At 72.7% G+C, this 56521-nt stretch carries 49 protein-coding genes and 1 pseudogene (2 of these 50 running past the window's edge); 24 read left to right on the forward strand and 26 right to left on the reverse strand.

Translation table 11 applies throughout. The annotated features are described in order from the left end of the window. Positions 1-576, forward strand: partial view of an FAD-dependent oxidoreductase gene (locus DSM112329_RS18245; RefSeq protein ID WP_354697982.1) — the 3' portion only. 402 nt of this gene lie to the left of the window's left edge; the window shows 576 of its 978 coding nt (coding positions 403-978); its start codon lies beyond the left edge, outside the window; it ends in the stop codon at positions 574-576. A 69-nt stretch (positions 577-645) separates the two neighbouring features. Here the strand turns inward: DSM112329_RS18245 and DSM112329_RS18250 are convergent, their stop codons facing one another. Together DSM112329_RS18250 and DSM112329_RS18255 are read right to left on the reverse strand one after the other, a co-directional pair. Beyond that, positions 646-1446: an alpha/beta hydrolase gene (locus DSM112329_RS18250; RefSeq protein WP_354697983.1), complete on the reverse strand. Its 801-nt coding sequence runs from the start codon at positions 1444-1446 to the stop codon at positions 646-648. Positions 1447-1635: 189 nt separating this feature from the next. After that, positions 1636-2559, reverse strand: coding sequence for a helix-turn-helix domain-containing protein (locus tag DSM112329_RS18255; RefSeq protein WP_354697984.1), 924 nt, complete (start codon positions 2557-2559; stop codon positions 1636-1638). A gap of 24 nt (positions 2560-2583) precedes the next feature. On the opposite strand from DSM112329_RS18255, the gene DSM112329_RS18260 reads away from it, so the two are divergent. Next, positions 2584-3105 (forward strand): zinc-binding dehydrogenase, encoded by a 522-nt coding sequence (locus DSM112329_RS18260; RefSeq protein ID WP_354697985.1) that lies wholly within the window; start codon positions 2584-2586, stop codon positions 3103-3105. Positions 3106-3222: 117 nt separating this feature from the next. Here DSM112329_RS18260 and DSM112329_RS18265 read toward each other — a convergent pair whose 3' ends face one another. Next, on the reverse strand, positions 3223-5007 hold the full coding sequence (locus DSM112329_RS18265; RefSeq protein WP_354697986.1) for an FAD-dependent monooxygenase: 1785 nt from the start codon (positions 5005-5007) through the stop codon (positions 3223-3225). A 112-nt stretch (positions 5008-5119) separates the two neighbouring features. Here DSM112329_RS18265 and DSM112329_RS18270 point away from each other — a divergent pair, with 112 nt between their 5' ends. Next, a complete protein-coding gene (locus DSM112329_RS18270) occupies positions 5120-5725 on the forward strand; it encodes a VOC family protein (protein WP_354697987.1) in 606 nt (201 codons plus the stop codon). A 2-nt stretch (positions 5726-5727) separates the two neighbouring features. Here DSM112329_RS18270 and DSM112329_RS18275 read toward each other — a convergent pair whose 3' ends face one another. Further along, the gene (locus tag DSM112329_RS18275; protein WP_354697988.1) at positions 5728-6408 is read right to left on the reverse strand and encodes a GntR family transcriptional regulator; all 681 of its coding nucleotides are present in this window, start codon (positions 6406-6408) and stop codon (positions 5728-5730) included. Positions 6409-6458: 50 nt separating this feature from the next. On the opposite strand from DSM112329_RS18275, the gene DSM112329_RS18280 reads away from it, so the two are divergent. Next, positions 6459-7391 carry a fumarylacetoacetate hydrolase family protein gene (locus DSM112329_RS18280; protein ID WP_354697989.1) on the forward strand — a complete coding sequence of 311 codons (933 nt, stop codon included), beginning with the start codon at positions 6459-6461 and terminating at the stop codon, positions 7389-7391. A 21-nt stretch (positions 7392-7412) separates the two neighbouring features. Here DSM112329_RS18280 and DSM112329_RS18285 read toward each other — a convergent pair whose 3' ends face one another. Next, positions 7413-7859 (reverse strand): Lrp/AsnC family transcriptional regulator, encoded by a 447-nt coding sequence (locus DSM112329_RS18285; protein WP_354697990.1) that lies wholly within the window; start codon positions 7857-7859, stop codon positions 7413-7415. 185 nt (positions 7860-8044) lie between these two features. Here DSM112329_RS18285 and DSM112329_RS18290 point away from each other — a divergent pair, with 185 nt between their 5' ends. The 9 genes and pseudogenes from DSM112329_RS18290 (at position 8045) to DSM112329_RS18330 (ending at position 22766) form a co-directional block, all read left to right on the forward strand. Then, entirely contained in the window at positions 8045-9334 is a 1290-nt protein-coding gene (locus DSM112329_RS18290) for a dihydrolipoamide acetyltransferase family protein (protein WP_354697991.1), read from the forward strand. Positions 9335-9336: 2 nt separating this feature from the next. After that, complete coding sequence (locus DSM112329_RS18295) at positions 9337-11679, forward strand: pyruvate dehydrogenase (protein WP_354697992.1); 2343 nt, start codon at positions 9337-9339, stop codon at positions 11677-11679. 182 nt (positions 11680-11861) lie between these two features. Next, positions 11862-12329, forward strand: a complete 468-nt coding sequence (locus tag DSM112329_RS18300) for a hypothetical protein (RefSeq protein ID WP_354697993.1) — start codon at positions 11862-11864, stop codon at positions 12327-12329. Between the two features lie 396 nt (positions 12330-12725). Next, positions 12726-15611 carry an AAA family ATPase gene (locus DSM112329_RS18305; RefSeq protein ID WP_354697994.1) on the forward strand — a complete coding sequence of 962 codons (2886 nt, stop codon included), beginning with the start codon at positions 12726-12728 and terminating at the stop codon, positions 15609-15611. A gap of 10 nt (positions 15612-15621) precedes the next feature. Continuing rightward, positions 15622-16932 (forward strand): glycosyltransferase, encoded by a 1311-nt coding sequence (locus tag DSM112329_RS18310; protein ID WP_354697995.1) that lies wholly within the window; start codon positions 15622-15624, stop codon positions 16930-16932. An 88-nt stretch (positions 16933-17020) separates the two neighbouring features. Further along, entirely contained in the window at positions 17021-18481 is a 1461-nt protein-coding gene (locus DSM112329_RS18315) for an NAD(P)/FAD-dependent oxidoreductase (RefSeq protein ID WP_354697996.1), read from the forward strand. 102 nt (positions 18482-18583) lie between these two features. After that, a pseudogene (locus DSM112329_RS18320) lies at positions 18584-19075 on the forward strand (ATP-binding protein); the annotation flags it as partial. Between the two features lie 76 nt (positions 19076-19151). Continuing rightward, a complete protein-coding gene (locus DSM112329_RS18325) occupies positions 19152-21395 on the forward strand; it encodes a helix-turn-helix transcriptional regulator (RefSeq protein ID WP_354697997.1) in 2244 nt (747 codons plus the stop codon). Between the two features lie 48 nt (positions 21396-21443). Continuing rightward, positions 21444-22766, forward strand: coding sequence for a glycosyltransferase (locus DSM112329_RS18330; protein ID WP_354697998.1), 1323 nt, complete (start codon positions 21444-21446; stop codon positions 22764-22766). A gap of 165 nt (positions 22767-22931) precedes the next feature. Here DSM112329_RS18330 and DSM112329_RS18335 read toward each other — a convergent pair whose 3' ends face one another. Continuing rightward, a complete protein-coding gene (locus DSM112329_RS18335) occupies positions 22932-23855 on the reverse strand; it encodes a hypothetical protein (RefSeq protein WP_354697999.1) in 924 nt (307 codons plus the stop codon). Positions 23856-24061: 206 nt separating this feature from the next. Further along, complete coding sequence (locus tag DSM112329_RS18340; RefSeq protein ID WP_354698000.1) at positions 24062-25624, reverse strand: MFS transporter; 1563 nt, start codon at positions 25622-25624, stop codon at positions 24062-24064. A 73-nt stretch (positions 25625-25697) separates the two neighbouring features. On the opposite strand from DSM112329_RS18340, the gene DSM112329_RS18345 reads away from it, so the two are divergent. Beyond that, positions 25698-26318: a TetR/AcrR family transcriptional regulator gene (locus DSM112329_RS18345; protein ID WP_354698001.1), complete on the forward strand. Its 621-nt coding sequence runs from the start codon at positions 25698-25700 to the stop codon at positions 26316-26318. 101 nt (positions 26319-26419) lie between these two features. Here the strand turns inward: DSM112329_RS18345 and DSM112329_RS18350 are convergent, their stop codons facing one another. The 7 genes from DSM112329_RS18350 to DSM112329_RS18380 all read right to left on the reverse strand — a co-directional run bounded on the left by DSM112329_RS18350 (position 26420) and on the right by DSM112329_RS18380 (position 31281). Next, positions 26420-26914 carry a quercetin 2,3-dioxygenase gene (locus tag DSM112329_RS18350; protein ID WP_354698002.1) on the reverse strand — a complete coding sequence of 165 codons (495 nt, stop codon included), beginning with the start codon at positions 26912-26914 and terminating at the stop codon, positions 26420-26422. A gap of 68 nt (positions 26915-26982) precedes the next feature. Then, positions 26983-28338 carry a GAF domain-containing protein gene (locus DSM112329_RS18355; RefSeq protein WP_354698003.1) on the reverse strand — a complete coding sequence of 452 codons (1356 nt, stop codon included), beginning with the start codon at positions 28336-28338 and terminating at the stop codon, positions 26983-26985. Further along, on the reverse strand, positions 28335-28841 hold the full coding sequence (locus DSM112329_RS18360; protein ID WP_354698004.1) for a pyridoxamine 5'-phosphate oxidase family protein: 507 nt from the start codon (positions 28839-28841) through the stop codon (positions 28335-28337). Before DSM112329_RS18360 ends, DSM112329_RS18355 begins: the two co-directional genes overlap by 4 nt. Positions 28842-28937: 96 nt before the next feature. After that, positions 28938-29204 (reverse strand): cytochrome C oxidase subunit IV family protein, encoded by a 267-nt coding sequence (locus DSM112329_RS18365; RefSeq protein ID WP_354698005.1) that lies wholly within the window; start codon positions 29202-29204, stop codon positions 28938-28940. 2 nt (positions 29205-29206) lie between these two features. Next, positions 29207-29815: a cytochrome c oxidase subunit 3 gene (locus DSM112329_RS18370; RefSeq protein WP_354698006.1), complete on the reverse strand. Its 609-nt coding sequence runs from the start codon at positions 29813-29815 to the stop codon at positions 29207-29209. Beyond that, positions 29812-30582, reverse strand: coding sequence for a hypothetical protein (locus DSM112329_RS18375; RefSeq protein ID WP_354698007.1), 771 nt, complete (start codon positions 30580-30582; stop codon positions 29812-29814). The genes DSM112329_RS18370 and DSM112329_RS18375 overlap by 4 nt, the downstream gene beginning before the upstream one ends. Positions 30583-30669: 87 nt before the next feature. Then, entirely contained in the window at positions 30670-31281 is a 612-nt protein-coding gene (locus DSM112329_RS18380; RefSeq protein ID WP_354698008.1) for a helix-turn-helix domain-containing protein, read from the reverse strand. Positions 31282-31398: 117 nt separating this feature from the next. On the opposite strand from DSM112329_RS18380, the gene DSM112329_RS18385 reads away from it, so the two are divergent. From DSM112329_RS18385 to DSM112329_RS18400, 4 genes are all read left to right on the forward strand, one after another. After that, positions 31399-33063: an NAD(P)/FAD-dependent oxidoreductase gene (locus DSM112329_RS18385; RefSeq protein WP_354698009.1), complete on the forward strand. Its 1665-nt coding sequence runs from the start codon at positions 31399-31401 to the stop codon at positions 33061-33063. Positions 33064-33174: 111 nt separating this feature from the next. Next, positions 33175-34416 (forward strand): helix-turn-helix domain-containing protein, encoded by a 1242-nt coding sequence (locus DSM112329_RS18390; RefSeq protein ID WP_354698010.1) that lies wholly within the window; start codon positions 33175-33177, stop codon positions 34414-34416. Positions 34417-34576: 160 nt separating this feature from the next. Continuing rightward, complete coding sequence (locus DSM112329_RS18395; RefSeq protein ID WP_354702496.1) at positions 34577-35572, forward strand: NADP-dependent oxidoreductase; 996 nt, start codon at positions 34577-34579, stop codon at positions 35570-35572. Between the two features lie 80 nt (positions 35573-35652). Then, positions 35653-36156 (forward strand): VOC family protein, encoded by a 504-nt coding sequence (locus DSM112329_RS18400; protein ID WP_354698011.1) that lies wholly within the window; start codon positions 35653-35655, stop codon positions 36154-36156. On the opposite strand, the gene DSM112329_RS18405 is transcribed toward DSM112329_RS18400, so the two are convergent. After that, positions 36153-36758, reverse strand: coding sequence for a TetR/AcrR family transcriptional regulator (locus DSM112329_RS18405; protein WP_354698012.1), 606 nt, complete (start codon positions 36756-36758; stop codon positions 36153-36155). The two genes, DSM112329_RS18400 and DSM112329_RS18405, sit on opposite strands and share 4 nt — an antisense overlap. A gap of 101 nt (positions 36759-36859) precedes the next feature. Here DSM112329_RS18405 and DSM112329_RS18410 point away from each other — a divergent pair, with 101 nt between their 5' ends. From DSM112329_RS18410 to DSM112329_RS18420, 3 genes are read left to right on the forward strand one after another with little or no spacing between them, the layout of a single operon-like run. Beyond that, complete coding sequence (locus DSM112329_RS18410; RefSeq protein ID WP_354698013.1) at positions 36860-37417, forward strand: dinucleotide-binding protein; 558 nt, start codon at positions 36860-36862, stop codon at positions 37415-37417. A 55-nt stretch (positions 37418-37472) separates the two neighbouring features. After that, positions 37473-38102, forward strand: a complete 630-nt coding sequence (locus tag DSM112329_RS18415; RefSeq protein ID WP_354698014.1) for a TetR/AcrR family transcriptional regulator — start codon at positions 37473-37475, stop codon at positions 38100-38102. After that, positions 38099-38737 carry a TetR/AcrR family transcriptional regulator gene (locus DSM112329_RS18420; protein WP_354698015.1) on the forward strand — a complete coding sequence of 213 codons (639 nt, stop codon included), beginning with the start codon at positions 38099-38101 and terminating at the stop codon, positions 38735-38737. Before DSM112329_RS18415 ends, DSM112329_RS18420 begins: the two co-directional genes overlap by 4 nt. On the opposite strand, the gene DSM112329_RS18425 is transcribed toward DSM112329_RS18420, so the two are convergent. From DSM112329_RS18425 to DSM112329_RS18450, 6 genes are all read right to left on the reverse strand, one after another. Continuing rightward, positions 38722-39849: a saccharopine dehydrogenase NADP-binding domain-containing protein gene (locus DSM112329_RS18425; protein ID WP_354698016.1), complete on the reverse strand. Its 1128-nt coding sequence runs from the start codon at positions 39847-39849 to the stop codon at positions 38722-38724. The genes DSM112329_RS18420 and DSM112329_RS18425 overlap by 16 nt on opposite strands. Before the next feature lie 115 nt (positions 39850-39964). Continuing rightward, on the reverse strand, positions 39965-41125 hold the full coding sequence (locus DSM112329_RS18430; protein ID WP_354698017.1) for an acyl-CoA dehydrogenase family protein: 1161 nt from the start codon (positions 41123-41125) through the stop codon (positions 39965-39967). Beyond that, positions 41122-41997: an alpha/beta hydrolase gene (locus DSM112329_RS18435; RefSeq protein WP_354698018.1), complete on the reverse strand. Its 876-nt coding sequence runs from the start codon at positions 41995-41997 to the stop codon at positions 41122-41124. The genes DSM112329_RS18430 and DSM112329_RS18435 overlap by 4 nt, the downstream gene beginning before the upstream one ends. Positions 41998-42001: 4 nt before the next feature. Further along, positions 42002-42979, reverse strand: a complete 978-nt coding sequence (locus tag DSM112329_RS18440) for a zinc-binding dehydrogenase (RefSeq protein WP_354698019.1) — start codon at positions 42977-42979, stop codon at positions 42002-42004. A 7-nt stretch (positions 42980-42986) separates the two neighbouring features. Next, positions 42987-44981: an NAD(P)/FAD-dependent oxidoreductase gene (locus DSM112329_RS18445; protein ID WP_354698020.1), complete on the reverse strand. Its 1995-nt coding sequence runs from the start codon at positions 44979-44981 to the stop codon at positions 42987-42989. A 9-nt stretch (positions 44982-44990) separates the two neighbouring features. Next, positions 44991-46328: an oxygenase MpaB family protein gene (locus DSM112329_RS18450; protein ID WP_354698021.1), complete on the reverse strand. Its 1338-nt coding sequence runs from the start codon at positions 46326-46328 to the stop codon at positions 44991-44993. 84 nt (positions 46329-46412) lie between these two features. Here DSM112329_RS18450 and DSM112329_RS18455 point away from each other — a divergent pair, with 84 nt between their 5' ends. Further along, the gene (locus DSM112329_RS18455; RefSeq protein ID WP_354698022.1) at positions 46413-48191 is read left to right on the forward strand and encodes an AMP-binding protein; all 1779 of its coding nucleotides are present in this window, start codon (positions 46413-46415) and stop codon (positions 48189-48191) included. Here DSM112329_RS18455 and DSM112329_RS18460 read toward each other — a convergent pair. Beyond that, positions 48188-48985 (reverse strand): SDR family oxidoreductase, encoded by a 798-nt coding sequence (locus DSM112329_RS18460; protein WP_354698023.1) that lies wholly within the window; start codon positions 48983-48985, stop codon positions 48188-48190. The two genes, DSM112329_RS18455 and DSM112329_RS18460, sit on opposite strands and share 4 nt — an antisense overlap. Positions 48986-49224: 239 nt before the next feature. Between DSM112329_RS18460 and DSM112329_RS18465 the strand changes: the two genes are divergently transcribed. Beyond that, on the forward strand, positions 49225-49632 hold the full coding sequence (locus DSM112329_RS18465; RefSeq protein WP_354698024.1) for a hypothetical protein: 408 nt from the start codon (positions 49225-49227) through the stop codon (positions 49630-49632). A gap of 91 nt (positions 49633-49723) precedes the next feature. Here DSM112329_RS18465 and DSM112329_RS18470 read toward each other — a convergent pair whose 3' ends face one another. Genes DSM112329_RS18470 through DSM112329_RS18485 form a run of 4 tightly spaced genes read right to left on the reverse strand, consistent with a single transcriptional unit; the run spans position 49724 to position 56030 of the window. Beyond that, positions 49724-51151 (reverse strand): alpha/beta hydrolase-fold protein, encoded by a 1428-nt coding sequence (locus tag DSM112329_RS18470; protein WP_354698025.1) that lies wholly within the window; start codon positions 51149-51151, stop codon positions 49724-49726. Further along, positions 51151-52539: a hypothetical protein gene (locus tag DSM112329_RS18475; protein WP_354698026.1), complete on the reverse strand. Its 1389-nt coding sequence runs from the start codon at positions 52537-52539 to the stop codon at positions 51151-51153. Before DSM112329_RS18475 ends, DSM112329_RS18470 begins: the two co-directional genes overlap by 1 nt. After that, positions 52539-54446: a hypothetical protein gene (locus DSM112329_RS18480; protein ID WP_354698027.1), complete on the reverse strand. Its 1908-nt coding sequence runs from the start codon at positions 54444-54446 to the stop codon at positions 52539-52541. Before DSM112329_RS18480 ends, DSM112329_RS18475 begins: the two co-directional genes overlap by 1 nt. Positions 54447-54449: 3 nt before the next feature. Next, positions 54450-56030 carry a long-chain-fatty-acid--CoA ligase gene (locus tag DSM112329_RS18485; protein WP_354698028.1) on the reverse strand — a complete coding sequence of 527 codons (1581 nt, stop codon included), beginning with the start codon at positions 56028-56030 and terminating at the stop codon, positions 54450-54452. Positions 56031-56228: 198 nt separating this feature from the next. Between DSM112329_RS18485 and DSM112329_RS18490 the strand changes: the two genes are divergently transcribed. Beyond that, positions 56229-56521 carry the 5' end (the start) of a helix-turn-helix domain-containing protein gene (locus tag DSM112329_RS18490; protein ID WP_354702497.1) on the forward strand. Its footprint extends 937 nt past the window's final position, so the window shows 293 of its 1230 coding nt (coding positions 1-293); its start codon is at positions 56229-56231; the stop codon falls past the right edge of the window.

Below are 56521 nucleotides of genomic sequence, written 5' to 3' on the forward strand. Positions count from 1 at the left end.
CCGTCCGTCGACACCACACGTCACCTCGCCTGGCTTCAGGAGCGCCTGATCGAAGCGGGCGGCCGCGTGGAGCGGCGCCGCGTGCGCACACTCGAGGAGGCCTTCGACGCGGCGGATGTCGTCGTCGCCTGCCCGGGCCTCGCGGCCCGAGAGCTGCTCGACGACCCGACGGTCTTCCCACTCCGCGGCGTCGTCGTCGAGGTCGCGCACCCCGGGACCGCCGCGCTCCCGGCGCTGCTCGACGAGCGCGGCACCCAGCCGACCTACGTCCTCCCACGCCCCGACGGGACCGTGCTGCTCGGGGGGCGGGCCGACCCGGGGGACGAGCGGCTCGACCCAACTCCGGAGGAGGTCACGGACATCGTCGAGCGCTGCGTCGCGCTGGTGCCCGCACTCCAGGGCGCCCGGGTGCTCTACGCCCGCGCGGGCCTGAGGCCGGGCCGTCCGGACGTCCGGGTGCAGTCGCTGGCGCACCCGCGCGGACGCCTCGTCGTCGACTACGGCCACGGCGGCTCCGGCTGGACACTCGCCGCGGGCTGCGCCGCCGATGTCGTTGCACTCGTGCACGGAGCCTGAGCCCGCGCTCACCCTCGCGGCGGCTGCGCGACACGGTCGCACGGCGCGGCCGTCGGCGGGGACGAGCCGCTAGTCGTCGAACGCGGACGCGACGCGACGGGTTGCTTCCAGTTGCGGGTAGTGCCCGACGCCGTCCAACACGTGGACGGCGGCTCCGGGCATTCGCACGCGGATCTCGGGCACGACGTGCGCGCCCGAGACCGGGTCCTCCGGCCCCCAGATGAAGCGCATCGCAAGGTCACAGTCGACCAGCGCTCCGACCCATCGCTCTTCGTGGACGCGCCGCTCGGCCATGTACGCGAGAAGGCGGTGGATGTTGCGGTTCCCGCGATCGCGGCTGAACGCCCGCCAGTGCTCGTGCAACTCGCTGGTGCCTGGTTCGATCGACATCACCGCCCGTAGCGCCCTGGCGAACTGCCGCTCGGACGACAGGCGGGCCAGCAGCGGTCCGAATGGCCCGACCATCAGCGTCTGGATCCGAATCGGTCGGTGCAGGTGAGGAAAGATGCCGCCGTTCAGAAACGTCGCAGCCGTGAGCGTGACGCTCAGCCGTCCTTCGCCACGGCGGGCGAGCAACTCCTGCGCGACCGAGACGCCGTAGTCGTGGGCGACGAGTGCCGTCTCGGTCACGCCGTGCGCGTCCCACACCGCCTCGACGAGGTCGGCCTGCTCGGTCAACGTGTAATCGTGGCCCCGGGGCTTGGCCGATGCCCCGAAGCCGAGGAAGTCGAGCGTGACGTCGCGACGTCCTGCACCGAGCGCCTGGTGGAGGGGCGCCCAGTCCCATGAAGAGGTCGGGAACCCGTGAAGCCAGGTCACGACCGGAGCATCTGCGGGTCCGTCGGCGCGCGTGAAGGTGCCGTTCTCCAAGCGCCGACCTCCTGCCCACCAGGCATCAAGCGACTGCACCTCGGCAACGCTACCCGAGAGCCGTGACCTGGAACTCCTGACCACCCGGGCACGCGAGATGACATCACGCGTCGGCTTGGGCGTCCGCTGCTGCTGCTCGGCGAAGAAGCGCCGGCCGATTCGAAAAGAGCGAGGTCGGCCGATCCAGGGTCAGCCGACGATGTGGTCGTCGTCCAGGAGGCGGGTGCGTCGGAGGCGCAGTGCGACTTCGATCTCGACGCGGCGGTGCTGAATCGTCGCGCCGCCGATGGCGGCTTCGGCTTGGCGCAAGCGGTTGCGGACGGTGTTCTCGTGGATGCCGAGGGTGGCCGCAGCGGCAACGTGGCTGCCTGTCGAGAGCCAGGCCAAAAGCGTCTCGCAGACGCGGTCGTTGACGGCACCCGGCGGAAGGAGCTGGCCGAGCTGCGCGACGAGGAACGCGCGGGCGCGGGAGGTGTCCTGAAGGAGGACGGTCTCGAGCCAGACGTCGCGGAACCAGAGCGTGGGCGGGGCGTCGAGGAGCATGTGCTGGACGGTGGCGGCCTCACGCGCCTGTTCACGGGTGCGGCGGAACCCGGTGATGCCGGTGGCGGGCTCGCCGACGGTCAGACGGGTCGCGCGCTCGGCGGCGGCGGTGCGCAGCCGTGCGAGATCGTGCTCGGCGAAGGCGTCGGGGCGGCCGAGCCAGCCGATCCACGACTGGGCGCCGTCGGCCATGAGCAGGACGTGGTCGGCGCCGGCGGCGAGGCGGAGCGGTTCGAGCTCCTCGGAGAACAGTCGGCCCCGCGGCGCTTCGAGGCGCAGCGCGAGGTGCGTTCCGGCGAGGCGGTAGCCGAGCACCTCGTCGGTGTCGCGGCCGGGGTCGTCGAGGCGGCCGTCGAGGATCTGCTCGACGAGCGGGCGGCGGACATTCTCGCGCGTCCGCGTGGACTCCGCCTGCAGCGCGTCGTAGCGAGCTTCGACGGCGTCGAGCACGTCGCTTAGCCCGGGGTCGCCGCGCCGGTCGGCAAGGAGGTCATCGAACATCGCCGTGGTCATCGTGCGGCTGAGCGCGACGATGGTCGTCTTGAAGCCGGGGGCTGGCTCATCCAGCACGCGGCGGGCTCCGCCGTCGGACGCTTGGTCATCAAGTTCGCCCACGCGGCCGGCATCCGCACCATCAACGTCGTGCGCCGCGCAGAGCGCGCCGACGAGCTTCTGGCACTCGGAGCGGACCACGTGCTGATCGACGCCGACGCCGGCACCGAACGCACCGCCGAGCTCACGGGCGGCGTCGCCGTCGCCCTCGCGCTCGACGCGGTGGGCGGACGAGCCACAGGCTCGCTGCTCTCGGCACTCGCACCGGGAGGCGTCCTGGTCAGCTACGGCGACATGTCCGGCCAGCCGAGCGTGACCAACCCAGCCGACCTGATCTTCGGACGACGGTCGATCCGCGGCTTCAACGTCGGCGACTGGTTCGCCAACGCCACGCCCGCGGCGATCGCGGATCTCTACGGCACGATCCTCGGGCAGCTCGTTGCCGGCGACCCGCCGATTCCCATCGAAGCCACGTATCCGCTCACCGACACGGAATCCGCACTACGCCACGCTGCGGAAGACGGGCGCGCCGGAAAGATCCTGCTCGTCGGATCACCACTCTGATCGAACGCTGCACGAACCACACTCGGGCAGCCGCCGGCTTGCCGTCTCGAGGAGCTGATCAGATCGCGCGCATGGGGCGCCGCCCGAGCGTTGAGGCTCGGCCGGCGCCTCGGGTCATCAGGCGGAGGGGACGGCGGCCTTTCCGAGGACCGCGTCGAACGCCGTGCGGAGGGCGGCAGCGGGGTCGGTCGGCACCTCTTGCGTGCGCCACGCCGTGTGCTGGTCGGGTCGGACGAGCACTGCTCCGCCGGGCTCGAGCCCGCCGACCTCGGCCCATTGGCCGTCGACGTCGCTCACGGTGCCTCCGATGGTGACCGCGTCGATCTTCACACCGAGCTCGTCGGCCACCGCGGAGGCGGCCTTCAGCCACTCCGCGCCGTCCGCGCCGGCGATCAGGGCGAACGTCCCGGGCGTGATGAGGTCGTGCGTCGACAGCCGCCGGCCGTCGCGCTCGATCCATGCGTGCGGGAGACGATGACCCGGCCGGGTGGTCGGCTTGTAGACGGAGCCGAACGGGTCGCGGACGGGCATGTCGGTCCCGTCGGGCACGACTGCGGCGGAGTCGTAGTTGTAGCCAATCTCGATCTCGTGGGCGTGGAACTCGACGCGCTGGGTGTTGATCACCTCCGCGAAGCGCCCGCGGATCGACGCGCCGAGACGGGTGTCGGCGAAGAACGCGGCGAAGGCGGCCATGTTCTGCTCCTTCGGCGCGCCGGGCATCAGTCCCATCGCCACGTCGATCACAGCGAAGTTCGTGAACGCCGACAGGGCCCAGTCGGCGTTGTCCGCCCCGACGGGGAGGCGCTCGGCTTCGTAGGTGTCGAGGAGCGAGTCGTCGGCGCGGCCGCTGACGACCTCCGCGAGCTTCCAGCACAGGTTGTGAGCGTCGTGGATCGCGCCGTTCAGCCCGAGCCCGGTGGTGGGCGGCTGACGGTGGGCGGAGTCACCGGCGAGGAAGACGTTGCCGATCCGGAACTTCTCGGCGTGGATGCGGTCGAGGATCCAGTGGCTGACCTTCAGGACCTCGAGGTCGAGATCGGGGATCTTCAGCAGCTCACGCATGCGCGGCACGATGGCGGCCTCGTCGAAGCGCGCGGGGTCGTCCGGCCGGAAGGCGAAGTGGATGACCCACTCCTCCGAGTGGCGGTCCCAGGTCGGCCCCATCTTCACGAGGGCGCCGCTGGACCAGGAGCCCTCGCCCTCTGGATTGATCGACCAGGTGATCATCGACTTGTCGTCGACGTACTCGGAGAGGTCGGCCTTGAAGTGCGTGGAGACCATCTCGAGCATGCCGGTCGGGCCAAGCATCGGTGTGCCGAGCTTCGGCACCACGGTCTTGCCCCCGTCGGCGGCGATCATGTACCGCGCGCGGACGATGAACCTCTCGTCGGCGGCGCGGTCCAGGACCGTGGCGACGATGCCCGCGTCGGTGTCCTCCCACTCGACGATCTCGTGCCCGAACTTGACCACCTCGCCCCGCCCGCCCGACCGCTCCTCGGCCATCTTTCGCAGCAGCGGCTCGAGGCGGATCTGCGGGAGGTTCGACGGGAGGGCCGGCCCGTCCTTCTCGTACGGCGCCTTCAGCACCCCGCCGCCGAACGCGTCGAACTCGTGGAAGTCGCGGCGGTCGTACGGCCCGTCCCCACCGAGCGAGGTCACCCAGCGGATGTGGCCGAAGTTCTCGAGCGGCGCTCCGACCTCATAGATCGGGTCCGCCATGCCGAAGCCGCGGAAGATCTCCATCGTGCGCTGGTTGAGGTAATGCGCCTTGGGGAGGTGCGAGGTCTCGGAGTGGCGCTCGACGAGCAGATGCTCGACACCCATCTCCGACAGGAACGAGGACGCGCTCATGCCGCACCCTCCCCCGCCCATGATCAGGACGGGCACTTCGACTTCTCGCATGACGGCAACTCTCCTCGGTAGTAGACCCTCGCGGCAGAAGTATATATAACATACTGTCAGCGCGGCCGTGATGGTTCGGACCGCAACTCATCAACCGCAAGTGGAGAGGGTCATGTCCGACATCTCATTCGACGAAAGCCGCGTCCGCCGGCCGACGCTGCACCACGTCAACCTGAAGACACTGAAGCTCCAGGAGTTGATTGACTGGTACGAGAAGGTCATCGGGTCCAAGGTCAACTTCCAGTGGCCGGGCGGGGCGTTCGTCACCAACGACGAGGCCAACCACCGGATCGCGCTGATCTCGCTGCCGGACTTCGTCGACGACCCCGACAAGCTCACGCGCACCGGCATGCACCACAGCGCCTTCGAGTACGAGCACATCGATGACCTGCTCGCGACGTTCCTGCGGCTGAAGGCCGAGGGCATCCTGCCCGGGGCGTGCCTGGATCACGGCCTGACGCTGTCGTTCTACTACCACGACCCGGACGGCAACTCGGTCGAGCTGCAGGCCGACAACTACGGGGACTGGGCGGCGTCGACGGAGTTCATCCGCACCGACCCGCGGTTCGGGGAGAACCCGATCGGCTCGCCGGTCGATCCCGACGCATACCTCGCGGCCCGCGCGGGCGGGATGGACGTCAAGGAACTGCACGAGCGTGCCTACGCCGGCGAGTACCCGCCGTCCGGCCCGTTCGACATCCGCCTTCCGCTGCCGTGACGTCAGGCGGCCTCGCCGGCGTCGCCTGCGCTGAGCAAGGCCTCCATCAGGGTCTCGTTGTGGCGCAGGTGGTCGGCCATCGCCTTGGCCGCCCGGGCGGGGGCGCGAGCTTCGAGCGCGGCAAGGATCGCCTCGTGCTCGGGCTGGGCGATCGCCGGGCTGCTCGGCGTGCCGTCGATCAGGATCCGCACGTAGGCCGCGGACGCGTCGCGCAGCTCGGCGATCAGCTTGGCCAGGTTCGGCCGGCCGGCTGCGGCGTAGATCTGCTCGTGGAACCGCTGGTTGAGCGCGAAGTACGCGACCGCGTCGCTGGTACGGCCCATCTCGTCGACCAGCGCGCGCAGGGCGGCGAGCCCGTCCTGGTCCAGGCGAGTGGCAGCGGCGCGGGTGGCGAGCGGCTCCAGCGCGATGCGGATCTCGTAGTTCTCCCGCAGGTCCTCGACGCTCGGGATGAAGACGACCGCGCCGCGGTGGGGCTCGTAGGTGATCAGGCCCTCGCGCTGCAGCCGCGCGAACGCCTCCCGGACCGGGGTCGGGCTGACGGCGAACGCCCGGGCCACGTCGTTCTGCTTGAGCGCCGTGCCGGGCGGGATCTGGCCGCCGAGGATCTGACGGCGCAGGTCGTCGGCAACCGCCTCAGCGCGCGTGGTGGGGGTCGATCCGAGGGGCTGCAGACTGCTCATGCCCCCAGCGTAGACGCAAAGTCAAATAATCTACAATCGAAGGAGCAGCCGTGAAACTCGTGCGCTACCGCACCCCCGACGGCATCACCACGGGACTCCTGGACGGCGAGGAGATCACGGCCCTCGAAGGCCTGTCGGTGGTGGAGCTGCTGATCCTCTCCCCCGCCGACCGCGCGGCGCGCGTCGATGCTGCCCGCGGCGCGACCGTCCCCTTGGCGGACGCCGAGCTGACCGCGCCGGTCGAGCAGCCGGGGAAGTTCCTGGCTCTCGGGTTCAACTTCGCAGACCACGCAGGCGAGCAGCCCGACATGAGCAACCAGACGGTCGTCGACCTCTACGAGACGGTGCGGCTCACCCGGGCGGCGTACCCGTCACCGAAGCTGCCGACCATCTTCAACAAGCAGACCTCGAGCATCTGCGGACCGTTCGACCCCGTGCTGATGCCCGAGGACTCCGAGCTGCTGGACTACGAGGGCGAGCTGGTGATCGTCATCGGCGCCCACGGGCGGCGCCTCTCGCCGGGTCAAGCGCTGTCGATCGTCGGCGGCTACACCGTCACCAACGACATCTCCGTCCGCGACTGGCAGTGGGACACCCCGACCACGTGGCCTGGCAAGAGCTTCGACACCCACGGTCCGATCGGCCCCTGCGTCGTCACGGCCGACGCCCTCGACCTGTCCGACCTCGCGATCCGCACCTGGGTCAACGGCGAGCTGCGCCAGGACTCCTCGACCGCCGCGATGGTCCTCGACGTCGCCACGATCGTGTCGACGATCTCGCAGATCTGCAGCCTGCAGCCCGGCGACCTGATCGCCACGGGCACCCCTGGCGGCATCGGTACCCCGACCGCCAACTGGCTCAAGGTCGGCGACGTCATGCGCGTCGAGGTCGAGGGCATCGGCGTGATCGAGAACACCGTCGTCGCCGAGGACGCGCTCGGGCCCTCCCTGCCCGAGGGCGAGTGGTCGCTCAGCCGCTCCTGACGTCCGAGCGTCGCCGGGCCATCACCGGCCCGGCGACCACGCCCCGAGGACCATCAGCGTCTTCGTCCCGACGATCTTCCCGGTGCTGCGCATCCTGTCGATGACGCGCTTGAGGTCCTCGACGTCGCGCACGCGGATGAGCGCGAGCGCGTCGGGGTCGCCGGCCATCGTGTAGATCGCCTGCACCTCGGGCAGCCCCTTGGCCACGCCGGCGATGTCATCCACGCGCGTGTTTCCGGCGAAGCGCAGCTCGGTGAACGCCTCGAGCGGCCGACCGAGCTTCGCGTGATCCACGACCGTGGTGTAGCCGGTGATGACGCCGGACTCCTCGAGCCGGTCGATGCGCCGCTTGACCGCCGGGGGCGACAGCGAGACCAATCGGCCGATGTCGGCGAGTGATCGCCGGGCGTCCGCGACCAGCAGGTCGACGATCTCAACATCGGTGCCGTCGAGCTCGACCTCAGCCATACCTCAAAGACTACAGATTATATGTAATCGAACGCGTATCTGGCTTTCGCCTTCGATCCTTGCGTCATGCGTCGAAGTGGGACGGTTGCGGTGGCGGCCGGCCCCCGCGCGCGGTTCAGTGGCGTCATGTCGGGTCACCCGTCCGCGGCCGCCGGCCGCCCCACCTGCGTCCGCGAGGCAGGCTCATGAGCGAGACTGCAACCGCCGTCGACGTCACGATGCCCGGGCTCTCCGAGGGCATGGAGACGGGGACGATCATCGCCTGGCTCATCGAGGACGGCGCCACCGTGAACGTCGGCGACGATCTCCTCGAGGTCGAGACCGACAAGGCCGCGATGACTGTCGAGGCCGAGGCCGCCGGCATCCTGCGGATCGTCGTCGGTGTCAACCAGTCCGCCCGCGTCGGCGACGTGATCGCCCGCATCGGCGATGCCCCCACCGGGCCCGAGGCAGCCGCGCCGCCTCCGGCACCCGCTGCCTCCGCCGAGCCCGCCCCTCTCTCCGAGTCGCATGAGAGCCCCTCGCCGGCGACCGCCGCCACCAACGGAAATGCCGACAGCTCGGTGCGGGTGTCGCCGGTCGCTCGCCGCGTGGCCCGGCAGCACGGCGTCGACCTCACCGCCCTGACCGGGACCGGCCCGGGCGGCCGGATCGTCCGCAGCGACGTCGAGCAGGCCGCCGGCCTCCCGGCGACTCCCGCGCAGGCTGACGCATCCGCTCCTGCTGCCGCGCCGGCGGCGACCGCGCCGTCGGCCGAGAGGTCCAACCCGCGTGCCCGGACCGCCAAGGGCGACGTGCGCGTCGAGGAGCTCACACGCGTGCAGACCGTGGTGGCACGACGCATGTCGGAGTCCAAGGCGACCGCGCCGGAGTTCATCCTCGGCGTCGACGTCGACATGGAGGAGGCGATGGCCCTGCGCACCAAGCTCAAGGCGCTCGCCGGCGACGCGAAGCCGCCGTCGTACAACGACCTGGTCATCAAGGCCAGCGCCCTCGCTCTGCGCGAGTTCCCGCGCGCGAACGGCGCCTACGTCGACGGCCATTTCGAGCTCTACGAGAACATCAACGTCGGGATGGCCGTCGCGGCCAACGATGCGCTGATCGTCCCGACGATCTTCGACGCCGACAAGAGGTCGATCGGGGAGATCGGCCGCGAGTCCCGCCGGCTGGCCGACCGCGTCCGCGACGGCCAGGTCACCCCGCCGGAGCTCGCCGGCGGCACATTCACCGTGTCGAACCTGGGCATGTTCGGGATCTCGGAGTTCGTCTCGATCCTCAACCCGCCGCAGGCGGCGATCCTGTCCGTCGGCGAGATGAAGCGCAAACCGGTCGAGTGGGAGGACGAGGTCGCCCTGCGCCACGTGATGAAGCTGCGGCTCAGCTGCGACCACCGGATCCTCTACGGCGCCGACGCCGCCGGCTTCCTCAGCCGCATCAAGGTCCTGCTGCAGAACCCGCTCGGGATGGCGCTCTGATCATGTCCACGACACCGAGACGGGCCCCGGCCGACCTGAGCGCTCCCCCGGAGGAGCTTCTGCAGGCCGTCGAGCGCCGCGTGCTGTGGCTCGCGACGTCGATCGTCCACCACGCGAACAAGGTCCGCGAGAACACCTCAGGGGTGAAGGTCGGCGGCCATCAGGCCTCCAGCGCGTCGATGGTCTCGATCATGACCGCGCTCTGGTTCGCGCATCTGCGCGCCCCGGACCGCGTGTCGGTCAAGCCGCACGCCTCCCCGGTCCTGCACGCGATCAACTACCTGCTCGGCGAGCTCGACCCCAAGTACCTGACGACGCTGCGCGAGCTCGGCGGGCTGCAGAGCTATCCGAGCCGCACCAAGGACCCCGACCCCGTCGACTTCTCCACCGGCTCCGTCGGCATCGGCGCCACCGCGACGATCTGGAGCGCCCTCGCGCACCGCTACGTCGCCGGGCACACCGACGTCCCGGTCGGCGGCCGCCAGATCGCGCTGCTCGGCGACGCCGAGCTCGACGAAGGCGCCATCTGGGAGGCGCTCGTGGACCCGGTCGTCCCGTCGCTCGGTGAGGTCATGTGGGTCGTCGACCTGAACCGCCAGTCCCTCGATCGCGTCGTCCCCGCGATGGCGATCCAGCGCCTGCAGGGCATGTTCGCCGCTGCCGGCTGGCAGGTCCTCACCGTCAAATACGGCCGGCGACTCGAGGAGTTGTTCGCCGCACCGGGCGGCGAGGCCGTCCGTGCCCGCATCGACAGGATGCCGAACGAGGAGTACCAGCGGATGCTCCGCGCCCCCGCCGCCGAGGTCCGCGAGCGGCTGCTCGCCGGACGCACCGGCAAGCGCGACATCGCGAAGGCGATCAAGGAGTACGACGACGATCGCCTGCACCGGACGGTCCGTAACCTCGGCGGTCACGACCACGCCGCCCTGCTTGACGCCTACCGGGCCGCCGACCAGGCGACCGACCAGCCGAGCGTCGTGTTCGCCTACACCGTCAAGGGGTGGTCGCTGCCCACCGAGGGCCACCCGTCGAACCACTCCGCGTTGCTGTCGGCCAAGGAATACGACGCCCTCGCGCCGACGCTCGGCGCCGACACGCAGGACCCGTGGGCCGCGTTCGACCCCGACAGCGACGAAGGGCAGCTGTGCGCAGAGACCGCCCGCACGCTGCATCGGGCCAAGCGCCCACCCGCTGCCGGCGTCGGCGTCCCCGAGGCGCTCGACCGCGCGCACGTCGGCGAGACGTCCACGCAGCAGGCTCTCGGCCGACTGCTGACCGATCTCGCGCACGCCGCGCCGGACACGGCGAAGCGGATCGTCACCGTGTCACCCGATGTCGCGTCGTCGACGAACCTCGGCGGCTGGATCAACCGCGTCGGGATCTGGTCCGTCGGCGAGCGAATCGACTGGTTCGCCGACGACCGCCAGACCCTCGTGAAGTGGCGCGAGCACCAGCACGGCCAGCACATGGAGCTCGGCATCGCCGAGGTCAACCTCGTCGGCCTGCTCTCCGAGCTCGGCGCCACCTGGTCCCGCGACGGCGCAGCACTGCTCCCCATCGGGACCATCTACGACCCGTTCGTCGCCCGCGCCCTCGAGCCCTGGTCCTTCGGCATGTACGCCGGCGGCCAGTCGATCCTCATCGGCACCCCCTCCGGCGTCACGCTTGCCCCCGAGGGCGGCGCGCACCAATCGATCAACACCCCGAGCATCGGCATCGAGCAGCCCGAGTGCATCGCCTGGGAGCCCGCCTTCGGCCAGGACCTCGAATGGACGTTCCTGCACGCGCTCTCCCGCCTCGGGCAGACCGGCGGCACGTCGAGCTATTTTCGACTGACCACCCGGCCGATCGACCAGGCGCTCTCACCGCTCCCGACCGACGCAGAGGCCCTCGCTCAGCGTCGCGCCGACGTCCTCGCCGGCGGCTATCGCCTCGCGGACGGCGGCCCGGGTGCCCAGGTCACCCTCGTCGGGGTCGGCGCCGTGATGCCGGAGGTGCTCGAGGCCGCCCGGATCATCGAGCAGGACACCGGCTACGCGCCGCACGTCGTGTGCCTGACGAGTCCTGATCTCGTGTTCCGTGCGACGCAGGCCCGGCGCGGCCTGACCGAAGGACCGAGCGACATCCTTGCCCGCCTCTTCCCCGAGGATCGCCTCACGCCGATCGTGACCGTGATGGACGGCCACCCTCACACGCTGAGCTTCCTCGGCGTCACCGGCCGCATCCCGATCACGAACGTCGGCGTCGAGCGCTTCGGACAAGCCGGCTCGCTGGAAGACGTCTACGCCCACCACGGCCTCGATCCCGAGTCAATCGTCGGCGCCGCCCTGGACCTCGTCACCTGACGCCCAGCACTCCTGCACGACGACCGAGGCTCGCCGCGAGCACCGTGTCGCCGCGAGCCGCATGGTCGAAGCCGAGCAGCTCCCCCGACCGGTTCGCGGCGCGTCTGACCGCATGTCACGAAGCGCACAGTGGACTCCCGCTCGGGGTGTGCGTTTCGTGCACGGTGTCTATCTGTCAAGTCATGAACCTCACTCGATTGGCCGCTCTGCTGTGCATCGCGGCATGCAGCGTCGGCGCCGCCGTCTTCACCGCGTCCTCCACCGCCGCCCCGTCCTCCTCGACGTCTGGGGCGACGGTCCGTGCCGCCGCGCCGAAGCGCATCCAGGCCTCGCTGAACGTCTTCTCCATCAACCCGGAGAACGGCCGCCAGCGCGCCATCGGCTGCGACAGCGCCCGCAACCGCCGTCTGGACACCGTCTGCAAGCGCCTGCTGGAGTATGAGCTGACGCCGCTCATCAACCCCCGCGCGGGCGGCCGGTCGTGCCTGTCGCAGGACTACGGGCCAGAGAAGGCGCGGATCACCGGAGTCATCGGCGCGCGCGCGTTCACCATCAACCTCTCTCGTCACAACAGCTGCCAAGAGCGGCAATGGGAGGACTGGGACCGGATTCTCACGGTGGCCGGCGGCCTTCCACTCGTCGGCGGCTGACCCTTCGGCGTCTGTCGAGCGGACCCAGGCCGAGTCCTTGGTGTGCCCGGCGGCGGCTGCCGCCGGGAGGCGATCGTTGCCGCTGGCGCGCGGCGACTCCGGCCCGCCGGCGTCCCGGCGCGCCGCGGCGCTCCTGTCCGACCACGTCCCAGGTGCGCGCCTGGAAACGGTGAGGGGCGCCGGACACATGGGACCCCTCACGCACCGCGATCGGGTCGAGGATCTGATCGTCGGCCACATCGCGTCGGTTGATGACCACACCTGACACGCGGCTGCTGCAACGAGCAGCATCCGGGACCGCGACCCGGGCAGCGGCTGCGACGGGCGCATGGCGTCACGACCGGCGGGGTGGACCGGTCCTTGCGGCGACGCGGCCCTGAGTCGAAGATGGGCCCCGTGGCGCTACTCGAACGGGACGGCGAGGGGGAGCGACTTCGCGCGTTGCTGGCCGCGGCCGCCCGCGGCGACGGCTGCGCCGCCGTCATCCTGGGCTCCGGCGGCATCGGGAAGACCTCGCTGCTGGAGCGGATCCGTGACGAGGCCCGCGCCACGGGCGCCGAGGTGCTCACGGCGCGCGGGGCCGAGCTCGACCGCTCGTTCGCCTTCGGCGTGGTCCGCCAGCTGCTCGAGCAGCGGCTGCACCTCGCCGAAGGCCCGGCGCGTGCCGCCCTGCTGAAAGGGGCGGCCCGGCACGCCGTCGCGATCCTCGGCGACGTGCCCGAGCACAACGGGGACGAGCCGCCGGTCCGCGCGCTCCACGGGCTCTACTGGCTCCTGGCGAACCTCGCCGCCGAGCGGACGGTCGTGCTGTGCGTCGACGACATTCAGTGGGCCGACCGCGCCTCGCTGCGCTGGCTGATGCACGTCACACGCCGCCTGGAGGGGCTACGTGCGCTCCTGGTCCTTGCCGGTCGTCCCGCAGAGCCGGGAAGCGACCTCGAGCCCATCGACGCGCTGACCGCCGAGGCCGAGGCTGTCCTGCGGCCCGGCGCCCTGGGGACCGCTTCGGTGATGGCGGTGCTGCGGGAGGAGCTGGGGACCGCCCCGGACTCCGTGTTCGCCGCAGCGTGCGCGCACCAGACCGGTGGCAACCCGCTCCTGGTCCGCGCGCTGGTCGATCATCTGAGGCGCCGGGGCATCGCCCCCGTCGCGGACGCGGTGGGGCTCGTCGACGAGGCCGCGGACGAGGACATCGCGCGCACGGTCCGGCGGCGCCTGGCCGGGCTGGACGGCGCCGCCACGTCGGTGGCGCGAGCGGTGGCCATCCTCGGCGACGGGGCCACGGTGCGGGAGGTCGCGACCCTGTCCGGGCTGGACGAGGCCGTCGTGCGCGGCGGCGTCGCCGACCTTGCCGCGGTCGACGTCCTGGCTCCGCGACAGGCGCTCGGCTTCGTGCATCCCCTGGTCCGGACAGCCGTGTACCAGGACATCGCGGCGGTCCAGCGCGCCGCCCAGCACGCAGCCGCAGCGCGGCAGCTTCGCGCCGCCTGCGCTGACGAGGAGAGCGTCGCCCGGCACCTCCTGCGCGCGGACGGCTGCGGTGACGCCGCCGCCACCGACACGCTGCTCGCCGCGGGCCGGACCGCGACCCGCCGCGGCGCGCCGGACCAGGCGCTGCCCTATCTCGAGCGGGCCCTGCTCGAGCCGCCGCCCGCGGCGGCGCTCGCCGACGTGCTCACGGCCCTCGGCACCTGCGAGGCGTTGCTGCGGGTGCCGGGCTTCGCCGCCCACCTGCAGGCGGCTGCCGCCGCGATCGACGATCCGGTCGACGCGGCCGGGGTCGAGGTCGTGCTCGCCGACGCGCAGATCGCCGTCGGGCGGTTCTCTGAGGGATTCGGCTCGCTGGACCGGGCGTACCGCGCCGTCCCCGCAGACGGCGACCTGGCCCGCGCCATAGAGGCGGCGGCCTGCACCCTCGGCCAGGTGGTGCCGTCGTTGCTGACCCCGGCCTGGGAGCAGCGGATCCGGCTGCGCGCCGCGCAGTACGAGGCCGGTGAGTCGCTGGACCCGATGACCCTCGCGGGGCTCGTGCCGCACCTCCTGCGGGCGCACGCTCCGGTGACCGGCGCGCTGCGGGCGCTCGCCGGAGCGCGGATCGCGGTCGATGCGGAGCTTGCCCGCGGTGGGGTGATGGCACCGACGCTGCTTACCTCCGCGGCGCTCGGCCTGGCCAACGTGGGGCAGCTGGCGGAGGGCGGCGCACTACTGGACCGCTTCATCGCGGTCGCCGAGGGCGAAGGCGCCTCGAACACGCTCGCGCCGGCGCTGGCGATCCGGGCCGAGATCTCGCTCCACCAGGGGCGCGTGCAGGACGCCGAGAGCGAGGTGCGCGCCGCGCTGATGCACCTGCGGCTCGGCGACCTCGGGGTCGCCCACGGCGACCACGTCACGGCGTGGGCCCACGGCGCCCTCGGGCTGGTGCTCGCCGAGCGCGGGCACCACGACGAGGCTGCCCGGGCGTTCGCCGCGCTTCCGCCGGAGGTGTTCGACGAGCCCACGATCACCGCCGCGCTCCTGCTGACCGCGCGCGCCGCCATCCGCAGCGCACAGGGCGACCGTGACGGCGCGCTCGCCGATCTCCGTGCCGCCGGGGCGTTCACCACGTCGTACTTCCCGAATCCGATCTCGGTCCGCTGGCGCAGCCCGGCGTCGCTGCTGCTGACCGCCGGCGGTGATCGCGAGGCCGCGCTGGCGCTCGCCGACGAGGAGCTCGCGCTGTCGCACGAGTGGGGCGTCGCGGTGCCGGCGGGTCGCGCACGGGTCGCCCGTGGCGTCGCCCTCGGCGGGCCGGAGGGCGTCGCCGAGCTCCGGGCCGCCGTCGCCGCCCTCGCCGTCACCGAGGCGCGCCTCGAGCACGCGCGGGCGCTCATCGAGCTCGGCGCTGCGCTGCGCCGGTCGGGCTCCCGGGCCGAGGCGCGCGAGCCCCTCCGCGAAGGCCTCGACCGCGCGACGCGCTGCGGCGCGGTCCGCGAAGCTGCGCGCGCCGGTGAGGAGCTCCTCGCTGCCGGCGCCCGGCCGCGACGGGACAGGCAGTTCCTGCGGGGCCCGGAGTCGCTGACGGCCGGCGAGCTCCGCGTCGCGCGGCTCGCCGCAGAGGGACTCACGAACCGCCAGATCGCCGAGCGCCTCTTCGTCACGCAGGCGGCCGTTCAGTGGCACCTGCGCAACACGTTCCGCAAGCTCGACATCACCGCGCGCGGAGCGCTGGCGGACGCCCTGTCGTCACCCGAGGGCAAAGCCTATGGGGTTCCGCATAGCGACCCACCGGGCCCGAGGACCTAGCGTCGCCGGCATGCGCATCACCCTCCTGGCCCTCGGCACCCGCGGCGACGTCTGGCCCCAGATCGCCCTCGCCTCGCACCTCGTCGATCGCGACCACGACGTGACGGTCGCCACGACCGTGGGCTTCGCCCCGCTGGTCGCCGGGAGCGGCGCCCGCCTGGCGCCCATGCCGACGGACCTGACGACGTTTCTCGCCGGTGACAAGGGACAGGCCGTGCTGCGGAGCGGCGGCCCGCGCGCGGTCGAGGCGATGGGCACCTACTACTCGGGCTTCAGCGACGCCCTCGACGCGGCGACGCTGACGGCGGTCGAGGGGGCTGAGGCCGTCTTCGGGAACCAGATCACCTTCGAGCGGGCCGCTGTGGTGAGCGAGGCTCTGGGGATCCCGGCCGGCATCGCCTGGCCGATGCCGCTCGGCCCGACAGGCGCCTATCCGTCGGCGATGCTCGAGCCCGGGTTCGGCGGCGCGCGCGTCAACCTCCTCAGCCACCGGCTGGTGTACGCCGGCTGGCAGCTCGGCGTCCGCTCGGACCTACGCGCGTTCCGCCGGCGCCTCGGCCTGGCCCCGGGCGGTCCTTCCGGGCTGCGGCGGTACGCGGCGGCGCGCGCCCTGCAGCTGCACGCGTTCAGCCCGTCGCTGCTCCCCCGACCGACCGACCTGGGCCCCGAGCAGCCGATGACCGGGCTCTGGCAGCTGCCCGCCAGGATCCGCGAGGGAGCCGGCGAGGCGGTCCCGGCGGCCGTGGACGCCTGGATCGACGAGGGCCCGCCGCCGGTCTACCTCGGGCTCGGCAGCATGCCAGTCCCGGACACGCAGCGGATGCTCGCGGACGTCGCCGCGGTGACGAGCGAGCTCGGCGTCCGGGGCCTCATCGACGCCACGTGGTGCGCGGACGCCGGTCCCCTGCCCGGCCACCTGCACGCTGTGGGATCCACGGACCACGACCTGCTGCTGCCCCGCTGCCGTGCGGCCGTGCACCACGGCGGCCACGGCACCCTCGCCGCCGGGCTGCGCGCCGGTCTGCCGACGCTGGTCTGCTCCGTCTTCGCCGACCAGCCTTTCTGGGGCCGCCGCGTCGAGCGGCTCGGGGTCGGGGCCCACGTCCGCTTCCGCAAGCTCGACCGGGCGACGCTGCGCACGGGACTCGCGCGTGTGCTGGAGCCGGCCACGGCCCGGCGCGCCACACAGCTCGGCGCGGCCATCCGGGCCGAGGGCGACGGCACGGTGCGCGCCGCCACCGCCGTCGACGACTGGCTCGTGACAGCGATGCCGCTGGGCCGCGCCGCCGCGGCGCCGCGCGCCCTCGCCGCCCGGTCCTGAGCCCCCTCGGTGGGTCCTCGGCTCCGCGGGCAAACCCTATGGGGCCCGGCTAGGGACGCGGGGCGCCGATCGACCTACGGTGCCGTCCATGACCACTTCCTCCCCTGAGCACGTCGACGTGCTGATCGTCGGCGCCGGGTTGTCCGGGATCGGCGCGGCCTGCCGCCTCCAGGAGCTGTGCCCCGGAAAGTCGTTCGCGCTGCTCGAGGCCCGCGACGTGATCGGCGGGACCTGGGACCAGTTCCGGTACCCCGGCGTCCGCTCGGACTCGGACATGTACAGCCTCGGGTTCGCCTTCCGGCCGTGGACCGGCCGCAACGCCATCGGCGAGGGCGAGGAGATCCTCCAGTACATCCGCGACACCGCGACCGAACACGACGTGGAGCGCCACATCCGCTTCGGGCGCCGGGTGACCGCAGCGGCCTGGTCCAGCGCGACGGCCCGCTGGACCCTCACCGTCGAGCGCGCCGCGGACGGCGGGACGGAGCAGATGACGTGCGGGTTCGTGCACTGGGCCGTCGGCTACTACCACTACGACGCCGGCCACCTCCCGGAGTTCCCGGGGAGCGAGCGGTTCGGCGGGACGGTGATCCACCCGCAGCACTGGCCGGCGGACACCGACGTCACCGGGAAGCGCGTCGTCGTCATCGGGAGCGGCGCGACGGCGGTGACGCTGGTCCCGGCCCTCGCGCAGGTGGCGGAACACGTGACGATGCTCCAGCGGTCGCCGACCTACATCATCAGCTACCCGAAGGTGGACCCGCTGGCGCGGCCGCTGCTGCGCCTGCTGCCAGACCGGGTCGCGCACGGCTTCCTGCGCTGGAAGAACGTCGCCTTCACCGCCGGCACCTACGCGATGAGCCGTCGCTGGCCGAAGGCGTCCGCCCGGGCGTTCATCTGGCAGGCGAAGGTCCAGCTCCCGCGCGGCTACGACGTCAAGCGGCACTTCACCCCGAAGTACAACCCCTGGACGCAGCGCCTCTGCCTCGTTCCGAACGGTGACCTGTTCCGCAGCATCCGCCGGCAGGAGGCGAGCGTGGTCACCGACACCATCGAGACCTTCACGGAGGACGGCATCCGCCTCGCGTCCGGCGAAGAGCTCCGAGCGGACGTCATCGTCGCGGCGACGGGCCTGCGGCTGCTGCCGTTCGGCGGCGCGCGCCTCGAGGTCGACGGCGCGCCGATCGAGCTCGAGGATCACGTCCTCTACAAGGGCATGATGCTCGACCGGGTCCCGAACCTCACGCTCGCGATCGGCTACTCCAACGCGTCGTTCACGCTGAAGTGCGACCTGACGACCCGCTACGCCTGCCGGCTCATCGCGCACCTCGACGACGTCGGCCTCCGTGCGTGCGTCCCCAGCGAGCCGGACGGGGACGTCGCGCGCGAGCCGGCCCTCGACCTCAGCTCCGGCTTCGTGCAGCGCGGGATCGGCCAGTTCCCGCGGCAGGGCGACCAGGCTCCCTGGCGGCTGCGGCAGAGCTACCCGCGCGACCTGCGCGAGTTGCTGCACCAGCCGCTCGAGGACGGCGTGATGTCGTTCCGCTGAAGGCGCCCGGCCCCGCGCCGTCCGCGGTCCGCGATATGAGCGGCAGCCTCCGGGGGGTGCCCGCTCGGCGATCGGGCGCGCAGTGCGTAAGGTGCGCGCGACATGCTGCTGGAGCGGGACACCGAGCTGCGGACCGTCGAGGCGCGCCTGTCGCGCGCGGCCGCCGGCGAGGGTGCGGTGCTCGTCGTGGAGGGCTCGCCCGGCATCGGCAAGACGTCGATCCTGCGGGCGGTCGCCGAGCGCGCGCAGGCGCATGGCTTCGCGATCGTGCGCGCGCGGGGGACGCCGCTCGAGCGCGCGTTCCCGTTCGGCGTCGCGCGGCAGCTGCTGGAGCGTCGCCTGCTCGACGCCCCGGACGCCGAGCGGGACGCCATCCTCGCGGGTGCCGCGTCCGACGCGCCGGCGGCGCTCGGCGTCGGCCCGCGCGGCGCGGAGGCGGACGAGGGCCTGCGCGGGCTGCACAGCCTGTACTGGCTGGCGGCGAACCTCGCCGGCCGGCAGCCGCTGGCGCTCGTGGTCGACGACGGCCACTGGGCCGACCGCCCGTCGCTCGCGTGGCTCGCCTACCTGGCCGAGCGGCTGGCCGGCGTCCCGCTGCTGCTCGTTTTGGCGACGCGGGACGCCGAACCGGGCCCTGCTCGACGCGCTCTGCGCGGGCGAGGCGGCCGGCGTGCTGCGTCCCCGTGCGCTGAGCCCGGACGCGGTCGACGCCCTGGTCGCCGGCGGCTTCGACGCCCCGCCCGACCCGGCGTTCAGCCGTGCGTGCGGGCGCGCGACCGGCGGAAACCCGCTGCTCCTCGGCGAGCTCGTCCGCGAGCTCGCTTCCGAGGGGGTCGCGCCCACGGCGGCGGCCGCGGCGTCGGTGGTCGAGTTCGGCGCCGAGGGGATCGCCCGCACGGTCCGCCGGCGCCTCTCCGCACTGCGCGAGGACGCCGTGCGCGTGGCGGAGTGCGTGGCGATCGTCGGGGACGGGGAGCCGGTGGCGCTCGTCGCCGCCGTCGCCCGCCTCGACTATGAGACAGTGCGGAACGCCTGCAGCGAGCTCATCGCGATCGAGGTGTTCGCCCGCAGCGAACGCCCCGGGTTCGTCCATCCGCTCGTCCGCGCCGCCGTCCAGCGCGCGATCGCCCGGCCGCTGCTGGTCGCGCTCCACGATCGCGCCGCGCGGTTCCTCGCCGCCGCCGACGGCGTCGCCGCGGAACGCGTCGCCGTGCACCTGCTGCACGCCGATCCGGCCGGCGATGCCTGGGTGGTGCAGACGCTGCTCGATGCCGCGCAGGACGCGGCGCGCCGGGGCGCCCCGGGCATCGCCGCCCGGTTCGCGGAGCGCGCGCTGGCTGAGCCGCCGCCGACCACGCCGCTCAGGGCGGCGGTCCTGCGGGTCCTCGGGACCGCCGAGGCAACGCTGCTCGCGGGCGACTACGAGGGCCACCTGCTCGAGGCGAGCGGGCTCACCGACGACCCCGTCGCCGCGGGCGAGTGCGCGCTCACGCTCGCTCGGGCCTGGCTGGCCCTCTGGCATCCCCGCGCCGCGATCGACGTCCTCGAGCGCTTCCTCGCCACCGCGCCCGAGGGGAGCGACATCGCTGTTCGCCTGGAGGCCGACCTCTACGCCTTCGGGCTGTCGGCCGTCGGACTGCGGCCCCGCGTGGCCGCGCTCACGACCCGCCGGCTCGCCCAGCTCGACGCGGGCGAGCGCCTGGACCCCCGCATCGCGGGTCCGCTCGCGGGCCTGCTCATCGACCGCCCGCCGACGCGCCGGGCGACCGAGCTCGCCCGGGAGGCCGTCACCCATCCCGTATTCCGGGCGGACGCCGAGTCGGCGGGTTGGAACCAGGCCTTCCACGCCCTGCTCGCCGGAGGTGCCTACACCGACGCGGCCGACCTCGCCCGCGCGATCCTCGCCGACGCCCGGCGTCGCGGCGCGGGACCGTGGGTCGGCTGGGCGCTCATCGCCGTCGCCGCACCGCTCCGTCACCTGGGCAACGTCAGCGAGGCAGAAGCCGCCGTGGTGAGCGGCCTCGAGAGCTTCCCGTCCTGGCAGCACGATCAGGAGCGCCGAGTCCTCGCCGCGTTCGTCGCGGGCCCGGTCCTCCTGGCTCGGGGTGCCCTCTCACTCGTCGATGAGATGACGTCCGACATTCCGGCCGCTGCAGGATCGCGCCATCACATGTACGCCTGGGCAGTCGAGGCCCGGGCCGGGCTCCGTCTGGCCCAGGGGCGGCTGAGCGACGCGATCGCGGATCTCCGCGACGCGAGCGCGGCCTTCACGCCCGGAGAGTTCCCGAGCCCGCACCAGTCCAGCTGGCGCCCGCCGCTCGCCCTCGCCCTGGCCGCCGCCGGGGAGCGGGAGGAGGCCCACGAGGTCGCCGCGGAGGCGCTGGCCGACGCACGTCGCTTCGAGGTGCCCGTGCACATCGGCACTGCGCTCTCGGTCAGCGGGAGCATCGCCGGGGGCCGCGCCGGTGAGGCGCAGCTCCGCGAGGCGGTGTCGATCCTCGAGCAGACCGAGGGCCGGCTGGAGCACACGCGGGCCATCATCCGCCTCGGCGTCGCGGTCGGCGGCGAGGAGGGCCGGGCGCTGCTGCGCGCCGGCCTCGACCGTGCGGCGCGCTCCGGCGCCACCCCGCTGGCGGACGAGGCGCATCAGGCGCTGATCGCCGCGGGCGGCCGGCCGCGGCGCGACCGCCGCTTCCTGACCGGCCCGGAGTCACTGACCCCCGGCGAGTTCCGCGTCGCCCGGCTCGTGGCCGACGGGCTCACGAACCGGGAGGTCGCCCAGCAGCTGTTCGTCACGCAGGCCGCCGTCCAGTTCCACCTGCGCAGCGTCTTCCGCAAGCTCGACATCACGGCGCGGACGCAGCTGCCCGCGGCGCTCGCGGGTGAGGCCGGCACGGCGGTCGCCAAACCCTAAGAGGGGTGGGTAGGGACACCCCGCGCCCCCGGACCTACGTTCTGCCCCATGCGCATCGTCTTCTTCTCCCACGGCACCCGCGGCGACGTCTGGCCCGCCGTCGCGCTCGGCGCACGGCTGCGCGGACGGGGCCACGACATCACCGTCGTCACCGCCGGCGAGTTCCGGCCGCTCGTCGAGGGCGCGGGCCTGCAGTTCGGCCGCCTCCCCGTGAACCTGACCGAGCATCTCTCCTCGGAGGCTGGGCAGCGACTGCTGCGGCGCGGCAGCGCCGCGGTCCTGCGCGACCTGCAGCGGGTCTACAACTCGCACGCCGCCGAGACCGACGACGCCTTCGTGCGCCACGGCGCCGGGGCCGAGGCGATCGTCGCCGCCCCCGTCACCTGGGACCGCGGCCAGGCGCTCGCCGACGCGCTGGAGGTCCCGATGGCGATCCTCTACCCGGTCCCGGTCACCCGCACCGCTGCCTACACCTGCCCCGGGCTCACCGGTCGGTCCGCGCCGTCGCCGCTGGTGCGGCGTGCGAGCTTCGACGTCGCCGAGTGGATCTGGCGCCGCAGCGCCGCGTCGTCCACCGCGGCCTTCCGCCGCCGCCTCGGCCTGCCGACCGACGGGGCGACGACCTACCGCCGCCACCAGCACGACGGCGCACTCGGGCTCTGCACCTGGAGCCCGCAGGTCGTCCCGCGGCCGGACGACTTCCTGGCCGGCATCCATCACACCGGCGCCTGGACCCCGCCGGCCGAGGTCCGGGCGGCGACCGACGAGGGTCTTCCGCCGGAGCTCGAGGCCTGGATCGCCGCCGGCGACCCGCCCGTCTTCCTCGGCTTCGGCAGCATGCCCGTCCTGCACCCCGGTGCGCTGCTCGAAGACGTGGTCGCCGTCGCGCGCAGCCTCGGCGTGCGGGCGATCATCAGCGCGGGCTGGGCCGGGAACACCGACGTTGCCCTTCCCGACCACGTCCGGCTCGTCGGGGCCGTCGACCACGACCGCCTGATGCCGCTGTGCACCGCCGCCGTCCACCACGGCGGGACCGGCACCACCGCCGCCTCGACCCGGGCCGGCTGCCCGACCGTCGTCTGCTCGGTGTTCTGCGACCAGCCGTGGTGGGGCAACCGGATCGTGCAGCTCGGCGTCGGCGCGCACCTGCCCTTCCGCCGCCTCGACCGCCGGCGCCTGGAGACGGCGCTGCGGGACGTGCTGCGCCCGGAGGTCGTCGAGCGGGCCGGCGCGCTCGGTGCGGCGATCCGCGCCGAGGGCGACGGGCTGCCGGCGGCCGCCACGGCCCTGGAGGACTGGCTCGTGACCGCCGAGCCGACGCCGGCGGACGGGACCCTGCGGCGCCGGCGCCGCAGCACGGCGGCGGCGTAGGGCGAGCGAGCCTGCCGCCTGCAGAGCATCAGCTTCGCCCCGCGCGACCTCCGGCGAGCAGCAAGGCCACCGTCCGTACGGTAGTCCGCCGTCTGTCATCGCGCGGGAGACTCGCGCAGCAGGTCGTGGGGCCGCGCGCAGGCGCACGGCCCCACGCGGATCCGCCTACTTCACCGTGATCTCCGCGAACATGCCCTTGGCCAGGTGCGGCGGTCCGCCGGCCCGGTCGGAGACGAAGCAGACGACGGCGTACCTGCCGGGCTTCAGGTCCAGCTCGGTGTTCTGCGCCAGGCCGCCATCCAGGACGGTCGTGCCGCTCATCCGGGCGAAGTCGAGCGGCGGCTTCCCCGGGACCTCACCGCGCGCGCTGAAGAACTTGAGGACCTCGGCCCGGGTTGCTCCCGGAGCCTCGCCGAAGAACAGGGCGTGGTGCAGCTCCTTGCCCGTGTTCTCGAAGCGGATGGTGTTCTTCCCCGCCTTCAGGCCGGCGAAGGTGAAGCCGTAGTCCTTGGCGATCACGGTCGCCGGCGCGGCGGGCAGCGCGCCCTCCGAGACCGGCCCGGTGACCGTGAATCGGTACGGCTTCGCCGGGGTGACGCCGGAGTCCGGGTCGGTGCTGTCGGTGACGTAGTAGTCGCCGGGGACGAGGTTCTGCGTCGCGGTGCCCGCCTGCCCGGGGGCGACGATGGCCACGCCGCCGTCGGCGTGAATCCAGTCGGGGATCGGAGCGCCGCCCTGGTCGTTGATGACCTCGAGCACCTCCGTGAGCGTGTGATCACCCTCCACGCGGACGAGGCTGGCCTCCCGGGGTCCCTTCGTCTCGTTGCGCAGCGTGATCGTGGTCAAGCCCGCCTCGACGGTGGCCGGCATCGCGTACTCGGCGCTCTTGGCGCCGGTGGCACGGGCGGTGATGGCCAGCGACCTGGGCCCGGACGCCGCGGCGGCGGTGCGCCCCGCGACACCTGGGACGTCACCGTCGTCGTCGCCGCCGCAGCCGGTCAGCGCTCCGGCGGCGACAGCGAGGACGACCAGGACGGACGGGACGAAGCGCGGCCTCGGAGGGCGGCGGCTATGGGTGCTTTGGCGCATCGGCGGAACGTAGATCGGCCGTCGCACCGTGTCGCTAGCCCCCGCGGCTAGTGTTTTGTCCCGGCGCCGCGTGGGGAGCGCCGGTGCCTGACCACGTGACGCCCCGGGCCTGTCCTCCGGCGCGCCGTCCGATGAAGACGACGACGAAGTCGTGCGGGTGGTCGGCGGTGTATCGGCCGGCTCGAGCAGTCGTGGGTGTGGTCTTCTCAGGCGGCGGCGTGTCGTGCTGCGGGGTGCAGCGGTCGATCGGGGTCGGGGGTGGCGTCGGGCGTTCCGGGATGTGACGGGAGGAAGGCGATGGTCAGCAGGGCGCCGAGCAGGGCGACGCCGGCGGCGACCAGGCAGCCGGCGGCCATCCCGTCCAGGTAGCCGTCTTTGGCGACCGTGGTCAGCTTCAGTGCGGCATCGGCCTGGCCGGACTCGGCGACGCGCCGGGCGGCTTCGAGGGCGCCGCCGATGGACTCGCGCGCAGCTGCGGCGGTTTCCGGGGGGATCCGGGCGCTGGTGAGGTGGTCGCGGTAGAGCGAGAGCGCGACGGAGCCGATGACGGCGACGCCGAGGGTCCCGCCGAGTTCGCGGGTGGCGTCGTTGACGGCTGAGCCGATGCCGGCTTTGGCGGCGGGGACGACGCCCATGATCGCCTCGGTTGCGGGGGAGCTGACGAGTCCGATGCCGATGCCGAGGAAGGCCATCTGCCCGACGATCTGGCCGTAGGAGGTGTGGTCGGTGATGAGCGAGATCCAGGTGAAGGCAACGGTCAGCGACAGCAGGCCGCCGGCGACGACGAGCTTGCTGCCCAGCCGCACCGCCAGCGGGGTGCCGACGACCGCGCCGATCGCGATCGATGTCGCGACGGGCAGGGTGCGCAGGCCGGCCTCCAGCGGGCCGTAGCCGCGGACGAACTGGAAGTACTGGGTGACGAGGAAGATGAAGCCGAACATCGCGAAGAACGCGAATGCGATCGCGCTGCTGGCGGCGGTGAAGCGCATGTTCTTGAACAGGGCCACGTCGAGCATCGGATGCTCGGTGCGCCGCTCCTGGAGGACGAAGACGAAGAGGACGACCACGGCAGCGGCGAACGCCACGAGCGAGGTGGTCGACCCCCAGCCGCGCTCGGGGGCCTGGATGATCGCGTGGACGAGCAGCCCGAGACCGGCGGACGAGAGCACGAGGCCGCGGACGTCCAGCGGCGGGGTCTCCGGGTCGCGGGAGTCCGGGACGACCAGGACGGCGAAGCCGAGCGCCGCGACCGCCACCAGCCCGTTGAAGACGAGGATGGAGCCCCACCAGAAGTGCTCGACCAGAGCACCGCCGGTCACCGGTCCCAAGGCGACGGCCAGGCCCGTCGCGGCCCCCCAGATCCCGATGGCGGTGGCGCGCTCGCGGCGGTCCTCGAAGACGTTGGTCAGGATCGACAACGTCACGGGGAAGATGACCGCGGCGAAGACGCCGGTGGCCGCGCGCCAGGCGATCAGCACGTCCGGGTTGCCGCTCCAGGCCCCGGCCAGGGAGGTAGCGGCGAAGCCGGCCAGGCCGATGAGCAGCGCTCGGCGACGGCCGAAGCGGTCGCTGAGCGACCCGCCCGCGAGCACGAGCGCGGCGAACGCGAGGTTGAACGCGTCGACGATCCACAGCAGGTCGCCGGTGCTGGCGTCCAGTTCGCTGACGAGGGACGGCAGCCCGATGTTGACCACCGTCGTGGCGAGGTTGACGACGAAGACCGCCAGGCACAGAGCGGCAAGGACGGTCCAGCGAGAGGCGCGGAGCATGCCGCCAAGCTAGCATAAAAACTACACAGCGTCATTACTATGCGTAGCTACTTACCGATGATACGCTCGGGTGGTGCCCGTTCTCGACAAACGTCGCCGCAACGACCCGCGCCGCGAGGCCACCGAACGGGCGCTGCTGGACGCCGCTCTCGCACTGCTCGACGAGGGCGTCGCTTTCGCGGACCTGAACGTCAAGCGCATCACCGAACGCGCCGGCCGCACGCGTCCGGCGTTCTACGCGCACTTCGAAGACCGACGCGAGCTGCTGTTCGCGCTCCTCGAGCAGGCGGGCGGGCAGGCGCTCAACGCGCTCGGCCCGTTCATCGCCGGCGCAGGTCGCGCGACCGAACCGGAGGTCGTCACCTCCACCCGGGCGCTGCTGGACTCCTTTGCCCAGAACGCGACGCTCGTGCGGGCGGTGACCGAGGCGGCCGGCTACGACGACGCCGTGGCCGCCTACTGGGCCTCGATCGTCGACCAGATCATCGGAGGTGCCGAGCAGCGACTGCAGGCCGAAGGCCTCACCGTTCACGATGCGCACGCGACCGCCACCGCCCTGGTCTGGATGACCGAGCGCCTCTGCTACCAGCAGACCGTCCGCCGCGCCACGGACCTGACGGACGATGCTGCCGTGGCCGCCATCAGCCGCGTCTGGTGGAGCACGCTGTGCATGGCACGTACGCAGGCCCCGTAGACCAGGCCACCGACCCGCCCGAGGCAGCCGATCCCCTGCCGGAGACAGGCATCGCGGAGATCACGCGGAAGGCGGCTGTCGCCGGCGCGGTGATCCCGGCGTCACGCAAGCTCCGGCGGCGGCCCCGTGATCGCGCAGCCGTAGGGTGCCAGGCGCCGGGCGAACTCCTCGGGGGAGGGCATCACCGGGTCGGCCGGCGGCTGGTCGCCGGCGACGCCCATCTCGACGAAGAACTCCTCGAAGCCCGCGGGGGAGAACGTGACCAGCATGCGCGCGCGCTCGGACTGCACCAGGTAGGCGTGCTCGTCCCCGCGCGGGATGAAGGCGTAGTCCCCGGCCTGCAGCTCGGTGCGCTCGCCGCCGGCGAACACGCTGACCTCGCCGTCCAGGACGAGGAACGTCTCGTCCTCGGTGTGGTGGATGTGCATCGGCGGCGCGGCGCCGCGCGGGTCGTCGACCTCGATCTGGGCGAAGCGGCCCGCGGTCTCGACGCCTGAGGCCTTGACCCAGACGCGTCCGGTCTTCCACCACACCGACTGGAGGCCCTCGTCGGCGGTCAGGTGGTAGGGCTTTGATGTTGCGGCGATGGTTGACATGGCGGCGACGTTAGGAGCGCACCGGCGCGGTGTCTCCTACGAGTCCCTTAGCGTTCCTTCCAAGATCCTTATTTCGCGTGCGCGGAGCGCATCGGGCCACTCGTGGGCACCTCGAGCAGCTCGAGGGGCCGCGTGACGAGCAGCGCGAAGTGCCCGCGGCCGGTCCGCTCGATCTGCACGCCGTGGCCCCCCGCGGCCAGCCGCTTGCGCAGCACGAGCAGCCGCGCCTCGAGGTTGTCGTTGCCAGGCGGCAGGCCGAGGGCTTCGTCGAGGCGCAGCTCGCGGTTGGTGAACGCGGTGCGACCGTCGGCCGCGTGCGCGCCCAGGAGCTTCCAGAGGATGCGGCCCGCCACGCCCTTGATGACGTAGCCATCGCCGGCGAAGACGCTGTCGTCGGCCTGGTAGTAGGTGATGCGCAGCGTCGTGCCCGTCGGTGCGGGCAGCGCCGGCGGACCATCGGCCTCACGTGCGGGCTCATCCGCGGCGAGTCCGCTCAGCGCCGCGGCGACGTACCCGCCCAGCAACCGCAGCACGCGCTCGTTGTGCGGGCCGAACGTCCCGATCGCGGCACTCTCCAGATAGAGCACGCCGGTCAGCCCGCCCTGGACCACGAGCGGCACCGCGGCGACACTCCCCGCCGCGTCCAACGCGGGCAGCGGGATACCCGGCCCGCTGTCGCAACCGCCGCTCATCGCGTGCTGCATGACCCGCCCGCGCGCGACGTTGGACACGCACACCACTTGACGACGATCAGCGGCCATGCCGATGACGCCCGCGGAAAGCGGCACCTCGGCGCCCGCTGCCGGCGACGGATAGCCGTTCCCCGCGACGGCGAACAGGTGCCCGTCGCCCTCGTCGCCGACGAGCAGGATCGACTGCGTGAACCCGAACAGATCGTCCAGCGACCGCAGCGCGGTCCGTGTTGCCTCGGCGTAGTCACCGCATTGCGAGAGGCGTCGCGTGAACTCGTCCAACCGGCCGAGCACGTCACGCTCGACCGGCGCCTGGGGCGCAGTCGCCACCACGCCGACGGGCGCGCAGCGCAGCACCTGGTGCACGTCGACTCCGCGTAGGCGGAAGACGCCGCTCATGTCCCCGCCCGCGGCGCTCGCCTCGATGGCCGCGGCCATCGTGTCGAAGGTCGCGCCCTCGGTCTCGGTGTGCAGGTAGCGCAGATCCAGCGCGAACTCGGCGAGCGTGCCGGGATCCACCACCCGGACCTGCCCGAACGGGTTGACGTCGAGGTTGACGCGGGTCTTGTTGAAGAACTGCCGCGACAGGCCCACGCGCCCCGCGTCGACGTAGTGGACCAGCGACAGGAAGGAGATGTTCGGCGTCCCGTCCGCGGCGCAGGTGGCGAACGACGAGGGGACCACGCCGCGGAAGCACGCCATGATCGACTCCAGCGTGACCGGCTCGCTCACAGCGGGAGGCCCGCCTTCGGCCCGGGAGTCTGCTCGTAACGCTCGGCGATCGACATGCGCACAGCGAGCAGCACCGGCTCGCGCATGCGCCCCGCCGCGACCGGCGGGACGCCGACCTGCGCGACCTGCCGCACGAACGCCGCCAGATGCTCGTCCGCGCGGATGACCTGCGCAGACGTCGGCTCACCCACGTCGACGACCGGCCCCTTGAGCTGCACCGTGCGGTAGGTGGTCGGCACGCTGAACGTCGCGGCGATCACGCCGCCCCGCTCGAGGTTCACTCGTGTGCGTGACCCCGGCGCGGCTGCGACGCACAACTCGAGCGACTCCCCGTCGTCCGCGAGCTGCGGTCCCCACCCCCGCGAGATCTCCGGGTGCAGCTGATCGTCGGCGGTCGCGACGATGATGGCCAGCCCGTCGTCGAGGAAGGCCCGTAGATCCACGCCGCCGAGGTTACCGGCAGCGCCGAACACCGCCGGCCACAGATCGCGGCGGGCGGACACCCATGCCGTCCTCGAGAACGGGCTCGTGCTCGGCCTCCGTGATTCCGCGCAGTCGCGCAAGCCGACCACCTGGACCCGGACGGGCCCTGCCACGGGTCACGCCAACAGGAACCAGCCGATCAGCCCGGCGCACGAGCAGGCGAGGATCGCCTCGACCGTGCGGCGCAGACCGGCCGGCGCGGCGCGGAGGTCCATGAAGTGGATGGCGACCAGCCAGGTCTTGGCGAACGCGAACGCGAGGATCGCGGCGCCGGCGACGCGGCGGTCCAGGCCGCTGTCGGCGTTCGTCCACCAGGAGACGGCGGTGATCGCGACAAGCGTGGCCCAGACGACCTGGACCGAGCGGGGGACGAGGGAGGTCATGGTCAGTGGACGAAGTAGACGATCGGGAACAGGAGCAGCCAGAGCAGGTCGACGAGGTGCCAGAAGATGGCGGCGCTCTGGACGAGGCCTTGGTCGTGCGGGCCGTGGGCCCCGGCCCGTGCGATGCGCCGCGCGAAGAGCAGGGCGGTGAGGCCGACGAGGACATGCAGCAGGTGCAGGCCGGTGAAGACGTAGTACTGCGCGAAGAAGTCGTTCGTGTCGGGGACGACGCCGTCGCGGGCTTTCAGCGTCCACTCGACGGCCTTCAGCGCGACGAACACCAGACCGCAGCCCATCGCCGCCGCGAACGCGCGCCCGGCGTCGACAGTGCGCCCGAGGCGGGTCGCGTTGACGGCGGCCACGACGGCAAGCGAGCTGGTGAGCAGGATCACCGTGTTGGCAAAGCCGAACCCGGCGGTCAGCTTCGCCTGGGACGCGGCCCACAGGGCGGGCTGCTCGGCGCGGTAGTTCAGGAACATGCCGAACAGGACGGCGAAGACGACGAGGTCGGCGATGACGACCAGCCAGATTCCCGGCTCCCCCGGCACCTGGCCGCTGCCGGGCCGGTCCGCGTCGGTGGCCGGCGGCGGGGCGGTCTGCGGCCGGCTCATCGCGCCGGTACCTCGGTCGCCGCCGCGGCGGCGGCGCGGGACTCCTCGCCGATCGCCCGCAGCAGGAGCCACGTCATGACCGGGTACCAGGCGCCGAACACCGCGGCCGGGATCCAGAAGCCGAGCAGGCCGGCCCAGGCGAACGGGCCGCTCTGGAAGAACACGATCATGCTCGCCGGGGTCAGCAGGACGGCGACCCAGAGGTTGAAGTACGCCGACCAGCGCGGGAAGACGGGACGCGGGCTGCGGTCGGCGAGCGTGGCGATCGACAGCGCGAGCAGCTGGCCGATGATCGGCGGCCACGGCAGGATCAGCATCAGGTACGAGAGCTCGTTGACGAGCTGGGTCAGCTCCGGGGTGCGCTCGGGCCGGTAGGACGCGCCGAGGAACAGCAGCATCGGGATCATCAGCACGACCGTCACCAGCAGCCCCGAGGCGAACTGCAGCATCGCCAGCATCGGAACCCGCCGCTCCTCCGCGCGCCTCATCTGCATGCTGATCGCGAAGAAGAACGGGACGGTGAGGAAGACGCCGATCATGCCGAGGATCAGACCGAACCGGCGCAGGTCGGCGTGCTCGCTGTAGAGCTCGGCGATCCGCTCCGGGCTGCCGTCCGGCGGCAGCATCGGGATGAACCCGCCGATCAGCCCCCAGCCGCCGAAGAGCAGCACCACGAAACCGACGCCGCACCACGCGCAGGTGACCTGGATGCGGCGCGAGATGTCGACATCGCGCAGGTGGGCCGCGCGCCCCGTCTCACCCTCCACGGTCGCGACTGTACACCTTCGACGACACGTTCTGACACCAGGTTCAGTACTGGCTGGACGTTCACCGTCAGTCGCAGGCGATGGCGCTCAGAGGGGCAGGCGAGCGATGCGATGCGCCTCCTCGGCCGGCACGCCGAACATCGTCAGCATCGCCTCGGCGTGCAGGACGTCGGCGTCGGCCGGGGCGCGGCCATCGAGGATCAGGCGCATGAGCGTCAGCGCCGAGCCGGTGAGCACGATCAGCGCCATCTCGAGGTTCGGGATGGTGAACCGCCCGCTCGCCACGCCGACCTCGAGCGCCCGGAGCGCGAACGGGCCGACCGAGTCCTCGAAGATGTTCTCGTGCGCGAGGTTGACGAACAGCCGCGCGTCGTCGACGTCGTCGTAGGCCAGCCGGATGAAGCGACGGTCGGCGGCGCTCGCCGCCACGGCCGCGTCCCCTGACTCATCCGCGCCGGCGACGATCTGGGCAGCGAGGTCGCGGATCGTCTCGCGGACCACGGCGTCGACCAGGTCCTCCTTCGAGGCGAAGTGGTTGTAGAACGAGCCCCGGCCGACGTCGGCGGTGTCCGTGATGTCGGCGATCCGCAGCCCGGCGACCCCCTTGGCGGAGATCAGCTCGCGAGCGGCCACGATGAGGCGACGCCGGGTCTGCTCGCGGCGCCTGAGCTGGCGATCGACGGTGGGCACCTCGGTCATCTGCTCTGCACCGTACGCCACGCGGTGACGGATCGCACGGTGGTGGTCCTGACACACGGCACCGTCCTCTCGGGCCAAAGTTGAACTTTCGTTCAGAACTGTGTTCTACTGTCACGTATGGCTACCGTCCAGACCCCGCCACCGACCGATCCCAACGCGCCGCTGGCCCAGCGCGAGGTCGACGTCCTCATCATCGGCGCGGGTCACAACGGCCTCACGGCCGGCTGCTACATGGCCCGCGAGGGCCTGAAGGTGCTGATCGTCGAGGCCGGCGACGCGGTCGGCGGGATGACCGCGACGAACGCGACGCTCGCCGCCGCTCCGGAGCACCGCTTCAACGAGGGCGCGATTCAACTCACGGGCGTCTTCCGCCTCTCCCAGATCGCGCAGGAGCTCGAGCTACCCCGCTTCGGCCTGCGCGAGGTCCCCGTCGAGCCTGCGCACCTGCAGCTGGCACCGGACGGCACGTCGCTCGGGATCTGGAAGGACCGCACCCGGACGATGCGCGAGCTCGAGCGCTTCTCCCGCAAGGACGCGCGCGCGTGGGGCGAGATCTCCGAGACGCTCGACGCGATCATGCCGCCGATCCTCACGTACATGCGCAGCCACCCCACGCGGGCGCTCTCGCTCGAGCTCGTCAAGGACCTCGCCGGCACTGCCCGCCGTCCCGGCAAGCTGCAGCCGCTGCTGCACTTCATGACCGCCTCCCACACCGAGATCCTCGACGAGCTGTTCGAGACCGAGCTGCCCAAGGGCGCCCTCGCCGCGATGGCCGCCTTCCAGCGCATGGAGGCCGACATGACCGCCGCCGTCGCGCTCATCTACCTCGGCGTCGTGCAGCGTGTCAGCAACGCCATGCCCGTCGGCGGCACCGGCGAACTGCCCAAGGCACTCGCGCGCTGCTTCGAGAGCCACGGCGGCCTGATCCGCACCAGCGCCCGCGTGGAGCGGATCGTCGTCGAGGGCAACCGGGCGACCGGCGTCCTGCTCGACACCGGCGAGCGGATCCGCGCCTCGCAAGGCGTGATGAGCGCCTGCAACGCCCGCCACGCCCTCGTCGACCTGCTCCCCGACGGCGCCCTGCCCGAGCCGATGGCCGTGCGCGCCGCCGACATCCCCATCACCAAGACGCAGGCCACCTCGCTGAAGATCAACGTCGCGCTCAAGGGCAAGCTCAGCCTGCCGCGGATCTCCGAGCTGCGCGACGACGACCTGGACCCCGCCGCCGCACTGGTCGCCTGGCACACCCTCGCCGAGCAGTCGCAGGCGTGGGACGACGTCTGCCGCGGCGACTGGCCCGACCCCGTCCCGGTCTCCTGCTGCATCTCCCCCACCCACGTGGACCAGACGATGGCCCCCGAAGGGCAGGACACCTTCTGGCTGTGGTCCGGCGTCATCCCCGTCCACCCCCGTATCCCGTGGGAGGACATGCGCGACGAGATCGGCGACCGCGTGCTGAAGGACTGCGCGCAGTACTACGACGGCATCGAGTCGCTGGAGATCGCCCGCGACGTCCTCGGCGGCCCCGACCTCGAAGCGCGCTTCAACGCCCCCGCCGGCAACGTCTACCACGTCGACCCGCTCCCCACGCGCTTCGGCCCGCTCAAGCCCGCCCTTGGCTTCGGCGGCTACAAGACCCCGGTCGACGGCCTCTACCTGTCCGGCGCGAGCACCCACCCGACCGGCGGCGTGTGCTCCCTCCCCGGCAAGCTCGCAGCGCAGACGCTGATGCGCGACCGCGTCTCCCGCGTCGGCCGGCTCAAGCGCCGGGTGGTCGGGTGAGCTGACGAGCAGGTCCCGACGGTGCACGGCGGCGACCCCGGGTGAACCAGGCCTTGCCCTCCGCGGGCCGCGCGTGGAAGGCCGGCTGAGGGTGTGCGACAGTCGGTCGGGATGGAAGGCGTCGACCTGTCCCTGACCGCAGTGGCCGCTGAGCGTGGCGAGGACATCCGCGCGCTGATCGAGGCGATCGACGTCGTGGCGTTCGGCGACCGCGCGCTCGAGCGGATCATGCACGAGGTCTTCCCGTCGCGTGTCGACGATGCGGCGTTCCGGGCCACCGTCCGCCCCAGCGTCCACGACAACCTGCAGGCCATCCTGGGCGTCCTGGCGGGGCGCGCGCCGATCGGCGCGGCCGAGCCGCTGGGGGCGTTCGCGCTCGCCGAGATGATGGCGCGGCTCGGCGACCCGCGGACGATGCTCGAGCGCGGCTACCGCATCGGGCACTGGGTGATCTGGGAGGAGTGGTTCGTGCTGGCGGAGGAGTGGTCCCGGGAACACGAGGTCCCGCTGCGGGACCTCGTGTTCATCCCCGGCCGCATGCTCACCGCGTACATCGACGCGATGGTCCCCCGGGTCCTGGCCAGGTACGAGGCCACCCGCCGCGAGATGGACCGCACCCGTGACCACGTCCGGTCGACGATGGTCCGCAGGATCCTCGACGGCTCGGTCGACCAGGTGACGCCGGACATCGAGCAGGCCCTGCACTACGACGTCGCGCTCCGCCACCGTGCACTGGTGCTCACGGCGGCGAGCACCACCGTGGTCCACGACGTCGCGAACGCCCTCCGCGAGGCGAGCGGCGCACGGCACGCGCTGCTGCATCAGGTGAGCGTGTCCACGTGGTGCATCTGGATCGGATGCGAGGAGCCCGAGCACCCCCGGACCATCGGGCGGATGCGGCGCGTGCTCGGGCAGCTCGACCTGGCCGGAGCACTGGGCGACGCCGGGGACGGCCTGGTCGGGTTCCGCCGCTCGTACGAGCAGGCCCGCCACGCGCTCCGCGTACGCGAGGCCACGCAGGACCACACCGCTGCCATCGTGTGGTATTCGGACGTCCGCCTCGAGGCGCTCCTGCTCGCCGACGAGTCGCTCGCCCGCGAGTTCGTCCTGGCCGAGCTCGGGAGCTTCGCCGGCACCGGCGAGCGACCGGCCCGGCTCCGCGAGACGATCGAGGCCTGGCTGCAGACGGGTAGCCACGTCGGCGCGGCCGCCGTCCTGGCGGTGCACGAGCAGACCGTGCGCAATCGCCTGCGCGCCGTCGAGGACGAGATCGGCAGCACGATGCTGTCACGCCGGACGGAGCTCGCGATCGCGCTCCGGCTGCACCGCGTGCTGAACGACCCGCTCGGCTGACCCGGCTGCACCCCCCGGCCGGGGCACCGCCTGTCGGGATCCGCGCAGCGACTTCACGGGTTGCGATATGGGGATGGCCGGCCCGGTCGGGGAGGGTCTTCCCACTGCCCCGAAAGCGGACGCGACGGAGACCTCAGTGCCGACCGAACAACGCCAGATCGTGCTCGACCGTCTGCCTGAATCGGCGCTCGAGCCAAGCCATTTCACCCACCGCCACGGCCCGGTGCCCACCCCCGGACCGGGAGAGGCCCTGGTGCGCACCGTGCTCCTGTCCGTCGACCCCGCGAACCGCGCGTGGATGAACGGACCCACCTACCGCCCGCAGCTCGTGGCCGGCGACGTGATGGCCGCCTACGCGCTGGCCGAGGTCGTCGACCCGGGCAAGAGCGCGCTCGCGCCCGGGTCGGTCGTCTTCTGCGACACCGGCTGGCAGGAGTACGCGGCGATCCCGGCCGCCACTGCGATGCCCGTCCCCATCCAGACGGCGCTGACGCACCACCTCAGCACCCTCGGGCTGACCGGCATGACCGCCTATTTCGGCCTGCTCGAGATCGGCGCGCCGGCCCCGGGTGAGACGGTCGTCGTGTCCGCCGCCGCCGGGGCCACCGGCAACGTCGTCGGGCAGATCGCCCGCATCAAGGGTGCCCGCGTCGTCGGGATCTCGAGCTCGGACGCGAAACGGCGCATGCTCGAGGACGAGCTCGGGTTCGACGCCACGGTCAGCCACCGCTCGCCGACGTTCAAGGAGGACCTCGCGGCCGCCTGTCCCGACGGGATCGACGTGTACTTCGACAACGTCGGCGGCGACATCCTCAACTTCTGCATGCGCCTGCTGAACGAGCGCGGCCGCGTCGTGTGCTGCGGCGGCCTGTCCAGCTACGACCAGCCGGCGCCCCCCGTGGACGCGGCCATGGTCCCGCTGAAGATCGTCACCCACCGCCTGCGCATGGAGGGCTTCATCGTCCTCGACTACATGTCCGAGTGGCCGGCGGCCGGCGCGGAGATGGCCGCGTGGATCGACTCCGGCGAGCTCCGGGTCCTCGAGGACGTGATCGACGGCCTCGAACAGGCCCCGACCGCCCTCATCGGGCTGCTGGCCGGCGAGAACCTCGGCAAGCGGATGGTCCGCGTCGGACCCGACCCCGTCCCGGTCTGACGGACCCAGCCCGGACCCAGGCTCACAGGGCGGACCGTGGCGTCCGCCGAATCGCACCACCCCACCCCAAGGAGAGCACCATGGACAGCGTCAGCATCAAGCAGATGGTCCACGCGAACATCTGCGTCAGGGACCTCGACCGGACGATCCCGTTCTACGAGATGCTCGGGTTCGAGGTCTTCTCGGACATGCGGTTCGTCGAGGGGTCGCGCACCTGGCCCGGCCTCGGGCTCCCCGAGGGCCGCGAGTTCCGCGCCGTCTTCATGAAGATCCCCGGCGAGAACCCGGTGCCGTTCCTGGACATCATCGAGTTCCGGGACCCACAGCCGGCGGGCGAGCCCTACGCGACGCTGCACAACATCGGGATCTGCCGGCTGTGCTTCGAGGTCGCCGACATCGATGCGACCGCGGCCGTGCTGAAGGCCAACGGCGTCGAGCTCGTCTCCGAGCCCGCGCACTACGAGACGGCGTTGAACGAGCCGGCCGACGGCGTCGAGGCGCGGTTCCTGTGCTTCAAGGACCCGGACGGGACCTTCCTCGAGTACGCGCAGTTCGCCGGGCAGGCGACCGACGTCCTGGGCTAGGAGCCGGTTCCGCCGCGCGCGCCGGGCAAGGCCGCAGCCGTAGGGAGGGCGTTGTCGACGAGGACGGCCGCGATGGCGGCGGCGGTGGCGAAGCTCTCGGTGCTGAACACGCGACCGCGCGCCGACGCGCCGTCGAGGAGCAGCGCGAGCTGCTCGCCGAGCTGCTCGGGGTGCGCGGCGCCGGCCTCGCGGGCGGTGTCGGCGAACCGCGTGGCGAACGCCGTCTTGTAGTCGCGGGACAGGGCCCGCGCCGGATGGTCCGGGTCCTGGATCTCGACGGCGGCCGCGATGAACGGGCAGAGCGGCGCGTTGATCTCGAAGGCGGCAAGAAGCCGTTCGCGGGGCGTGAGGTCGGCGCAGTCGAACACGCCGGGCAGGATGTCCGGATCGAACCGGCGCAGGTGCTCGGCGATCACCTCGTCCTTGCTGGCGAAGTGCTGGTACAGCGTGCGCTTGGACACCCCGGCGACCGAGCAGAGCTGGTCGATGCCGGTGGAGTTGATGCCCTGCTCGCGGAACAGCTGCCGCGCTGCGATCAGGATGCGCTCCCTGGCGCCCCTGCCGCGGCGCAGGCCCAGCGGCCCCTTCTCCGGCTCGGTCATGCGACCAGCTTAGCCCAGCCGGGTACCGATCGGTGTACGTAAATGCTACGGTTTGGAAACAGATCGGTGTACTTAGTATCCCCCATCGAAGGAGAACCGACATGAACATCACCACCATCGGCCGCGGCAGCATCGGCGGCACCCTGGCACGCCTCTGGACCGCAGCCGGCCATCAGGTGACGACGCTGGGCCGCGAGGGCGGCGACGCGTCGAGCGCCGACGTCGTCCTGCTGGCCGTCCGCCACGCCGACATCCCCGCAGCGCTGGCCGGCGTGACCGGCTTGGAGGGCAAGACCGTCATCGAGGCCAGCAACCGGCTCGACGGCGAGGCACCGCACGAGGGTCACGCCTCGAACGCCGAATACGTCAAGGCGGTCCTGGGCGGCCCGACGGCCAAGGCGTTCAACCTCAACTTCGGCAAGCTGCTCGAGGGCGCTGCCGAGGCACCGAGCCGGCCGGACAACATCTGGGTCGGCGACGACGCCACGCGGGCGGTCGTCGAGCAGCTCACGCACGACGCCGGCCTGCAGCCCCGCCACGGCGGGCCACTCGACCGCGCCGGCACCCAGGAGGCGTTCGCCGCGATGTACATGGCGATCGTCAAGGACGCCGACGCCGGGCTGCTCTACTACCGCTTCGCCCCGCCACAAGGGATCTGAGCGACTCGGCACGGCACCAGGACCGACAGGGTCCGCCGGTAAACTCCACGAGCCGATGCCCTCCGTCACCCGCAAGACCGGCGCTGATCGCGGCGCCCGCCGCGAGGAGGCGCAGGCGCGGCTGCTGGCGGTGGTCGAGCGGCTGCTGGGGACCGGCGAGTCCTACACCGAGATCACGATCGACCGGCTGATCACGGAGGCCGAGGTGCCGCGGTCGACGTTCTACCTGTTCTTCGCGGACAAGGCGCATCTGCTCACGTCGCTGACGGGCGAGCTGACGGTCGAGTACCTGGACGCCTGCCAGGACTGGTGGCACCTGGCACCGGGTGCGGGCCGCGACGACCTGCGGGCCGCGCTGCGGAAGATGTACGACGCCTACTACCCGCACCGGCTGCTCATGCAGGCGGTCATCGAGACGGCGTCCTACGACACGAACGTCGGCGCCGCGTACGCCGAGAGCTTCGACCTGCACGTCCGCGAGATCACCGAGCACATCCGGCGCGGGCAGGCCGAGGGCAACGTGCACGGGCACCTGGACCCCGAGCGCATGGCGCTCTGGCTGACCTGCATGATCGAGCGCGGGCTGTACCAGTTCGCTGCGGCTGCGGAGCCCGGCGAGCGCGACGGCTACCTCGAGTCGTCCACCGACATCGTGTGGAACGTCCTCTACGCGGGCGCCCGGTGAGCGCTGCGGCCGACGCCGGCCGGGCACCCCACCCGAAGGCATCGGCGAAGAAGCAGCGCCAGGTCCAGGAGCGGCTCCTGGACGCGGTCGACCAGCTGCTGATCGACGGGGCCAGCTACACGGAGCTCAGCGTCGGGCGCATCACCAAGCAGGCCGGGATGGCACGGTCCACGTTCTACGTGTACTTCACCGACAAGGGCGAGCTGCTGCGCGCGACGTTCGCGGACATCGCCGCGGAGATCGAGGACGCGGCCGTCGCCTGGTTCGCCTTCGGTGCCGGCCAGGACCGCGACGCCCTGCGGCGCGCGCTGGACCCGGTCATCCGGACCTACAACCCGCACACGACGCTGATGGGCGCCGCCTACGCCGCCGCGGCCTACGACCCGCTGATCCGCGCTGAGGTCGAGCGCATCACGGCGCGGTCGATCGCGGGCCTGCGCCGGCACATCCGCCGCGGCCAGGCCGAGGGCTTCGTGCGGGCCGACGTCCTTCCCGGCGAGACCGCCACCTGGCTCATCTGGATGACCGAGCGCTGCCAGCACACGATCCTCGACCGCGCCGAGCCGGACGAGCTCGACGCGATGATCGACTCCTACACGGACCTCGTGTGGGAGGCGCTCTACGCGCGCGTCTGAACGCTCGCCGCCGGCGCGGCGGGCTCGGCGATGCCGAGCGACGCACAGCCGCGCTCGAGCTCGCGCAGGCCGAACGCGTCCACCGGCCCGAGGGCACCGACGCCCTCCAGGCCGCCGGCGACGATGCGGTCGGCCGACCAGGCGATCGTCGCCGCGGTCGCGTCGTAGACGTTGGGTCCCTGAACCACCACCTGCTCGAGGAACCGGCCGGCGCGGTCGGACGCGATCGCGACCACGTGCGTCGCCGAGCGCGAGCGGGACTCGGCGTCCGGTCCGCCGGTCGAGCCCTTGACGAGCTTGCCGGCGAGCGCGCGCACCGCGCGCGCGAGTGACGGGACGGCGGCGACGCGGCCCACCTGGGCAACGAGCGGCGTGACCGCACCGAGCCCGCCCTGGTGGACGTCGATGTCGACCACGTGCGGGAAGCGGGCGGGCAGCGTGAGGACCTCGGACGACCCGAGGGTCAGGCCCGGACGGCGCTGCCCCTGGACGTCGTAGCGGCGGATCCGCGCGCCGCAGCGTTCCTCGACCACCCGCCCGCCGGCGAACGTGAAGCCGGGTTCGGTGAGGACGCCGGCAGCCGAGGCCTGCGTCCCGCCGCTGAGCGCGGTCTGCGTGTCGCCGAGGAAGAAGTAGCCGACGTCGAGGCGCTCGGCGGCCTCCCCCGCGCGCTCGAGCGCGAGGGCGCCGGCGAGGTTCCCGGGGACGAAGTCGTAGCCGAACGCCGGCAGGAGCGCACAGCCCTTCGCGGCCGCAGCGGCCCCCGGCGCGCGGAAGACATGGCGGACGAACGGTGCCTCGCCGGTGGTGTCGACGTAGTGGGCCCCGGCGTCGAGCGCCGCCGTCAGCGCCGCGTGGCCGAGCGTCAGGAACGGGCCGACGGTGGTGATGAGCACGTCGCCCGGCGACAGCAGCCGGGCGATCGTCCGTGGGTCGTCGAGCGTGACGACCGCGGTCCCGGCGACGCGGCCGCCGCCGAGCGTGGCGGCCAGCGCGTCGAGGGCGGACGCCGAGCGGCCGGCCAGCAGCGGCGCGAGACCGCGGCCGACGAGCTGCTCGGCGATCAGGCGGCCGGTGTAGCCGGTGGCGCCGAGGAGGACGATGCGGGTCATGACGGGCGGTTCCCTCGGGTGGTCCTACATCGGTGCGGCCGTGAGGCCACCGTCGACGACGTAGCTGTTGCGGCGACGACGACGACGGACTGTCCGGTGAAGTCGTCCACGCCGCTCACAGCCCCAGCGCGCGGCCGACGATCTCGCGCATGATCTCGTTGGTGCCGCCGTAGATCCGCTGCACCCGCGAGTCGCGCCAGCGGCGGGCGATCTCGTACTCCTCCATGTAGCCGTAGCCGCCGTGCAGCTGCAGGCAGCGGTCGAGGGTCTCCCACTCGAGCTCGGTCGTCCAGAACTTCGCGCCCGCGGCATCGGCGGCCGACAGCTCGCCGGCGCAGTGCGCCTCCAGGCAGCGGTCGATGTAGGCCCGCGCGATCTGCGCCTTCGTGTGGAGCTCGGCGATCGCGAAGCGGTTGGCCTGGAACGAGCCGATCGGCTTGCCGAACGCGTGACGCTCGAGCGAGTACTCCAGAGCGATCTCGACGACGCGCTCGGCGCTGGCGACCGCGGCGATCGCCATCGACAGGCGCTCCTGCGCGAGGTTCGCGGTCAGGTAGCGCATCGCACTGCCGACCTCCCCCAGGACGTTCTCGTCGGGGACGTGCACGCTCTCGAAGAACAGCTCGGCCGTGTCCTGGGCGCGGCGGCCGATCTTGTCGAGCTTGCGCCCGCGCTCGAACCCGTCCATCCCCTCCTCGACGACGAACAGGCCGAAGCCGCCGCCGTCGTCCGCGGGGATCTTGGCGACGACGACCACGAGCTGCGCCTGGATGCCGCTCGTCACGAACGTCTTGGAGCCGGACACCGACCAGCCGCCCGCGACGCGGCGCGCGGTCGACTGGATGCCGCGCAGGTCCGAGCCGGTGCCGGGCTCGCTCATGGCGACGGCGATCGCGGTGTCGCCGGTCGTGATGCCGGGCAGCCAGCGGGCGTGCTGCTCCGCGGTGCCGTACTCGAGGAAGTACGGCAGGACCATGTCGTTGGTGAGCGCGATGCCGTCGCCGACCACGCCGAGGCGGACGCCCTCCTCGTCGAGGATCGCGTTGAAGCGGAAGTCCTTCAGGCCCGCGCCGCCGAACTCCTCGGGGACCTCGAAGCCGACGAGCCCCTGCGCCGCCGCCTGCTTCCAGTACGCGCGGTCGACCATGCCGGCGGCCTCCCACTTCACGGTGTGCGGGAGCGCCTCCTTGGTGAAGAACGCGCGGACGGACTCGCGGAAGGCGTCGTGCTCGGGCTCGAAGAGGGTACGCCTGAGGCCCGGGGCGGTGGTGCTCATGCTGGTGTTCCTTGGTTCAGGGTGGTCGGCGTGCGGTCCGGCAGCGCAGCGGGGGTGGTCGGCCCGCAGGCCGACAGGAGCGCGGCGGCGAAGGCGTCTGGAAGCTCGTGCATCGGGTAGTGCGCGCAGTCCAGCGTGACGACCTGCGAGCCGGTCACGCCCGCGGCCCAGCGGACGCCCTTCAGTGAGACGGACGGGTCGGTCGCGCCGGCGATGTGGGTGACGGGGACGCGCAGGAGCGGCAGCTCGGCGCTCAGGTCGGTGAGCAGCAGCGTGCGCAGGCAGGCGGCCGCGGCGTGGGTCGGCGTCCGGAGGGAGATGTCCAGCAACCGGTCGAGGAGCGCGGCGGGCGGGGGCGCGGCGAAGCAGTTCGCGAGCGCGTCGCGGCGGGCGGCGGGCCGGAGGGGGCCGTCGCCCTCGGCGGCGAGCAGGTGCGGGAGGACGGCGTCCGCGGGCGGGCCGAACGGGTAGCCGGCTGTCCGCGCGGCCGCGGCACCGCTGGCGGCGACGAGGACGAGACGCCCGATCCGCTCTGGTGCGTCGAGTGCGGCGCGGGCCGCGACGAGGCCACCGATCGACCAGCCGACGAGGGCGACGTCGTCCAGGTCAAGCGCGTCGAGGACCGCGGTCACGTCCGCCGCCAGCCGGCCCGCGTCGTACCCGCCGGCCGGCTTGTCCGAGTGGCCGTGGCCGCGCAGGTCGAGGGCGACCACGCGATGCCCGGCGGCCGCGAGGGTGTCCGGCGTCCCGCCCCAGGCCGCGCCGCTCAGCGACCAGCCGTGGACCAGGACCACCGGCGGGCCGTCGCGGGGACCGTGGTCCGCGACGTGGAGCCGGACGCCGTCCGCGGCGACCGCGATCAGCCGGCTCACCGCGTCAGGCCGCCGTGCAGTCGAAGACGACCTTGCCGAACGTCCGGTTCGACACCATCCGCTCGACGCCCGCGTGTGCCTCGCCGAGCGCGAACGTCGCGTCGATCGTGGGCGCGATGCCGGTCGTCACGCAGAGGCGGATGAGCCGCTCGAGCTCGACCCGCGTGCCCATCGTCGCGCCGACGATCGACACCTGCGGCAGGAACACGCGCGTGAGGTCGGCGGGCGGGTTCGGCCCGGTCGTCGCGCCGGACACGACGACCTTGCCGCCGGGCCGGACGGCGCGCAGCGAGTGTCCCCACGTCGCCTCGCCGACGGTCTCCATGACGGCGTCGACCCGCTCGGGCAGGCGGGTCTCGCGGCTGAACGCGGCGTGGGCGCCGAGCTCGTCGACCGCGCGGGCGCGCTTGCCCGCGTCCTCGCTCGCGACCCAGACCCGCAGCCCCGACGCGCGGCCGATCGCGATCAGCGCGGTCGCCACACCGCCGCCGGCGCCCTGCACGAGCACGGTCGACCCCGGCGTCAGCCCGGCACCGGAGAACAGCATCCGGTAGGCGGTGAGCCAGGCGGTCCCGAGCGATCCGGCGGCCTCCCACGAGAGCTCGGCGGGCTTCGGGATCAGGTTCCGGCGCGGGACGACGACCTGGCCGGCGAACGTGCCGTCGATCCCGCTGGACAGCATCATCCCCTGCGGGTCGAGCGTCTCGTCCCCGCCGCCGCGGCCGGCGTCGGCGATCAGCGGGTAGAGGATGACCTCGTTGCCGTCCTGGTCGACGCCGGCGCCGTCCGACCCCAGGACCAGGGGCAGCCAGGAGCGGTCCAGCGCGCCGCGCAGCGACCACACGTCGTGGTGGTTCAGGGCTGCGGTGCGGACGTCCACCGTCGCCCAGCCCTCGGGGGCGACGGGCGCGTCCTTCTCGCGCAGGTCGATCGCGGCGACGGGGTCCTTGGGGTTCGGCTCGGTGACCGAGAGGGTCAGCATGGCGGTGTCAGCTCCTGGCGCTGGCGGTGGTGCGGTCGTCCGCGGTGGTGGCGGCCGCGCGGTGCTCGACGTGGAAGTCGGCGAGGTCCGGCCGGCGGGTGCGGCGCCAGTAGTCGCCGTAGGACCACGGGCTGTTCGTGACGATCCGCCCGCGGCTGTTGCGGTAGTAGGTCGTCATCCCCGGGTGCGTCCAGATCGTGTCCTCGAGCGCGGCGTCGAGCTCGGTGTTGTAGGCGTCGTGCGCCGCCTGGCGGACCTCGACCGTCGCGATGTCGTCGGCGACCATCGTGGCCAGCAGCTCCATCACGTAGCGGACCTGGAACTCGCTGGTGAGGATGATCGTCCCGCCGTGGCCGGTGTTCGTGTTGGGGCCGTAGAGGCAGAAGAAGTTCGGCAGATCGGGGATCGTGATGCCCAGGTGCGCGCGGGCGTCGTCCTCCCCCCAGGTGTCGCGCAGGAGCGTCCCGGAGCGGCCGCGGATGTCCATCGGCCCGAGGATCTTCAGCGACTGGAAGCCGGTGGCGAGGACGATCACGTCGGCCTCGATGGTCTCCCCCGCCGCGGTGTGGACGGCGCCGGCGGACACCGACGTCACCGCGTCGGTCACGAGGTCGACGTCATCGCGGCGCAGCGTCCGGTACCAGCCGTTGTCCACCAGCGGCCGCTTGCCGTACGGCGGGTAGGTCGGCAGGCTCTTCGCGAGCAGGTCCGGCCGGTCCTTCAGCTCGGTCTCGATGTGGTGGGTGAGGTAGCGGCGCAGCGTCTCGCTGGCGGCGTTGATCGAGCGGTCCGGGTGCTTCCAGCCGCGGTCGATCTGCGTCAGCGCGTGCGGCCGGTCGCCGAAACGCCAGAAGACGCGCAGGCGGTACCAGCCGGCGTAGCCCGGGACGTGCTCCATCAGGGTGCGCGTGGCGGGGGTGGTCGCGCGGTGGTAGTTCGGGTGCGGGACGGCCCACTGCGGCGAGCGCTGGAAGACCGTCACCCGGGCGGCGTCGTCGACGATCGCCGGGACGAGCTGCATCGCGCTCGCGCCCGTGCCGATGACGGCGACGCGCTTGCCGGCCAGATCGACGTCCGGGTCCCACACGGCGGTGTGGACGACCGGGCCGCCGAACGCGTCGAGGCCGTCGATGCGCGGCGTCGCCGGGCGGTTCAGGAGGCCGACCGCGCTGATGAGGACGTCGGCCGTAAGCGCCTCGGTGCGGCCCTCGCCGGCGTCGACCGCCAGCCGCCAGCAGGCCGCCTCGGCGTCCCACTCCGCCGCCGTGACCTCGCAGCCGAAGCGGGTGCGCGCGGCGACGCCGGAGTCGGCCGCGAGCTGCTCCCAGTACGCGTGGAGCTCGTCGCGCTGGACGAAGTAGCGCGACCAGTCGGGCCGCTGCGCGAACGAGAACGAGTAGAGGCTGCTCGGGGTGTCGACCCCGCAGCCGGGGTAGGTGTTCTCGTACCACGTGCCGCCGATGCCGTGGTTCTTCTCGAGCACCGTGTAGGCGATGCCGGCCTGCTCGAGCTTGATCGCCTGACAGAGGCCGGAGAGCCCGGCACCGATGATGACCACGTGCAGGTCGCGGCCGGCAGGGACGGGCGGGACGTCGGCGTCGCGCGGCGTCTGGCCGAGCTCCTCGGCGAGCAGCTCGCCGTAGCTCGCGGGGACGGCCTCGGCGACGGACGCTCTAAGCAGCTCCGCGATGCGCGCGGGGGCGAGGGCGGGCGCCGGGGTGGTGAGCCCGCGCGCGAGCAGCACGTCGAGTGCCGCGGCCCGGACCTCCTGCTGCACCGCGGGATCGAGGCCGCCGGTGTCGTGGTCGTCGAGGCCGACCGCGCGGGTGGGCGCGTACGGCTCGCGGAGCCAGCGGTCGTCCCCTGTCAGGTGGGCGAGGACCGTCAGCAGCGTCGGGAGGTTCGCTTCGCGCAGCGCGGCACGGAGCTCGCCGCGGGAGGGCACGGGCGTGGGGACGGCGGGCACGAGGCCCGCCGCCGGCGGCGACGACGGCGGTGTCATGGCCTGCTCCTAGACGCCGGCGCGCACGAGGTGGGGCGCCTTCTTGACGTTGCCCTTGTTCGCGCTGACGTCCTGCTGGAGCTTGTCGACGCCCGCGAGCTCGGTGCCCTTCTCGGCGTCCTGCGGCAGCGCGATCGCGGCGTTGAACTGGGAGATCGTCTTCATCGTGATCTTGCGATCGCTCTCCAGCGTGGCGCGCGGGCGCGTCACACGCTCCTTGGCCGCCATGAACGGGCGGACCGTCGGCAGCACGAAGCGCCAGTTGGTCATCTCGACCCCGAGGCCGTCCACGAACTCCGGGAGCCACGAGGCGATCAGGCCGTACGCGAGCTTGCGGCGGCGCTCGGTCGTCATGAACGCGGCGACCGGTGCGGGCAGGATCTCGACGTCGCCCGGGGGCTTCTCCGTGCTGAAGTCGATGATCGAGTGGACGACGTCGCGGCAGTCGTCGTCCGCAGGCTGCTCGATCAGGCGGTGGAGCTTGCCCTTCATCCGGGCGTCGTCAACCCCCGTGTGGAGGATCGTCGGCTCGACGCCGATGACCCAGCCGATGTAGCGGGTCAGCGCGAAGATGTCCTCCTCCTCGCGGTCGCTGATCTTGATCCCAGCCATCCGCAGGGAGTCGACGAAGCACGCGCCGAACTGCCCCGCCTGCGTGTTCATCTGGTCCAGGCTGTTGATCGGGACGCCCCAGGCAGGCCAGTCCCAGTGCTCGGAGTGGCTGAGGACGTGGCGCACGGCGGCGTGGATCATCCGCACGCGGGCGGTCAGGCAGAAGCCCTCGCCGTCGCGGACCATCGCGCCGGGGGTGTGGGCGGCGACGACCCAGCGGAAGCTCTCGACCATCCGCGGGCCGGCCTCCTTCGGGTCGTTGAGCCGGCCGCTGAAGAGGACCGGGCGGGTCGAGGAGTACATCGAGAAGCCGGCGCCGATGACCGCATAGGAGATGGCCATCGGGGCGAACGCGCCGCCGCGCCAGTAGGCGATCGCGCCGCGCTCGAGCTGGTCGTAGTCGACCCAGTCCGGAACGTCGTCGAGCGCGTCGAAGAGCGCGACGAGCGAGTCCGCGGGGTCGTCGAGCGCGTCGATCCCGTGCTCGAGCGCCCGCTCGAACATCCCCCAGTTCGAGGCGATCTCCGGGTTCTTGTAGTCGAGGTACGCCTGGTAGGCGAGGTCCTCGCCGCGCAGAGCGTGGTCGGTGAGGTGGTGGACGAAGTCCGTCCCGAACCGCCGCAGGGCCTCCTCGCGGTTGTTGATCCGCCCGAGGTCGATGCCGGCCGGCAGACCCTCCGGGACGTCCAGCGCCGGCGGTACGCGCAGCCGCGTCTCGATCGTGGGAGTGCTCATGGCCGCCGACGCTAACCCGGTCGCCCCGCGCTTGTCAAACATTTCATTGGACTTTGTGTCCGATTTCGGGATACGGTCGCCTGAATGAGCACCACCGACGCCCGATCAGACCTCGCGTACGCGCCCCCGGGCCTCAGCGCGACGACCATGGCGGAGGCCTTCCAGCTGACCGCGGCCGCCCGTCCGGACGACGTCGCCCTGCGCGCGTTCGGGTCCGGCGAGGCGCACACGTGGGCCGAGTACGACGCCGCCGTCCGCCGGCTCGCCGCCGGGCTGCACGCGCTCGGCGTCCGGGCCGGCGACACGGTCGGCATGCTGCTGCAGAACCGGCCGGCGTTCCATCTGGTCGATGCCGCCGCGATGCACCTCGGCGCGATTCCGTTCTCGCTCTACCTGACGTCCTCCGTCGTGCAGCTCGAGTACCTGCTCGGCCACGCGCGGGCTCGTGTCCTCGTCGTCGAGCCGGCGCTCCTGGACCGCGTCCTCGCCGCGGACGCCCCCACGCTCGAGCACGTCGTCGTCGCCGGCGAGCACCCGGGCGAGGGACGGCTCTCGCTGGGCGACGTCGAAGACCTCGGCGCGGCGGACACGACGTTCGACTTCGACGCCGCGTGGCGGGCGATCGCGCCGGACGACATCGCGACGCTGATCTACACATCCGGCACGACCGGGCCGCCCAAGGGCGTCGAGATGACGCACCACAACCTGCTGACCGTGCTCGGGTCCTGCCAGGACCGCGAGCCTTTCCGGGCCGACGGGCGGACGGTGTCCTACCTCCCCCACGCGCACATGGCCGACCGACTGATCGCGCACTACCTGTCGATGTTCACCGGCTGGGAGCTCACGACGGTCGCCGACCCGCGGACCGTGATGGCGGCCGTCGCCGAGGTCCGCCCGACGTGGTTCATGGGCGTCCCGCGCATCTGGGAGAAGCTCCGCGCCGGGCTGCTCGCGTCGCTCGCGGGCAAGGAGCCGGCGCAGCGCGCGGCCTTCGAATCGGCGGTCGAGCTCGGCCTGGAGGTGGTCCGGCTGCAGCAGGCCGGCAAGCCCGTCCCGCCGTCGCTGGCTTCCGAGCACGCGGCTGCGGACGCGACCGTTCTGGCCACCGTCCGCCGCCAGCTCGGCCTGGACCGCCTGGACCTGCTGCTGTCCGGCGCGGCACCGCTGGCCCGCGGCGTGCACGAGTTCTTCCTGGCGCTCGGCCTGCCGCTCGGCGAGGGCTGGGGCATGAGCGAGACCGGTTCGCTCGGGACGGTCCAGCCGCCCGGCGCGATCCGCGTGGGGACGATCGGCCACGTGATGCCGCGTGGCGAGCTGAGGATCTCCGCCGACGGGGAGATCCTCGTCCGCGGCCCGCACGTGATGCCGGGCTACAGGGACGACCCGGAGCGCACCGCCGAGGCGCTCGACGCCGACGGCTGGCTGCACACCGGGGACATCGGGACGATCGACTCAGACGGCTACGTGACGATCGTCGACCGCAAGAAGGAGCTAATCATCAACGCGGCCGGCAAGAACATGTCCCCCGCGAACATCGAGGGCCAGCTGAAGACCGCGTCGCCGCTGATCGGCCAGGCCTGCGTGGTCGGCGACGGGCGGCCGTACAACGTCGCCCTGCTGGTGCTCGACGCCGAGACCGCGGCCGGCCACGACGCGGCGGCGATCCCCGGGCTGGTCGCGGACGCCGTCGCGCGGGCCAACGAGCAGCTCTCCCGGGTCGAGCAGATCAAGCGCTACGCGCTGCTGGACAGCGAGTGGCTCCCTGACGGGGACGAGCTGACGCCGACGATGAAGCTCAAGCGCCGCGCGATCCACGAGAAGCACGCGGCGGCCATCGAGGAGCTGTACGCGCAGGCACGCTAACGACAGCCGGTGATCCCGCCGTCGAGCGGGATCACCGTGCCCGTCAGATAGGCGCCGGCGCGGGAGGCGAGGAACACGACGATGCCCGTCGCGTCCTCGGCCGTCCCGAAGCGCGCCAGCGGCACCTCGGCGGTGGCGGCCGTGAGGAGGGCCGCGTCCTCGACGACGAACTTCGTCATCCGGCTCTCGAACGGCCCCGGGGCGATCGCGTTGACCGTGATGTGCTCGGCGGCGAGCTTGGCCGCCAGATGCCGGGTGAGCGTGTGCACTGCCGCCTTGCTCGCGGCGTAGCTGTAGTTGTCCATCGTCGGGGACCGCAGCCCGTCGATCGAGCCGATGTTGATGACGCGCGCGGGGTCCGGCGCGGTCGCCGCGGCGCGCAGCGCGGGCAGCAGCGCGACGGTCAGGTGGAAGACGCCCTCGACGTTCGTGTGCATCACGCGGTCCCAGCCCGCGTCGGGGAACTCCTCCAGCGGAGCGCCCCAGGTCACGCCGGCGTTGTTGACGAGCAGGTCGAGCCGGCCGCCGACGTGCTCGTGGGTCGCTGCCGCCAGCGCGCGGGCACCGTCGGGAGTCGACACGTCGCCCGCGATCCCGTGGACCTCCCCGTGGGCGGCGAGCTCCTCGACCGCTTTCGCGACCGCGTCCTCCTTGCGCGAGGAGATCGCCACGCGCGCGCCGGCGTCGAGCAGCCCGCGCGCGATCATCAGCCCGATCCCGCGCGTGCCGCCGGTGACGAGGGCGGTCTTGCCGCTGACGTCGAACAGGGCTTGACCCGGCGGCGCTGTGTCCATGCCCAGACACGGTATTGGATCCTGTGTCCGACCTGGGCGCTCGCGGGGGCGGCGGCGGCGGGGTGCGAGTCCCTAGGGCCGGTCGTCCGGACTCTGACCACCGCTGGGGTTGCGGAACCCGGGGTCAGCGTTCCTGGTGGGCGTCGTCCGGACTTTGGCCACCGTGGGGGTGGCGGAACCCGGGTTCAGGTTCGTGCACCCGCGGCGGTGACGGCCTGGCCTGCCGGTAGCCTCAACGGATGACCTCTGAGGACATCGCCGAGCATCGCACCTTCGCCCACGCCAACGGCTGCGCCGCCGCCGTGCTCGAGCAGCCCGCGGGCCAGGCCGCCGGCCCGGCCCTGGTGAAGATCGTCGGCCCCGACCCGATCTGCCTGTCGTTCACGACGGAGCAGGGCCAGCGGGACGCGATCGTCGAGAAGGACGACTGGAAGTGGCTGACCGACCTGGCCGCCGAGCCGGGCGGCGCCAAGACCAACGCCGCGCTGCAGGACCCCGCGGACGGAACGGAGAGCACCGTGCCGATCACCGTCGCCCCGCGGGCCGCCACCGACGAGCAGACGCTGACGATCGGCACCACGGTCCTGCGCCTGCCCGCCGGCGAGTGGAAGCACCTGCTCGCCCACCAGGGCACGTACGCCGACTGACCTCAGGCTCGCGGGCGAGCGCGGTGCACCGCGCTCGCCCGGTCGCCCGGTCGTCCGGTCGTTCGCGTTGCGGGCCGGTGGACCCGCCGCCTCAGCAGGCGCGGCGGCCCACCGCGCGCGTGACGCGCAGCGGTGCCGTGCCCCGCCTGTGTCCCGCGGCGTCGGCGGTCGTGCGCACCGTCCTGCGCCCCGGGAAGCAGACGCGGACGACCGCCCGCCCGCGGGCGTCGGTCCGTGCCTGGTGACGGCCGATCCGGACGCGGGCGCCCGGCACCGCCGGCGTGACCTGGACGCGAACGGTCGTGCGGCGCCCGGCGAGCACCCGCGACGGGCGGACGGCGACCGACAGCACCGCGCAGGGTGTGGCCGGGACCGTGACGTCGGCGGGCAGCACGACCGTCGTGCTGCAGCCACCGGGGAAGGTCAGCGCGGCCGTGGTCCGCGCGCCGGCGACCCTGAGCCGCGAGCCCGACCGGCGAAAGCGCACCACCCCGTCCGGCGGCGGGTCGAAGCGATAGCCGACGTCCCACAGCTGCCCGCGCGTGGCAACGGTCTGGTTGACCCACTCCGCCGGGCGCTCCGCGACCGGCTCGAAGAGGCCCCACCGGACCGCGCCCGCGAGATCGAAGCGGAAGTCGGGCGCGTCGTGGACCCCGGCGTGCGGCGTGTAGGTGACGTCCAGCCCCGCGCTCTGGGCGGCCTCCGCGTAGCTGTCGTTCATCGGCCGCACGATCGCCTCGAACGCGTTGGCGATCGGTCCGTTCGGCTCGTTGCCCGGCTCGTAACCGCGCGCGCTGAGCGTGCCGTCGCCGGTCGCGAGGAAGACCCGCGTGTGCGCGAGGTTGGCCACCAGACGCCGCGGGTTGTGGCCGCGTGAGTACGGGCTGCCCTCGGGCCCGACCACGACCAGCGGGTCGGGGGTGCGGCCGTTCAGCACCCCCATCAGCGACGAGCCGACGAACGGGTAGCGCTCGTAGTCCAGCCAGCCGGAGATCGACGCGACGCTGCCGAAGAACCCGGGCAGGCGGCCCCCCAGGTAGGTCGCGCCCATCCCGCCCATGGAGACGCCGACGACCGCGTGGTACCGGCGCTCGGGCCGGATCGCGTAGCGCCCCCGCACCTGCGGCAGCACCTGGTCGAGGAAGTACGTCTCCCAGGCGGGGGCACCGCGTCGACCGCCGCCCCACCAGTCCGTGTACCAGCCGGCCGACGCTTCGGGCATGACCACGACGGCGTTCAGGTCGGCCAGTACCTCGTCCGCCTTCACGTACTCGACCCACCACTGGTAGTCGCTGCCGCGACCATGGAGCAGCAGCACGAGCGGATAGGCCTTGGCTGGGTCGTAGCCGTTCGGCAGCAGGACGGTGGCCTTCGGCGGACCGGGGTATGCGTAGTCGGTCTGCGCGACCACCTCGCTGCCACGGGCGGGCAGCTCGATGGTCTGGACCCGGCCGGCGTGCGCGGCGGGGGCGGCGACCAGCCCGAGCAGCACCGCTGTGGCCAGCAGCACCCGCCGCATCACGGAGCCACCGTCGGCAGCGCTGCCGGGCAGGCGTGCCGGAGCGTCGTGCGACCGGACACCTTGGCCCGCGAGTAGGCAAAGCGCCTCACCTGGTCGCAGGGCAGCGGCCGGCTCAGTACGACCATCCGCGTCCGGCCGGCCGCGAGGCCGCGTCCGCGAGCGACGGCACCGTCCCAGGCGCTCCAGCGCAGGCGCGTGAGGCGGACGCCGCCGATGTTCATCGTCGTCGGTCTGGTCCGGCCGGCGCGCCCGCTCGCGACCACCAGTCCGGGCGACGTCCCGGCCATGACGGTCCGCGTCGTGCCGGGACAGCCGATGACGGCGTGGTGCCCCGTGCGACCCAGGATCCCCGGCCCCGCTCCGGAGCACTGCGGATCCGCGCTCGCGACGACGCTCGGCGCGGCGATGCACGCGGACCGCGGGTCGCTCCCCGCGTCCGGGCAGCTGTAGAGGAGCTGCCCGCGGAGCTGTCCGCCGCCGGCGACCTGGACGCCCTTGACGGGATCGATCAGCGGCCCGTAGGTCGGGTCGTCGATCGTCCCGATCGGGGTGAACGTCACCGGCGTGTTGCGCGCGATGAGGCTGCGGTCGAAGGCATCGCGGTCCTGCCAGCGCCGGCAGAGCTCGTTCCCGACCGGGATCCCGAACGCGGCCGTCACGATCGCGCACTCCGGGACGCCGTTGATCGGCGAGTTCAGCGTGAAGATGTGCTGGACCGGGGCGATGCCGCCCGGCGCCCGCGTCCGCCACCACCCGCTGGCGACCACGCCGCCGTAGGAGTGCGCGACGATCACCACGCGGGTCGACGGCCACGCCCTCGCGATCGAGGTGATCATCGTGTCGAGCCGGGCGATAGACGTCGCCGGCTCCTGCAGCGTGTCCTGTGCCGTGTAGGCGTTGAACGTGAACTCGCCCGCCTCGTCCACCCGCGAGCCCGCGTAGCTGTAGGGCAGGACGATGGCGCCGGCGTCGGCGAGCCGGCCGACGAGGCAGGCGTCGGAGCCGAGTCCGCCGTCCGGGCGGCACGTGGTCGTCGGGGGCCGCTCGACGGTCTGCAGCCCGGCCCAGGTCCGGTAGCCGTCCTCGATTCCCGCCGGCATCCGCCGCTCGCTCCCGTCGGGCAGCGCGGGGCACCAGTTCGGGACCTGGAGCGGGCGGCTCGAGCCGCTGTTGGGCTCCTTCGACGTGGCCCCGTCGATGACGATCGCGACGAGCGCCGGCTGTCCGCCGCCGACCAGCGGCGCCCCGCACCGCTCACCCGCGGCCCGGGCCGCCGGCGCGACGGTCGCGGCGATGGCCGCGAGCACGCAGCCGAGCGCGAGCACGCAGCCGATCACGCGCGGGACGGTCGTGCCGCCCGCGGGTCCAGCGAGGTCGACGTGCATCAGATGGTTCCTGTCTTCTTGAGGGCACGGCGCAGCGCGCCGGAGGACGAGCGCAGCGCGGGAGCCGCAGCCGCGAGCGCGCCGATGCGGCCGCGGCGGGAGACGACGATCACGGCGCCGCGGCGGGTGGTCCCGACGCGCGTCGTGCGGGCGCCCGGCCCGAGCGCACCCGCGCGGTGCCCGCGGGCCGATGTCGCGACAAGCTGCACGCGACCGTTGCGCACGAGCACGCGCACCGACCCGCCGCCGGCCACGCACCAGCGCAGGACGGCGCCGAGGCGCGCGGTCGGGGTCGGCGCGCGGCGCAGCAGCGCCGCGGGCGTGCTGCCCACGGTGAACGCGCTCAGGCCGGTGCCGCGCAGCCCGGAGCTGCCGAGGCGGCCGGCCTTCGGCAGGCACCCGCCGGTGCCGGGGCGCTTCACCGCGCGCTGCGGCGCCGGCCTCCCGAGGCCGGCGAAGCTCGCCGTCGCGCAGGACGAGCCCGGGTTGTACTGCTTGAAGACGTGGTCGTCGTACTCGGGGCACGGCGCGGAGCCCGCGAAGGGCCACGTCCCGCCGGCGAACTTCGCGACGTAGAAGCCGCCGAGCTCGTTGGTGAACCAGATCTCGCCCCGGTCGGCGCGGACGACCGGCCGCGACCCGGTCCCGAGGAGCCCGGTCAGCGCCGGGTTGATGTAGCCGATCTCGACGGGCCGCCGCGGATCGCGGATGTCCAGGACGCGCATCCCCGCGCCGAACCAGGAGCAGGCCAGGATCGTCGGGTCGTAGAGGCGGTCGGGCTGGCAGTGGTGGACGCTGTACCCCAGGCCGTTGATCGCGCCCTCGTCGCGCACCGCCTGGCAGTTCTGCGGCAGGTGGACCTCGAGCAGCGCGCTCGAGACGAGGACGGGCTTGCGCTCGTCGGCGAGGTCGTAGATGCGCGGGTAGCCGAAGTTCGCCCAGCCGTCCTTCGCGCGGCTGCAGTCGGCCGCGCCCGACCGCTCGCCGTACTGGATCAGGTACGGGTGCCCGTCGTAGGTGACGCGGTAGGCGGCCTGGCACCACTGGTTGTCCTCCAGGCCGATCCGCGAGACGACGCGCGGCCGCTCGACGTCGGTGGTGTCGAGCACGAGCAGCTCGTCGTTCGGCGGCGCCGCCTGCTGGCAGGCGTAGGTGCGCGCGCCGTCCTCGGTCGTCGACCCGCCGTGGCCCGACCCCGGAGCGGAGGGCTCGTCCCACGCCGCGAGCAGGCGCGGCTTCGTGGGGTCGGTCAGGTCGACCGGGAAGACGTTGTTCTGGGCGCGGATGCCGGGGGCGCCGATCCCGGCCATGAAGTACGTCATGCCGTCGGGCGCGAACCACCCCTCGTGTCCCTTGGCGCCGCGCATCTGCGTGCTCGACAGCAGGCGCGGCGAGCGGCAGTTCGAGACGTCGTAGACGTCGAGCGTCGGGACCGTGTTCCCGCTGGACTCGTTGGCCGCGACGAGCAGCTTCCGGGGCGCGTTGACGCGCAGCGACTCCCACGGGTTCATCATGCCCGGGGTCGTCAGCAGTGCCGTCGGCCGGGGGTTCGCCGAGTCCGACACGTCCAGGACCTGCACCCCGCCCACGTAGGCGTACAGCGCGTAGTAGGCGCAGTCCTCGAAGGTGTCCAGCGTGCCGCCCGCGGTGCTGACGTGGCGGCCGACCACCTCCATGTTGCAGCTGTAGCCGCCGGCCAGGCCGCCCAGCCGGGGCACCCGTCCCTGCAGACCCGGCTCCGGGCGGTCCCGCGGCCCGCACGGCAACCGGTCGACCGCCGTCCGCGGGCCGAACTTCGTGCCCTGCGTCCCGTCGCCGAACTGCGCGCCGGCCAGCGGGACGCCGATCATCAGCAGGCAGAGGATCACGACGACGCCGAGCGGCGGACGCGGGACACGGGAGCCCATGGTTCAGGACACCTGGCGCTCGCGGCCGGACCAGAACGGCTCGCGCAGGACGCGCTTGAGCAGCTTGCCGGCGCCGGACTTCGGCAGCGGCTCGTCGTGGAAGTCGATCGACCGCGGCAGCTTGTAGCCGGCGATGCGCTCGCGGAGGTGCGCGACGATCATGTCCTCGTCGATCTGCGCGCCCGGCTTGCCGACGATCGCCGCGTGGACGCGCTCGCCCCAGCGCTCGTCCGGGACGCCGAAGACGGCACACTCGAGCACCGCGTCGTGGCTGGAGATCGCGTTCTCGACCTCGGTCGAGTAGACGTTCTCCCCGCCCGAGATCATCATGTCCTTGACCCGGTCGACGATGAAGAGGTACCCGTCCGCGTCCCGGTAGGCGGCGTCGCCGGTGTGGTACCAGCCCTCCGCGTCCAGGGCGCTCGCCGTCTCCTCCTCGCGCTTCCAGTAGCCGGCCATGATGTTGTCCCCGCGGACCCACACCTCGCCGATCTCACCGTCGCCGCAGCGCTCGCCGCCCGGGCCGAAGACCTGCGCGTCGACGCCGACGATCGGCCGTCCCGCCGACCGCAGCCGGCCCGCGAACGGCTCCTCCCCCGCCGCCCCGCGGCGATGGTCCTCCGGCGAGAGCGACGACACCAGCGGCGAGGCCTCAGTCATCCCGTAGGCCTGGCTGAAGTCCGCGTCCAGCAGGCGCATCGCGGCCGTGAGGACGGCGGTGGGGATCGGCGAACCGCCGTAGACGACCGACCGCAGGCTCGACAGGTCCGTGTCCCCCGCCGCCGGGTGGTTGACCACCATGTTGATCATCGTCGGCACGAGCAGTGCCCGGGTCACCGCTTCCTGCGCGACCGTTGCGAGCCACAGCCCTGGGTCGAAGGACGGGATGACGACGTGCCGCCCGCCGACCCAGGTCAGCGCGAAGACCGACGCGCCGTTGGCCAGGTGGAACATCGGCGCGGCGTGCAGGTAGCTGTCGGCCTCGTCGTAGCGCAGCAGGATCAGCGCGTGCTTGGCGTTGGCGACGAGGTTGCAATGCGTGAGCATCGCGCCCTTGGGCAGCCCCGTCGTCCCGCCCGTGTAGAAGATGCCGGCGACCGCGTCCGGGTCGACCGCTGCGGCCGGCCGGCCGGGCCCGCCGGTCAGCTCGGCGAACGACCGCCAGCCGGCGGGCGCCTCGGTCGCGCCGAGGTGGACGACGTGCTTGATCCCTGGACACAGCTGCTCGAGCTGCTCGCCGATCGCGCGGTGCGCGTCGTCGACGAGCAGGACCTTGGTCGACGAGTCGTTGAGGATGAACTCGAGCTCCGCCGGCGCGAGGCGGACGTTCAGGTCGTTCAGGACCCGGCCGCTGCGGGGGATCGCGAGCCACGCGACGAGGTGCGCCGCGGAGTTGAGGGCGAGCACGCCGACCACGTCCCCGGCCTGGCAGCCGAGGTCGTCGAGGCCGCGGTCGAACGCGCTGACCTTCGCCTCCAGCTCGCGGTAGCTCCAGCGGGTGTCGCCGTCGGCGACCGCCTCGCGTTCGCCGTAGAGCGCCGTCGCGCGGTCCAGTGCCACGGCGAGCGTCTCGTTGCTGCTCATGTCCGTCCTCCCCTTGTCTCTCCGCCGGCTCCGGGCGTTCCGGGCCGATCGACCACGGGTGACGTTCGCAGGCGGGCATGAGCGGGGTCTTGTGCACCGGTCACCCATCTGGGCGGCGCCACCTGTGCACCGTGCCGCACGGCCCCCAGGATCGCCCGCAACGGCACCGAACCGGCTTAGACTGTCCGGGTGAATCCCATGCTCGAGCACGAGGCGTCCATCGGGCGCCTGCGACAGCGCCTCGCCGACGGGCGTGACGTGCTCATCGAGCGGGTGATGGAGGAGCGCCTGACGGTCACGGGGTACGCGACGCTCGACCCCGACCAGGTGGACGACCTGCGCCAGAGCGTGGGGATGATCGCCGACACGTTCGTGCGGCTGCTGGCCGCAGGCGGCGAGGTCACCCACGACGACGTGGCCTTCCTGCGTGCGCACGTCCGCCGCCGGGTCATCGGCGGCGTCTCCCAGGAGAACATCCTCACGGGCCTGCG

Source organism: Paraconexibacter sp. AEG42_29, assembly GCF_040581415.1.
Lineage (GTDB): Bacteria > Actinomycetota > Thermoleophilia > Solirubrobacterales > Solirubrobacteraceae > Paraconexibacter.

What these genes read in the sequence shown, in the direction of transcription:
- DSM112329_RS18450 (WP_354698021.1), bottom strand. Translation starts at nt 46,328, where the DNA reads ATGAGCACTCCCACGATCGAGACGCGGCTGCGCGTACCGCCGGCGCTG.
- DSM112329_RS18455 (WP_354698022.1), top strand. Translation starts at nt 46,413, where the DNA reads ATGAGCACCACCGACGCCCGATCAGACCTCGCGTACGCGCCCCCGGGC.
- DSM112329_RS18310 (WP_354697995.1), top strand. Translation starts at nt 15,622, where the DNA reads ATGCGCATCACCCTCCTGGCCCTCGGCACCCGCGGCGACGTCTGGCCC.
- DSM112329_RS18410 (WP_354698013.1), top strand. Translation starts at nt 36,860, where the DNA reads ATGAACATCACCACCATCGGCCGCGGCAGCATCGGCGGCACCCTGGCA.
- DSM112329_RS18425 (WP_354698016.1), bottom strand. Translation starts at nt 39,849, where the DNA reads ATGACCCGCATCGTCCTCCTCGGCGCCACCGGCTACACCGGCCGCCTG.
- DSM112329_RS18470 (WP_354698025.1), bottom strand. Translation starts at nt 51,151, where the DNA reads ATGCGGCGGGTGCTGCTGGCCACAGCGGTGCTGCTCGGGCTGGTCGCC.
- DSM112329_RS18340 (WP_354698000.1), bottom strand. Translation starts at nt 25,624, where the DNA reads ATGCTCCGCGCCTCTCGCTGGACCGTCCTTGCCGCTCTGTGCCTGGCG.
- DSM112329_RS18475 (WP_354698026.1), bottom strand. Translation starts at nt 52,539, where the DNA reads ATGCACGTCGACCTCGCTGGACCCGCGGGCGGCACGACCGTCCCGCGC.
- DSM112329_RS18265 (WP_354697986.1), bottom strand. Translation starts at nt 5,007, where the DNA reads ATGCGAGAAGTCGAAGTGCCCGTCCTGATCATGGGCGGGGGAGGGTGC.
- DSM112329_RS18415 (WP_354698014.1), top strand. Translation starts at nt 37,473, where the DNA reads ATGCCCTCCGTCACCCGCAAGACCGGCGCTGATCGCGGCGCCCGCCGC.
- DSM112329_RS18335 (WP_354697999.1), bottom strand. Translation starts at nt 23,855, where the DNA reads ATGCGCCAAAGCACCCATAGCCGCCGCCCTCCGAGGCCGCGCTTCGTC.
- DSM112329_RS18275 (WP_354697988.1), bottom strand. Translation starts at nt 6,408, where the DNA reads ATGAGCAGTCTGCAGCCCCTCGGATCGACCCCCACCACGCGCGCTGAG.
- DSM112329_RS18390 (WP_354698010.1), top strand. Translation starts at nt 33,175, where the DNA reads ATGGAAGGCGTCGACCTGTCCCTGACCGCAGTGGCCGCTGAGCGTGGC.
- DSM112329_RS18440 (WP_354698019.1), bottom strand. Translation starts at nt 42,979, where the DNA reads ATGCTGACCCTCTCGGTCACCGAGCCGAACCCCAAGGACCCCGTCGCC.
- DSM112329_RS18365 (WP_354698005.1), bottom strand. Translation starts at nt 29,204, where the DNA reads ATGACCTCCCTCGTCCCCCGCTCGGTCCAGGTCGTCTGGGCCACGCTT.
- DSM112329_RS18460 (WP_354698023.1), bottom strand. Translation starts at nt 48,985, where the DNA reads ATGGACACAGCGCCGCCGGGTCAAGCCCTGTTCGACGTCAGCGGCAAG.
- DSM112329_RS18295 (WP_354697992.1), top strand. Translation starts at nt 9,337, where the DNA reads ATGTCCACGACACCGAGACGGGCCCCGGCCGACCTGAGCGCTCCCCCG.
- DSM112329_RS18485 (WP_354698028.1), bottom strand. Translation starts at nt 56,030, where the DNA reads ATGAGCAGCAACGAGACGCTCGCCGTGGCACTGGACCGCGCGACGGCG.
- DSM112329_RS18290 (WP_354697991.1), top strand. Translation starts at nt 8,045, where the DNA reads ATGAGCGAGACTGCAACCGCCGTCGACGTCACGATGCCCGGGCTCTCC.
- DSM112329_RS18445 (WP_354698020.1), bottom strand. Translation starts at nt 44,981, where the DNA reads ATGACACCGCCGTCGTCGCCGCCGGCGGCGGGCCTCGTGCCCGCCGTC.
- DSM112329_RS18380 (WP_354698008.1), bottom strand. Translation starts at nt 31,281, where the DNA reads ATGACCGAGGTGCCCACCGTCGATCGCCAGCTCAGGCGCCGCGAGCAG.
- DSM112329_RS18430 (WP_354698017.1), bottom strand. Translation starts at nt 41,125, where the DNA reads ATGAGCACCACCGCCCCGGGCCTCAGGCGTACCCTCTTCGAGCCCGAG.
- DSM112329_RS18405 (WP_354698012.1), bottom strand. Translation starts at nt 36,758, where the DNA reads ATGACCGAGCCGGAGAAGGGGCCGCTGGGCCTGCGCCGCGGCAGGGGC.
- DSM112329_RS18285 (WP_354697990.1), bottom strand. Translation starts at nt 7,859, where the DNA reads ATGGCTGAGGTCGAGCTCGACGGCACCGATGTTGAGATCGTCGACCTG.
- DSM112329_RS18370 (WP_354698006.1), bottom strand. Translation starts at nt 29,815, where the DNA reads ATGAGCCGGCCGCAGACCGCCCCGCCGCCGGCCACCGACGCGGACCGG.
- DSM112329_RS18300 (WP_354697993.1), top strand. Translation starts at nt 11,862, where the DNA reads ATGAACCTCACTCGATTGGCCGCTCTGCTGTGCATCGCGGCATGCAGC.
- DSM112329_RS18480 (WP_354698027.1), bottom strand. Translation starts at nt 54,446, where the DNA reads ATGGGCTCCCGTGTCCCGCGTCCGCCGCTCGGCGTCGTCGTGATCCTC.
- DSM112329_RS18330 (WP_354697998.1), top strand. Translation starts at nt 21,444, where the DNA reads ATGCGCATCGTCTTCTTCTCCCACGGCACCCGCGGCGACGTCTGGCCC.
- DSM112329_RS18385 (WP_354698009.1), top strand. Translation starts at nt 31,399, where the DNA reads ATGGCTACCGTCCAGACCCCGCCACCGACCGATCCCAACGCGCCGCTG.
- DSM112329_RS18270 (WP_354697987.1), top strand. Translation starts at nt 5,120, where the DNA reads ATGTCCGACATCTCATTCGACGAAAGCCGCGTCCGCCGGCCGACGCTG.
- DSM112329_RS18315 (WP_354697996.1), top strand. Translation starts at nt 17,021, where the DNA reads ATGACCACTTCCTCCCCTGAGCACGTCGACGTGCTGATCGTCGGCGCC.
- DSM112329_RS18400 (WP_354698011.1), top strand. Translation starts at nt 35,653, where the DNA reads ATGGACAGCGTCAGCATCAAGCAGATGGTCCACGCGAACATCTGCGTC.
- DSM112329_RS18350 (WP_354698002.1), bottom strand. Translation starts at nt 26,914, where the DNA reads ATGTCAACCATCGCCGCAACATCAAAGCCCTACCACCTGACCGCCGAC.
- DSM112329_RS18465 (WP_354698024.1), top strand. Translation starts at nt 49,225, where the DNA reads ATGACCTCTGAGGACATCGCCGAGCATCGCACCTTCGCCCACGCCAAC.